Consider the following 57,671-nt stretch of genomic DNA (forward strand, 5'->3'; position numbering starts at 1 on the left):
GATCTCCAATGGCAGATCCTATAACTTTGTACTTTCCCGCCTCAGTGATAAGAAAAATCTCGTCTCTGTTTTTAACTTCTATAGTACCATCTGGATATTCTAAGCTGAATTCTAAATTTTGATTTGTACTTGGAATTAAATCATAAGACTGACAAATCGTTATTTCATTTGGAACAAAAAAGATAGTCTGGTTAACACTTGGCACATCAATTAATCCTGCTTTTGGCAAACTACAGCTATCAGTGCTATATAATTCGAAATAATATCTACCTTCCTTCGGGATGTCTATTTTCACGGAGAAGTGCTATCCCCATGAATCCGACATTTTGAACCTCAGTTCCTTTCTCATGGATTACTCGGTATGATCCGTCAATTGGGCCATTTGTGAAATCAACATTAAACGATCCGATTGTCTTTCCATCCGGAGTACAAGACTCTCCCGTAATATCAGTAACTTCAAATTTCAATGGCTCGGGTGGATCTGTTAGAGATACTACAGAGCCCAATGAATTGGTACAACTGCCTAATGTACCAATCATGCTATAGGCACCAGATTCCAGATTTGTAAACGTATAAGTGTCTCCTGGTGCTAAAGCGGTCGAAGAGACTCCAATGCCTTCAATAAAGACGAAATCTATAGGAGTAATAGCTTGAATAGTTAATGATCCATCGTAAACTTTACAGTCAGATGCTCCTACGGCATTCACCAGGAGAAATTCTGGTTGAGGATAGTAAAGAAGGTTTGCTGACTTTTCTACAAGACAACTTGCACCAGAGCTTGTGCCCGGTTTAAAAATAATTTTGTAATCCCCTTCACCAGCAAGATTTTGATTTGGGAAGATGTTTACGCTGTTGCCGTCTGTGAGGTAAACTTCGGTACCTGAACCTATTTTTTCATAATACCAAGTTCCAAAAATAGACGGAGAAGTTTGGAAATTAACCTGCCAGTAGGACAAGCTTGGGTGGCTGTTTGAACTATTGAATAATCTGTAACGCCAGATACAGTGGTGGTTAGCTGGGACTCACAGTCTCTATTGCCCAGCACATCTTCAAAATAAAAATCTACTGTGTAGGTATCCTTCGCAGAAACAGTAATGGTGTTGGTAGTTCCTATTTCTACCCCGGAACTATTCTTCCAGCTAAATTGATAATCAGAGAAATTTGGGCTTGCTGGATCAATTGCTGTCAAATCGAGGTTTTCTGATCCACATATTTGATAATTAGCCACAAGCGCAATGTTTGGTCCCTTGATTAATTCGACATTTTGAGACCCAGTATAGATTATACTTGCTCCCCTTTTTACTATTAATTCCACTCTATGAGTCCCTATGGCAGAAAAAGTATAACTAATAGTTTGAAAACCAGCCCCTCCAGTACGATCAAAAAGTAATGTGTTTGAAGGAGAATAAATTTTCCAGGAATACACATCTGTTAATGGATCTCCCGCGCCAAAAAAGTCGCCAATTATGCTTCCAAAAATGTTACATAATTTATCTGGTCCAATTAATTCAGGATCAGCTATATCAATTAATGCAGCAAGCTCTTTGTTTGATTTGTCCCTAAGGATGTAGGAAAAGGATAAACCAATGCCTACTACTGCCGAAAGCAGCATTAAAGTAATTAGTTTAAACGTTTTATTGCCTATGAACTTCAACTGAAGATATAAAAACGGTGAGAATCAGACCTCTAAGCTACTATTTAAATCAGGTCAAAAAAAATCCAACCATTAAAAATGAAATCCAAGTTTTTAATAATATCCTAGCCTGTTATCTCACAAATACCCAGTTGTTTTCCTTGCTCAGTTTTTCAGAATACTCATAGCCACTTTCATTAAAAGTTTTTAGTTGCTCTGTATCCGTGATTCTATTTTTAATCGCAAAATTACTCATCATGCCTCGAGCCTGTTTGGCAAAAAAGCCCACAATTTTATAACTATCGTCTTTATATTCCTTGAAGTCGATCGTAATCACAGGGCTTTTTAAGGATTCCAAATGAACGGCTTTGAAGTATTCCTGGGATGCAAGATTAACTATAGTATTGCCTTCTGCAGCGTTATTGATGGCTTTTGAGATTTTTTTGTCCCAAAACTCATAAAGATTCTTCCCTTTTTTATTCTCTAATTTAATCCCCATTTCCAACCGATATGGCTGAATTAAATCTAATGGTTTCAATAAACCATATAAACCAGAAAGAATTCTCAAATGCTTTTGAGCAAAATCAAAATCCGCCTTAGAATACTTGTCTACATCGATTTTGGTGTATACATCACCTTTGAAAGCCAGTAATGCCTGCTTCGAATTTTCCTCAGTAAAGTCTTTCTGAAACGTCTTAAATCGTTCATTATTTAGTTCTGCCAAATTTTCAGAGATCTGCATCAATTCTCCAATTTCTTTGGCCGACTTCTTTTTCATGATTCTCACTAAGGCGCGCGTATCAGTTAGGAAATCAGGTTGTGTGGATTCTGTGAAACTTGGGGTGCTGTAGTCCAGCGTCTTTGCTGGTGAAATAAGGATAAGCATACTATTGAATTACTGTAATAGACTTTATTACTTTTTGTGTGATATTTTGGTCTGTACTGGTAAACTTCACAACTACCGCATATGTTCCGTTTGGCACAAGCTCTCCTCTGACTTGGCCGTCCCATGGACAGAAAGGTTGTTTTGGCTCAATATTCTCATGCTCACAATAAAAGATCAATTCACCCCAACGATTGTAAATATAGACTTCTACATCATCTATATATTCATTTGCATATAAGATAAAGTTTCTATTCGGATCATTAAGCACTACGCCATTTGGGAAGACTATTTTCAGCGAGCAATCTTCCACAACTTCTATGGTGGCTACATAAGCACAACCCAAATTGTCGGATACGGTAAGTTCATAGATTCCGCCCTCAGTAGGTGTGAAAATAGGTGCCTGAGAGATTTCAACTCCATTTAATTTCCACGAGTAGTTATCGTATGTCCCTGGGTCAATAGTCTGAGTCACACCTTCAATAGCACAAATAGTGAATCCAGCAGGAACTATCGGCGGACTGATAGTCGATTTTGAAACTACCCCGTTGGCACGGCCAAGCTCACAGCCTACACTACTTCTAAGTAAGGCTTCGTAAGTTCCTTCTTGAGAAACTTCTATGATTGGCATTCCATCAAAAGCAGGTATTCTGGTACGTGTACCATTGAGCACAGAATACCATTCGATATCAGCTACATTCGTCATATCCGCATCTACTGTAATAGTAGTGCTAGTTTGATCGATACAAAATGGCACTATATCCAAGCTGACCTCTACTCGCTGGGAAATTACTTCTGCGGAGAAAGATTTTTTATCGACTGGACATAACCCGCCTGCTACCGGCTGAACTTCCAAGGTGTAATCTCCAGATCTGCTTGGAACAAAGATTTGTCTTCTTCCTACGATAACACCTAATGCATCTTTCCATAGGAAAATCACATCTGCAGGTAAAGCATTATTCAATACAGCTTCATATTGAATGCCTACCTGACAGTCCACGATTGGGGGTGAAATCTCAAAATCTATTGGCTGTGTAATGTTAGCCACGATTGTTTCTTCTCTTGGACAATTGACGCCAGTTGGATCTTCGCCTCTCACGGTATAGGTATCAGAAAGAGTGATTGTAAATTCTCCATTTGCATCCGGAGAAATCAAAGAGCCAGCAGAATTTGTGACCGTGTAAGTTAATACATCTGGAGAAGTGGGAGCAAAGGTGAAGCTTTCGCAGGCAGTCAAGTTAGAAGGGACTGAAAAAACTACCTCAAATTTCTGAGCTATATTATAAATCGTTGGATCCGGGATAGCGCAACCAGTCGGGTCCTGAATTTCTACTGCATAATCTCCATAAGGAACCAAAATATCAAACTGACTTGTATTAGTAAATGTCCCTTGGAAAGTCTGTCCGTCACCTTGTCGAGTTACTGTGTAAGAGCCAGATTGAGGAGAAATGGTGAAGTTGACAACCAACATGCCATTTTGAACTCCAGATGGACCGCAAATTTCTTCAGTAGGCGTGACGGTATATTCAAATCCTGCGGGAGGATTACTGTTCTCTACAGTGACGCTCCCGGCATAAGTACAACCAAAACTATTTTCTGCTTCGATGGTATAAACTCCCGGAAGAACTGACATAACTTGAACAGAACTTCCCGCGGTTAAATTGGTGAAGGTATCACCTGTCTCTAATACGGTCAAAGTGGTAGCATCTGATTGCATCGTGATCTCAAATGAACCATCAGGAGTATTACAATCTGTAGCCGGAGTAGTTTGAACTGCCGTGAAAATAGGTAATTCATTTACCAGTAAATCTAATTTTTTCTCAACGACGCAACCTTCTAAAATTGGGTCTTGGGTCACGAAAATGATTTCATATTGCCCAGGTCCAGGAAGTGTATTGATGAACAATTCTAACTCGAAAAACTCGCCTAAAGCAACTCTATTTGGATCACCATTAAGCTCGTAAAACCATTCTCCTGTGATCGGGGTATTCGGTGCGAATGTAACCGAAATCTCTTCATAACATACCTCTGATGCTGTCTGAGTGAGGTCAAATTCGAATGCTGGGCCTACAAAAATTTCAGCCGTAGCAGGACATGTTTCATAAAGCAAGGCTTCATCTTCCGACAGTCCTGCTGGCAGTCTATAGCTGACACTTACTGTGTAGATACTTTCTTCATCGACGGTAATAGTATTAGAATTTTCATCTCCAAAAACTTGCCCTGCAGCATTTGTCCACTCGAAATCATACAATCCTTCTGCAGGATCATATCCATCTATTGCAGTTAAAGTGACAGGGTTGCCTGCACAAAGCGTTGCGTCATCAGCTAGAGTCAATTCTGGTGGAGCTTCAACCAAAATTTCAGTAGTCGCCCGGAAATATTCAGCATCACCGCATCTATCTACTCTAAGCTCTACAGTATAGGTTCCAGGGTTATTAAATATCTGCTCTAGATTCTGGAATTCATCTCCCGGACCACCGTAATCGCTTCGGATAATTGTCCCATCATCTTGATTAGTAATTGTCCAGAAATAGCTGTCAATATCAGGCTCTCCTCCACCTTCAAGAAGTGCACCTGCTCCGAGTTCTGGATCCAAGCAAAGTCTGGCAGGTGCAGCTAGACTTGGTTCTGGAATCGAACTACCTGAGTTTTGGACAAATGAAGGTAGGCCAAGATTCGAGGTTCCTGGCATGGCTTCTACACCATCCTGGGTAAAGGTGCTTTGAGAATTACAACCTGAACCTACGTTGATTTGACCAATTCTATTATCGCCTACTACAGCGACATAGATTTGACCATTTGGTCCTATCTGCAGTGCTCCCAAATTAAGTCCACTCGTTTGACTTATTTGATTTTTTGTGCTGATGATACAGGCTTCTATTTGTGCTCTTGTGCTTGCTCCATCAAAACATGCTGGGCAAACTGCAGCAGACGAATCATCATTTTCGTTGGCCTTAATTATAAATTCTTCTATTCCAGGACCGCCATTTCTATATGATACTAAGATTCGCTCTCCATCCTCGGAGAACTCCATTCCATAAACATCTCCGTCACAACCGAGATCCACTCTTGCGTACTCTGTCATTTCTCCAGTGTCACTGTCGAAATCAAAAATCTCTAATTTATTACATCCACCTTCAGAAATGGTTACAGCAAGTTGATCTCCATCCGAATTAAATTTCATAGCGCCAACGCCCGAATTGAAGCCGTGATCAGAACCTACAGAACTTAGAACTGGTTGACCAATGCCTTGCGCAGATACTGGATACGCACGGAATGTATTATTCCCAAGTTCATGATAGACAACCCAAGTTGTGTCTCCCGCATCCAATGCAGCGGTGTGCTCAGAAGAAGGACTGAAAAGGAAATTGTCTTTGGTTACGACATTTCCAACCCCGGTAGGGTTTTCTGATTTGATGTCTACCAAAGAATATTTCGCCTCGTTGGTTCCATTTGCAGAAAGTTGCGTAGTGAAAAGGTAGAATAGTGTCTCCTCAGCAGGAACTGGAACTGCAATTACACCTTGACTGCTAGAATTGTCACCACCTATATCTTCCCCGTTTTCCATTAAATCCCCATTGAGATCCCAAACTGATTGGCCATCTGTGTAGAAGAGCACTTGGCCTGCCTGATCGGAGATGGTTGTAGTTCCTGCTGGTATGTTTTGAGGATGTCTAGCTGCTATTGGGCGTGGGGTCGGAGCATCAGGATCATCCGGGTCAGGGTTGAAATCAAGCCCTGCACCATCACCAAAGTACCAAATGTTGTTTGTCTGATCTTGGACATCCCACATTTTGACGCGAATCTCAGCATAAGCATAGCAGGAAGATCCCGGTTCACGTACCAAAACCCAATACAGACCTGGAGTACAAACTTCATTGGCTTCTTCACCAATCCATCCTTGATCACGTTTGTTTGACCAGAAGTATTCATAATTTTCACCGCCACCTTGTCCGCTTCCAACTCCACCTCCGCCTCCAGCTCCACCGTCTTCCTCACCAGCCTGAGCTGATAGCAGTGGGCTGAGATCTAAGCAAGTTTCGCATAAAGTGGTGTCTTGTGGAGAAAAATTAGCCTGAAGGTTATTTTCTGTTAGGGTAATGGTATGATTTACAGATAGTGTGGTGCTATCCGCGAAGGTGACATCCAGTGTCACATTTAGACTTTGTCCGGATGCTGCATCTGCCGGAATTAAAAAATGCTCTTGAGCATAATCAGCTGGCAATGCATTACCTGTAGAGTCTGTAAGTGGAGGATCGAAATTCCACGAAAAACTTACAGGTCTATAGTTCTCTGGAGTGATTAGAGAAGTTAATTGAATTGGATTGTTTGCACAGGGCATTTCTGGGTCCCAAGTGAAATCAACTGTGGGATCTACGTCTGCATTTGGAGCAAAAATTGGAAATATCGTCCCACAGAAGTCTACACCGGCAAATGGGTCTTCCTCAATCTCCACCAAGTTCAAATCAGCTTCGTTAGGATTCGTTACTTTTCCTATCATTTGCGGGCCTCCATCTACTTCCTCGTAGATATAATAGATACTTCCATCTGGCCCCGCTTTGATATCGTAAACGGCGAAAATTCCCTCCGGCGGAGTACACTGGCCCTTCGATAGGCAGGACTTCTGGTGTGCCTGAAAGATCTGAGACAGGAATTCTAAAAAGTGAATCCCCCGCAGAATAATAAATGTAATTACCATCAGGAGAAACTTCTGCTCCTCCATAGTTACCATTTCCGGATGATTGAGAAATAGGGGTTGGTGAACCAAAAGTGCCACTACTAGTATTAAAGTCCAATATCAAAATAGGGTCAGTACTGGATTCAGGTATGATGATTAACTGGCTTGTCTCTGCATTAAAAACGATCTGTTTTGGAGTGGAAGATATAGCCTGATTGTCTGTGACGGTGAAACTTCCCTCACCTGAATCAATGCTTCTAGAAATAAGGTTTCCATTATCAAAACTGATCAAATACGAAGGTGAAGCTGGCGTTTTTACAACCAAAACAGCTCCAGACCCATTGCCTATTACATTGTCGCTAGAGGTAATTTCACCCAATGGCCGCTCATTTCCAGTAGCTTGGCCTGGGGCATTCATATCCACTACTGCATACTGAAGCTCTCCGCCCAGCGAGAGATAGAAAATATAAAAAAGCTTGTTCCCTTCTGGATCATATTCTAAGAAACCAGTTGCTACTTGCTGTATTCCGTCAATATTTCCATTCAGCCCTGAGCCAACTCCTTGAATAGGATTTTGACTATAGTCGTAAACTAATTCACCATTGGTGAGAAACAGAGGTTGTCCGGTGATAGGATCAATAGCAAGTGCAGAATTGTTTTTGGTAAAAACAATTGAGCCAGGAATTGACTGGACGTTAGGCGAATTTCCTTTTCCGAAGGATAAATAATTATTTTCTGTTGATCCACCGCAATAGCCAAATATCCACTCATTGTCATTAAATCCCTGCGAATACACCGCAGTATTAAATACAAAAGTTGTAAATAGGAGGGTAATCGTAAAAATGTAGGGTAACCTTATGGAATTAGGGCTGCTTTTCATAATTTTCGAACTGCTTCTAAAACAACATACGTTCTGTAACGTTGAAGAAGCCTACTGAATATTCAAATTAACGAACAAATACTTGTTAAGGTCTCTGGTTTACGTTGTTTTTCTTTGTGTGGTTGGACTATTTGTAGGAACCAATGCCTACGCACAGGATCCGCAATATAGCCAATATTATGCGGCACCTCTTTACTTAAACCCAGCATTTGCTGGATCTGAGTTGACTGGCCGTGTTGGATTCAACTATAGAAACCAATGGCCAAGTATCGATGCTCAGTTCACAACATTTTCTGCTTATTACGACACCTACCTGAATGATTACAACTCAGGGATAGGGGTAATGGTTATGCAAGATACAGAGGGAGCTTCCAAACTTCGATCTACTACTATTTCAGCTATATATTCTTACGAATTGAAGCTTGGAGAAAAAACTTTTTTCCGTCCAGGTTTTCAGGCTAGCTATATCCGAAGAGAAATTGGATTTTATGAAAATCTCATTTTTGCGAATCAAATTAATCCAAACGATCCGTTTGGACCTATATTCCCAGGTTCAGATATCCCTGGTTTGGGTGATCCGGTTAATATGCTTTCCCTTTCGTTTGGGGGGTTATTCTTTACAGAGGATTTTTGGATTGGCGGCTCGGCCCATCATGTGAACAAACCCAATCAATCTTTTATCGATGGAGATAGCCCACTACCTGTAAAATTCTCAGCACATGCAGGCTATAGAATTAATTTGGGGGAAGGGTCCATGCGTGGAGATTTCACCCATATAAGAAAACAACGATATTTAACACCTACCATCAATTATAAGAAGCAAGGTCCATTCGAGCAATTGGATGTAGGCGCCTATTTTTACGTGGAGCCAATTGTTTTTGGAGTTTGGTATAGAGGACTGCCGTACAAAAAGGTGGAAGAGCAAAGCAATCGGGATGCTATCGTAATGATGGTGGGTTTGAATTTGCTTTCTGGCCTGAATGTCGGATACAGCTTTGATTACACGGTTTCTCAGTTAGGGATTCAATCAGGTGGAGCCCATGAGTTAAGTTTGTCATGGACTCTGCCAAATAACAGCCAAGGCCAGCCAAGAAGGAGAGACACGCTTCTCCCTTGCCCTAAGTTTTAAGATACCCTCTGCGGAGTCTCAAAAGGCAATTTAGGCGTGGCCCAATGGTGCAATTTTTAAGTCACAGAAATCAGAATAAATATTTCCATTTGACTGTGCCGCTTAGGAATATATATATCGTCAAGGCTCGAAAAGCAGGGGTGTTAAAAACATTAATTATCGCTTGAATAAAGGAAAGCTGTTTGTTCGAAACTTGGCGTGAGGACGTTCCGTTACGTCGCTGTTCCGCCGCGAGAACTATTCATAAAAAAAGCTGAAACGATTTCTCATTCCAGCTTTTGATGTTAAACTTTACTTTTAATTAAAGGGTGTAAAACTCCTCCCATCCTTTTCTTGGCGCTTCACCTCTTAGCAGCTGATTTGCTAGTGGATTGTTCGTAATGCGTTGAGTTTCTCTATCAAACTTCAATGTGGTATTTAATTGCTGAGCTAAAACTCCTAAGCAGAATACCTGACTAAGTGGACCTGCGATTTCAAACCTTGAACGAGTTTCTTCCTCACCTTTGCAAGCTTTCAGGAAGTTTGCAAAGTGGTTTGATGGACTTTCAGGTACTTCAGGAAGTTTGCTAGCCATGTCTTTAGCTTTTTCTTCGCCAATAATAGAAAGTGTACTGCCATGAGATCCACCTTTGAAAGTCAGGTCTTTTCCATAAATGATTTTACCTGGATTTAGCTTAGCAGGCTGAATCTGCCCGTTACTGGCTGCAGGAATATCAGCATTCAATTCGGAAGTACCGTAGTCTGCAGGTACAGGAGGTACATTGTCCACGCCATCATACCAAGTAAGTGTCAAAGCAGGCATATCACCACGCTCCGGAAATTTGAACGCCAGTGTAGATGACATTGGGAAGAAGAACGGATTGTGTCCTTTAAGCATCACTGGATCCACTTCATATGGCAAGCCTAGTTCAAGGAATTCATGGGCAGTGTCCATTGTATGTGCTCCCCAGTCTCCTAGAGCGCCCATTCCGAAGTCATACCAGCATCTCCACTGTCCGTTGATGAAGTCTTTGTTGTAGTCGTGTTCTGATCGAGCCATCAGCGCAGGGTATCCCAATCAAGTGTGGATGGCAGTGCTTCAGCTTTTGGAAAGCTTTGCATATTAACATCCCACCCATGCCATCTTCTTGGGCTGTTCATATGAGCCGTCACTGCAGTCACATCCTTGATGATACCAGCTTCCTTCCAAGCTTTGAATTGGAAGTAGTTGCCTTCAGAGTGACCCTGGTTTCCCATTTGGGTTACCACTTTATGTCTTTTGGCAGAGTCCATCATGAGGGTGATCTCATTGAAGGTACGAGCCATTGGTTTTTCAGTATAAACATGCTTGCCTTCAGACATCGCTAGCATGGTGATCGGGAAGTGGGAAAAATCGGGAGTTCCTACAGTAATAGCTTCGAATCCATTTCCAAACTCATCAAACATTCTTCTGAAATCTTTGAATCGCTTAGCATTTGGAAATTTCTCCATCATAGCTGTCGTATGAGGCGCTCCCATATCTACGTCACAAAGCGCTACGATATTACATAGCCCAGTGTCATAAAGTGCATTCATAATCTGAGCGCCACGATTGCCTATACCACAGCAAGCAAGATTAACTTTATCGCTGGGAGCTGTGTGACCCATAGATTTGCCTAGTACCGTAGATGGAACTATAGAAATCCCACTAAGTCCTAATGCGGCTAGTGAGCCTGTCTTGAGAAAATTTCTTCTGTCCGTTTTCATGAGTTTATTATTGTTTTTTTAAGACCACATTGAATCTCGCCTATCATCCAAAATTGTGTAAGATATGAAGTGCTCGAGATCATATTTGAAGGATGTATGGTTGTCATTAATTGATTTTAGAATGAGAAAGTAGGTAATTTTTGTCGCTAGTCTTTCCATAATTATGTTGAAAGGCTAAACAATTAACGGAATCGATACCGAAATAGAATTCTGAGAACAGGATGAAAACCCTTGAAAGTTTTACTATTTTCCCAATTCATTCTCTTAAAAACCATGAAAAACTCATCTTCCAAAAAGCCTGCTTTTTTATTGATTCTGATTGCTGTGTTCTCAATATCTTGTGTTTCAGCTCAAAACGGTCAATCTTTTTTACAATTCAATGGCAAAAGTGGCCCAGGTCAAGGAAAGAATGTCGTTCTAATAGCAGGAGATGATGAGTACCGATCTGAGGAATCCATGCCGATGATGGCAAAAATTCTTTCAGAGCATTATGGATTTAATACCACTGTATTATTTCCGATTGAGCCTGAATCGGGCAACGTAGTTCCGAGCTACCAAAATAATATACCAGGTTTGGAGCATCTCAAGAATGCTGATCTCGTGATCATGCTCATTCGTTTTAGAGACCTTCCATTGGATCAAATGAAGCACTTGGAAGATTATTTCAAATCAGGAAAACCATTTATTGCACTTCGGACCTCAACTCACCCTTTCGCAATCAAAGACAAGAATTCTCCTTACGCCAAATGGACTTGGAATAGTAAAGTTGCTGGTTGGGAAGGTGGCTTCGGTCAGCAGATTGTAGGTGAAACTTGGGTTGCTCATCATGGAGTCCATAAATCAGAAGGAACTAGAGTGTTGATTGATGGAGTTGACCGTGATGCTGATCACCCGATATTGAGAGGAGTTGATGATATCTGGGCTCCAACCGATGTTTACTCGATTAAGAATTTGCCCTCGTCTGCCAATGTGCTTCTATATGGACAATCAACAGCAGGTATGACTCCAGAGTCTCCTCTAATGTGGGATAAATCTATAATGCCAATAGCTTGGACAAAGGAGTATTCGCTAGATGGAGGAAAAACAGGTAAAGTATTAGGGAGTACCCTAGGTTCATCTATTGATTTTCAGGTAGAAGATATGCGCCGCCTGATCGTGAATGCTTCCTTTTGGTTGTTGGATATGCCGGAAGTGATCACCCCCGAACTTTCTGTGGAAATTGTAGGTAGCTACGAACCGACTATGTTTGGATTTGATAGCTTTAGGAAGGGAATGAGGGTCGAAGATTTCAAGTAGTAGAACTGTAAATTTCATTAATTAAAATTCATCATTCTGCATTCTTTATTTTCAATGTTGAATCATGAATAGCGAATGAGGAATAATGAAGGGCAATATGAATAGACTCAATAAGAAAGATTAGAATTCATGAACAAAATAGGATTTAATGTGCTGGCTTGGTCGGCAGAAATGTCAGAGGCGCTGTTGCCTGTTTTAGATCGTTTAAAAAAAATTGGCTATGACGGTGCAGAATTTTTCATAGGAGGTTCACCTGAGGAATCTTTCAAATTAGTTGGAAAGCACTGCGCAGATATCGGCCTGGAAGTGACTGCAGTGACGGTGATGGGAGCAGACCAAAATCCAATTTCACCAGATGCTAAAATTCGTGCGGCGGCAAGTGAGCAACTGAAATGGGTTATTGATAGAGCCCATGATCTAAATGCTCAAGTACTTTGTGGACCTTTTCATTCGGGATTCACTGTTTTTGCCTCGCGAGAACCAATCGAAGATGAGTATTCTTGGTCAGCCGAAGTGCTTCACGGAGTAGGGGACTATGCTAAAGATGCAGGGATTTTACTAACGCCTGAGGCATTGAACCGTTTTGAATGCTACCTCTGCAATACCATGGATCAGCTTTCGTATTTGCTGGAAAAAGTGGATCACCCGAATGTACAGGCTATGTTTGATACCCATCATGCAAATATCGAAGAGAAGAGCTTGTCCGATGCAATTAAGTTTATTGCTCCTCAATTGGGGCATTTCCATATCTCTGAAAATGACAGAGGAAACACCTGCGTTCAGGTCATGTGAACTTCGACGAGGCTTTTAAAGCTTTGGCTGATGTGAAGTATAAGGGCTGGTTGACTATTGAAGGTTTTACCAGAAATGATCCTGCTTTTGCAAATTCAATTGGAGTGTGGAGGAATTTCTCTGAACCTTGGGATATGGCTGAGAATGGTTACAAGCTAATCCGGTCTATGGGAGAAAAGAACGGATTGGGATAAACAGTCTTAACGTAATTTAAACCCAAGAATATTTTCTTGGGTTTTTTGTTGTTAGTGATTACACTTTCGATTCCCCATTATGATTTGTAGTAAGCACCTCACTCATGTAATCAAAAAATGGGCGCATTGCTAGAAATGTAAGAATGACTTCTTTCTGAAAATCATCCGATAAAACCTCTTTATCAGTAAATTTTCTTTTCACCACAAATTGCTTTTTCTTAATCAAATCAATGGCAGGGTGATCTTTATCGAAGCCTTTTGGGGCATTTTTTACAGCATCTTCCCCTTGGAGTTCTTCAAAATATCTCACAAAAGTTTTATCAGAAGTTATCTGTTGAATTTCTCTAGTGTCCGTTTCAAATTCCTTGCGGATATTAAGCAGGTCTTCTTTGTTTGGAGCCCAAAACCCACCGCCTACAAAGCTGTTATTTGGCTCTATTTGCATGTAATATCCACCTCTTAACAATGGCTTTGTCCGAGAATATCCAGCCCCGAAATTGGTTTTGAAAGGAGTTTTATCTTTTGAAAAGCGAATATCCCGGTAGATTCTGGAAATGTGAATTCCGGATAAACTATCGTGGTTTTGCAGTTCCGTATAAATCTCGTTGAAATACGCTTTGTTTTCCTTTGCAATCAAATCGTATTGTGATTTGTGCTCAGAGAACCATTCCCGATTGTTGTTTTCTTTTAGCAGTTTGAGAAAGTTAATAGCCTTTTTCATCTTAAAGTAAAAGGGTAATTATTCTGGGATTTTGAAAAAGGAGTTTGCCTAGTCTTTTGGACTTTCATGGTTCATTTCTAAACCTATGGTTGTTCTTGGCTTGAACCCTGGCCATTCTTTAGCTTCAGGATTCGCATTCACATCGAGATAGCCTTTATAAGTTTCATTACCTTTTAGGTAAAAGCCCAAAAACGCAGTGACAAAATGCTGGTTGATATTATTGATCCTGCGCATATCCCAAACTGAGTCTGCATATCTCAAATACTCATCAATAGGTCTTCCTGGCTCAAGCGCTTCAGCTGGAGGAGGATTTGGAGCGGTGTTATGCCTAGCGTCAATATATGTTAGGAGGTACCTCTCTGAGTTTATCGCGCCTTCATAGATTGCTTTTGTCCCATCCTCATAGCCTGAGATATCGTCTTTGCTTCCTGCTACGAATAGGGAAGGAATCTTAATGCCAGCCAAGCCTTCCGCGTTCCAAACCCCGCGTTGCATGCCCCAAGGAGCAAAAGCAACAATTACCTTAATTCGTGGATCGATCGAAGCTTCAAATTCAGGGTTGCCAACCGAACGTCTTAGCAAAGCCTTACTTCCGCCAGTCATACCTCCAAAGAGTTGGACGGCTTGTGGGCTATAACCTCCACCAGCAACATTTACAGCTCCATAGCCTCCCATCGAATAGCCAATCAGAGCGGTATTGTCAGCATTCACTAAACCTTTCAAAAAAGACTCCTGATCTTCACTTAGTCTTGCCATTTCATTTAGGACAAAAAGATCATCCAGAGAACGGTTTAGTAAGGTGCTTTGAAAGCCAGCTGCATCTCTGAATGTGGCTTCTGTGTGGTCTATTGCGACTACTACATAGCCTTTTGAAGCAAGATTCTCTGTGAGGTAAGTCATTAAATAGCGAGAACCTGTATATCCATGGGATACTATTACCAATGGGAAAGGCTCCTTTTCATAAACTGCTTTTGCATTTCTTGTTGCTCTGCCTAGAAAAGTAAAAGGAATAAGAGGTCTGGTTGGAGAGCCATTCTGCCCCATTACTTCATCATAAGAAATCAATTCATTGGATGCTGCTTCTGTAGGATACCAGATTTCTACTTTCAGTGGCCTATTGTAGAGTGAATCTCCGCCCTTGCCATAGTTAAGAATATCCAATTGATTTTCATGAATCAAATCAAGTGTTTGGACACCGACTGCATATTCGCCTCGGGCTGCTAATTCTGGAGCATCAGGTAAGAGGTCTCCGTAAACAAAGGGCTTGGAAATGGATTGCCCGAAGCTAATGCTGCTTAAAAAAAGAAGGAAAATTAGAATTGTAGCGAAAAGGCGCTTGTTGTTCATCTCTGGTGTTAAATTAGGTTTATTGCCTCAAGATAGGAAATGATTTTATAACAAAGATGCTTTCAATAGGATAACGATTTTATCTTCTTTTTCTGAGAAAAGTGGGTGCTAACGAGCTTTCGGTGTTGCGTTCTTCTTTAAAACTCTAGTGAAAAAAGACTATTGCTTGATCAATGATTGAATTTCTGAATAGTTATTTTTATCCAAATATTTAACCACCGTTTGATTTGGATCGATTAAGATAGTGGTAGGCATGGTGGTTATGTGATATTTTGAAAAGTAGCCTTGCCCGTTACCGACCAAATGAATTACATCAGAAAACATGGTTAGTTCATTTTCAATATTTTCCTCTGAATCCAAAGAACATAAAATAGTTGTTAATTTTCCTGATTTTGATGCCTTGTTGATGGCGTTTGAGAAGGAAGCGTAGTTTTCTTTGTCCATTTTATCCACAAAAAAATCAAACCTAACAATCACCCATTTTCCTATCATTTCTTCGGAGTAGATTTCTTTATCATCTATAGTTTTGAAGACAAAATCAGAGATTTTTTGTCCAACTTGAGGCTGGAAAGCAGGATCTCTTTGAGAATGATTTTTATTTGGGTCGTCTGGGTGATATAGGAATTTTTCAGGATTTCCATATTCGTCATAAATTTTCTCCAAGCTGATAGTTGGATTTTCCTTTATCATTTGCGAAAATTCCTCCATGGAGATGGGATCTCCAGTTTTTGCATTAAATAATTTATCATCCAAGGAATGACGGGTGGTTGTTGAGACTTTTGTGACTATGACATTTTGATCTTGGATGAGAGACGATTCTTTCGCGCAAGAAACTAAGGCAAGTAAAAGGAAGTAGAGGAATAGTGATTTTTTAATCATTAGGTTTAATTTTAGTCTCATTAATATAGGTATTTGGCTAAAACTACTCTATAAGTTTCTAAATTTATTATTTCAATTAGTTGATTGTTTTATTTAGTGAATTTACCTACCTCCCATGATCACACTCACGCGCACAGATTCTTCCAATCCTGATTTTATAGCTCTGGTAAAGTTGCTGGATGCATACCTGGCCGAGAAGGATGGAAGAGACCATGATTTTTACAATCAATTTAATAAGATCGTCAACCTGAAAAATGTGGTGGTTTGCTATGAAAATGAAACCCCAATAGCTTGTGGTGCAATGAAAGAATTTGATGAGAATTCTATGGAAGTGAAACGCATGTTTACTTCTCCTGAAGCTAGAGGGAAAGGCTTTGCATCTCTAGTATTGACAGAATTGGAAATTTGGGCTGCCGAATTAGATTATAATAAATGCGTACTCGAAACAGGGAAAAGGCAGGTGGAAGCTCTTACACTCTATAAAAAGCAGGGATACGTTCTCATTCCAAACTATGGACAATACATTGGGATGGACAATAGCGTATGCTTTCAAAAAAAAATATAACCCCACAGGTCATGCGAGGAAAAATAGAGCTAACGGCTTTTTTTCCATAACTCTGTCAAGTTTTACTTCTAGCCATTTACTCTAGGTCGCTTCATGCTTACTGTATGCGATGATGTAAAACCTACCTCGGTATCTCTTCTTCTATTTTTCAGCTTTACTTTTATTTCAGAATCTTAATCCCAACTGCCTCTACACCTGGTAGTAAATCCTGCCGCATGTATTGCAATAGCGTGACGCTTTTGGTCTGCTGATCAAATAAGAAAGGAAGTGTATCGTAGCGCGTGTAAGAATTCCCAAAACCTTCTCCTAGCGGCTCTCCAGACTTCGGGTCGAATAAAACCATGTTTACCAACTTATTGTCTAGAATAACTCCTGCCGAATCTTTACTGATGATTCTCAGGTAGCAGTTGGAGAAAGCATATTCCTCGTTAAATTTCATCGCCACCAAGTTTGGCGTGTTAATCAGCTCTACATCCTGAAAATCAAAAATAAGGCTATCAGTGACACCCCAGTTTTGATTGGGTAGGCTTTGAAAATCCTCGTAAATGCGGCCGTCAGTACAGGCTACACTTACGAGAATAAGTACTACTAATAGGCAATGTTTTACCTTATTCATTTCCAGGTTTATTTGGATTTGGCCCTTGGTTTTTTCTAGGAGGGAATCTCTTTTTTCCTTGTGGTTTTGGCTTAGCCGGACCAGCATTCGGGTTTGAAGCGTTCCCAGCATTTCCATCATTAGCTTTTGGCTTCTGCACGTTTTGCCTCTTTGGAGGGCCGTTTTGCGGCTTTGTCTGCTGAGGTTGAGCTGCTGGAGCCTGTCCAGCATTGGCCTCTGGATTCCTAGGCTTATTCCTGTTTTTATTCCTACGTTTTTTAGGATGATCTCCCGCCGGTCTTGGACCTTGATTGGCTTTTTGAGGAGCAGATTGCTGAGCCTGAGGTTGATTTTGCTTTTGAGGTGGTTTATTGGAATTATCTTGATTTCTGTTCCCACCTGCATTTCTGTTTTGTGGACGAGGTTTTTTCTTCCGTTTGGGGCTTGTAGAAGCAAACTTTTTATCCAGAAGCTCTAATTCTCTCGTAGACTTGGCAGCCATATCTTCAATTTCTGAAGCTTCATTGTACTGGAGAGTGAAGACTTTTTTTCCTTTTTCATTAATCGCAAGTATCTCTTTTACTCGCTCGCAGGTAATGCTATGCCAATCGTTGTCATTATTATAACTGAACCACATCAGCTTGCGGAAAATATCCGTTTTCTGAAGTTTTGCTGGGCCCGATTCGGTCTGAAGGGGACGATCGATGGATGGAATATCTTTGATCGCATCCATGTAGGTGTCCAACTCATAATTTAGACAGCATTTCAGTCTTCCGCATTGACCACTCAGTTTTCCGGGGTTTAGAGATAAGTTTTGATATCTCGCCGCTGAGGTGCTGACGTTTTTAAAATCAACCAACCAGGTGGAACAGCATAGTTCTCTTCCACAAACTCCGATACCTCCAAGCCTTCCCGCCTCTTGTCTTAGGCTGATTTGGCGCATTTCTACACGGATTCTGAATTCACCCGCCAGCGCTTTAATCAATTCACGGAAATCTACGCGGTCGTCTGCGGAATAATAAAAAGTAGCTTTGGAATTATCTGCCTGATATTCGACATCCGACATTTTCATCTTCAATCCAAATTCCTCCACAATCTGACGACATCTATAAAGCGTAGGGATTTCACGGTTTTGAGCTTCTCCCCACTTTTCCATGTCTTTTTGATTCGCGACGCGGTATATTCTCAGGATTTCGTCGTCATTCCTGATTTTTCTTTTTTGCATCTGAAGACGAACAAGTTCGCCTTGGAGTGATACATAGCCTATGTGATGTCCACTTGGGACGTCTACTACGACAGGATCACCAGTATTTAAAGCAAGAAAATCCACATTTCTGTAGTATTCTTTTCTTCCTCCTTTGAATTTTACTTCTACTATATCAAAGTTGTCTACCTCGGGAATTCCCATGTGAGATAGCCAATCGAAAACATTCATTTTATTACAATCACTCGTGCCACAGGTGCCGTTACTTTGGCATCCTCCGGTCCCTCCTGAGGAGGTTGAGCATGTGCTACATCCAGACATAATATATAGACAGGGGCTGAGCCATGGTTAGTTTTGGGTTTAATTACATTAAGTTCAGAATATCCATTCCGATATCCTTGCGGTAGTAGGCTTGGTCCCAATCAATGCTCTTCACAGTGGTGAACGCATTGCTCAAAGCTTCCTGCATTGAGGTGCCTCTTCCTGTCACAGCAATTACTCGACCACCTTGATTGACTAATTCTCCCTTATCATTTCTTGCTGTGCCTGCATGAAAAATCTCGGCACCCTCAACGGTTTCTGGAAGAGAAATTACTTTCCCTTTTTCATAAGATCCCGGATATCCACCACTTACCATTACTACGGTGGTTGCATAATCTGGAGAAATCTTAAGCTCATAAGAATCCAGAGTTCCGGTACCTATGCCATGAAGTAATCCCAAGAAATCACTTTCAATTCTAGGAAGCACTGCTTCCGTTTCTGGATCACCCATTCTTACATTATATTCAATGACCTGTGGCTCACCGTCTTTGTTCATTAGGCCTATGAATAAAAATCCTTTGTAAGGGATGTTTTCCTTTGCAAGGCCATCCACTGTAGGCTTCACGACCTTTTCTTCCACTTTTGCCATAAAGGCTTCGTCTGCGAAAATAACGGGGCTCACAGCTCCCATTCCTCCTGTATTCAGGCCAGTGTCTCCTTCGCCTATTCTTTTGTAGTCTTTTGCCTCTGGCAAAATCTTATAGTTTTTTCCGTCAGTAGCAACAAAAACGGAAAGCTCGATTCCTGTCAGGAATTCTTCAATTACAACTTTAGAGGATGCTTCGCCAAATTTCTGATCCAAGAGCATCTCCTTCAAGGAAGTTTTTGCGTCCTCCAAAGTCAAGCAGATCAGCACGCCTTTACCAGCGGCAAGTCCATCTGCTTTTAATACGATAGGAAGGTTTTGTTTGTCCAAGTAAGCCAAACCAGCATCTAGCTGATCTGCAGTGAAAGTTTCGTAAGCTGCAGTAGGGACATTATTTCGTTGCATAAAACGCTTCGAAAAGTCCTTGCTGCCTTCCAGTGTAGCTCCTAATTGGGAGGGGCCCACCACGGGAATTGATGAAGTTTCAGGTTGGTTTTGAAGGTAATCTACTATCCCTTTTACCAAAGGCTCTTCGGGGCCCACGACTACAAGGCCTATGTTTTTTGAGGTTATAAAATCTCGTATGGCGTCGAAATCAGTGATGCTGATGGAGACATTGGTAGCAATGGATTCTGTGCCAGCATTACCTGGAGCGACATATAATTGGGTGCAATCGGTACTTTGTACGATCTTCCAAGCGAACGCGTGTTCTCTGCCTCCGCTCCCTAATAAGAGTATATTCATTGACTCAATTCAAGTTAATTTGCATGCTCAGAGATGAATTTGATCCGGTAGACTCGCAATTCATCTTCTGCGAAATCCTCGTCTTCGAGTTCATCTAAGGCTGCTTTGATCTGATCACTAGTAGCATTCATAAAGTAATCGTGGAGCAAATCCTCCCGATCCTCATCCATGATCGCTTCTATGTAGTAATCTATATTTAGTTTAGTTCCGCTATAAATGATCTGCTCTATTTCGTGCAGTAAATCACTCATACTTATGTTGAGGTTTTCTGCTACCTCGTCCAAGCCTACCTTGCGGTCGATCTGCTGGATTATTGAAATTTTTACTTTTGACCTAGTTCCAGATGACTTTACTACGACATCTGAAGCGGTTTCTATCTCATTCTCTTCAACGTAATTCTCAATTAATTTCAGGAATGAAGACCCGAATTTAAGGACTTTTCCCATACCAACGCCAATGATTTGCGCTAGCTCTTCTCTCGTAGTTGGATAGACTGTTGCCATTTCTTCCAAAGAAGGGTCCTGAAAGATGACATAGGGAGGAAGGCCTTTGGAACGGGCTACTTTTTTTCGCTCAGCTTTTAAAAGTTCAAATAGCTTCTCGTCATAGGCGATTCCGGCACTGATGACAATTTCAGCTTGGCCTGATTCTACTTCTTTTGCGAAATCGTGGTCATGGTGTAGGTCAACCTCAAAAGGAGATTCAAGATATTCCTTGCCTTTGGAAGTTAATTTTAGGACCCCATAGCTTTCGATGTCCTTTTCAAGCATGTTTAGAATCATTACCTGACGGATTACTCCTATCCAGGTTTTTTCAGAAGAATCTTTCCCTTTTCCGAAAACAGGAAGCTTATCGTGTGAATAACTCAGTACATAATCTGTTGATTCTCCTACAATTACTTTCACGAGGTGATCTAAGCCAAAACGTTCATTGGTTTGTTTGGCAGCTTCGAGTACGGTAGTCACCATGTCCATCCCTTCGAATGTCTCCCGGTTTCGCTTACAATTGTCACAGAAGCCACAATCGTCATTCATCGTCTCACCAAAGTAATTCAGAATGAATTTCCTTCTACAAACTCCAGTTTCAGAATAAGCAGCCATTTCCTGCAATAGGGTTTTGGCATTTTCACGCTCGGTGACCGGCTTGTCCTTGTTGAATTTGTCGAGTTTTATAATGTCTTCATACCTATAAAACATGAGGCAATGTCCTTCCAAACCATCTCTTCCTGCTCGCCCTGTTTCCTGATAGTAGCCTTCCAAAGATTTTGGCACATCATAGTGGATCACATAACGAACATCAGGCTTGTCTATTCCCATTCCAAATGCAATAGTGGCCACAATCACATCCAGTTCTTCATTTAGAAAATCTTCCTGAGTTTTGATCCTAACGGATGAATCAAGTCCTGCATGGTAAGGAGCAGCATTTACCTGATTTACTTTGAGTAGTTGAGCGATTTCCTCTACTTTTTTGCGACTGAGGCAATAGATAATTCCGGATTTCCCTTTGTGTCCTTTGATGAACTTGATCAAATCTTTTTTTGAATCATTTTTGACCTTAGGACGAACCTCATAGAAAAGGTTGGTTCTGTTAAATGAAGATTTGAATAAATCAGCTTCTTCCATCTGCAGGTTGCGCTGTATGTCCTGCTGCACTTTAGGTGTGGCAGTAGCAGTCAGTGCGATGATCGGCAAGTTAGGCGCGATCTGTGCGATGATGGATTTGATTCTTCTGTATTCTGGCCTGAAGTCATGACCCCACTCAGAGATACAGTGAGCTTCATCGATGGCTACAAAACTTAGAGTAGCTGCTTTGAGAAATTCTACATTTTCTTCCTTTGTCAAGGATTCAGGCGCTACATAAAGAAGTTTGGTTTTCTTCTTCATTACTTCGCTTTTCACGCGTGTAGCTTCAGATTTATTGAGGGTTGAGTTCAGAAAATGAGCATTGATTCCCAATGCCTGCAACTGATCCACCTGATTTTTCATCAAAGCTATCAACGGAGAAATCACGATAGCCGTACCCTCATTCATCACTGCGGGCAATTGATAGCACAAAGATTTGCCAGCACCCGTAGGCATGATTACGAAGGTATTTCGCTTGTTTAGCAAATTATCGACGATCATTTCTTGGTTCCCGCGAAATTTGCTGAACCCAAAGATTTTTTTAAGATCTGCTTTTACTTTTTCTTCCACTTGTTAGGGGGCTAAAAGGGTAACTAAAGCCTGTAAACAGGAATGATTTATTACATTTATACCCAGGTTCAAAATTAGTTATAAACACAGGTAAAATTGAATTTAGCTAAAAATATTAGAAATACAGCCACGAGAGTATTGCAAAACGAGGCTCAGGCCGTGTTAAATCTCGTTGATTTTTTAGATGGCGATTTTGAAGCCTGTGTAGCCCATATTTTGGATTCAAAGGGAAGGGTAGTTATCACAGGAGTAGGTAAAAGTGCGCTTATAGCCAATAAGATAGTTGCCACACTTAATTCTACGGGAACGCCAGCCATTTTCATGCATGCCGCAGATGCAATTCATGGAGACCTGGGAATGATTTTGGAAGAGGATATCGTGATTTGTATCTCTAAAAGTGGCAATACCCCTGAGATCAAAGTATTGGTTCCTTTGCTTAAAAATCTTGGTTCCAAACTTGTCGCTTTAGTGAGCAATACAAAAAGTTTCCTTGCTGAGCAGGCAGATTATGTGCTAAATGCCACCATTGGTGAGGAAGCATGTCCCAATAATTTGGCTCCCACTACCAGCACGACAGCACATTTAGCGCTTGGAGATGCATTAGCAGTATGCCTACTTGAAGCGAGAGGGTTCACTCCAGAGGATTTTGCCAAATATCACCCAGGAGGATCTTTGGGTAAGCAGTTGTATCTCAGAGTTGGTGATGTGCTGGGGGGAAATGAAATCCCAGTAGTTACCGAAAATGCCAGTTTGGCTGAAGTGATCTTAGAGATTTCCGGCAAAAGATTAGGTGCGACTTCTGTAATTGATGAGCAAGGAAATCTAAAAGGAATTATTACGGATGGAGATTTGAGGAGAATGCTTCAAAAATCACTCGATATTCAATTTCTCAAAGCTTCAGATATTATGACGGTAAATCCCAAATCGATTTCGACACAGGAATATGCCGTTCGTGCCTTGAATATGATGAAAAATCATAATATCACGCAGCTTGTAGCCATGAATGGGGATAAAATCGCAGGTTTTGTTCATATTCATGAATTGATGAAAGAAGGAATTGTTTAACTTTTAGCATGCACAATAAACCCTATATTCTTATAATGGCCGGAGGAATCGGCACAAGATTTTGGCCATACAGCCGTAGGAAGAGGCCTAAGCAATTTTTGGATGTTTTGGGCACAGGTCGGTCACTATTGCAGATGACGTATGATCGATTTTTGGAAATCGCCGAACCTGAGCAGTTTGTTGTGATCACTTATCGTAAATACCTTGCTCTGGTAAAAGAACAACTTCCTGAACTGAAAGATCATCAGATTCTATCTGAACCTCTTCGTAAGAATACTGCAACTTGTATAGCGTATGCTACTTATAGAATACATTCTTTGGACCCAGAGGCTAAGATTATTGTGACACCTGCAGATCATCTCATCTTGCAGGAGAAAAAATTCACCCGTACCATCAATCAAGCATTAGAGGCAGCAGACTCTGACAGACTCATAACCCTAGGAATCAAGCCAAATAGACCAGATACTGGCTATGGCTATATCCAGTACATAGAAAGCCCAGATAACATCGCGTATCGAGTAAAGGCTTTCACTGAAAAGCCAAATTCTAAGCTTGCAAAGACATTCGTGGAAAGTGGGGATTTTGTGTGGAATTCAGGAATGTTCGTCTGGAAGGCACAAAGCCTAATTAAGGCATACGAAGAATGCATGCCCGATTTGGCAGAGGTTTTTGAAGAAGGCAGAGCAGCTTATGGCACTGCCAAGGAAGCTGAATTTGTATCTACGGCTTATACACAGGTCAAAAACATTTCCATCGACTTTGGGATAATGGAAAAATCAAGCCAGGTGTACGTCATCTTGGGAGATTTTGGTTGGTCAGACTTGGGCTCCTGGAATAGCTTATTTGAGCTAAGAGATAAGGATGAAAACAACAATGTGGTGGACGCAAATGCCGTTCTTTACGAAACCGAAAACAGCTATATCAAAGTAAAGGGGGATAAGCTAGTTGTAGTTCAAGGCCTGGAAAACTACTTGGTCAACGAGACAGATAATGTGCTTTTAATCTGCAAACTAGACGCTGAGAAAAAATTCCGTGAGTTTGTATCCAACGCAAAAAAGAAGGGGGAAGACTTTATCTAAAATCTTCCCCTTCCACAATGTTTTTATCATTATTTCCTTTGCCTGATTGCTTCGTAAATCGCCACCCCGGCAGAAACAGAAACGTTTAAACTTTCGATTCTCCCTGCCATTGGGATTTTCACTTTTTCGTCTACGATTCCCATTAGTTCGGTGGATATCCCATCTTCTTCAGATCCCATCACCATCGCAACTGGCACGGAGAAGTCAGCTTCGTACATGGTTTTCTCAGTTTTTTCTGTGATGGCTACCAATACTAAACCTGATTTTTGAAGGTCTCTGCACGTATAAAAAAGGTTTCTTGATCTAACGACAGGAAGGAAGTTCAATGCACCAACCGACGTTTTTATTGCGTCAGAGTTGATCTGGGCACTGCCTTTTTCGGGAATTACTATTGCATCTACTCCGGCACATTCTGCAGTTCTAGCGATTGCACCAAAATTTCTCACGTCAGTAATTCTATCTAATATCAAAATTAGTGGAGCTTTGCCCACGTTGAAGCAGCTTTCGATTACATGATCCAATGAAGCGTATTCTATGGAGGACATCTGGGCTACTACACCCTGATGGTTTTTGCGGGTGATTCTATTGAGCTTAGCATCAGGAACTCTGACTACGGGGATTTTTTCAGCTTTGCAAAGCTTAATCAATTCCTTAATTAGGTCATTGTTGATTTCTTTCTGAACCAACACCTTGTCAATGTCTTTGCCTGCATGGATAGATTCCATGACAGCTCGTGTTCCAAAAATAAAATCTTTTTCGTGTTCGCCTTTTTCAATCAAAAAGCCATCTTTCCGCTTCTCCATATGGATATGTTTTTGAACCAAACCGGCTGGTAAGCGCGGGAGCGATTCAAGGTGTAATAGTGAGGGCTAAGTATGTTTTTAACCCGCGCAAAGGTAAAGCGAATTCTTGAACTCTCATTAGTTCCTCCATAACTCCACACTTCTCTATCCAAATAAAAGTTGACTTCCTGCGGAGGGCCCATGACGATATAAATCATTCCCTTGTCCGTTTTCCAGCCTTCTTTGAAGTCGGTGAAAAGGATATTTGCAAATTCTACCTGTCTAAAATATTCCCGGATCAGCTCTTTGGCAGTTTCAGGATTTCTCGTCAATCCCAACCAGTAGGTGTCCAGAGCCTTCTTTTTGTCTTCAGCTGCTTTCAGGTCATCATGTTCTTTTCTGGTGGAAATGTAGGTGACCATATCCACCATTTCGTCCCAATCCTTAACTTTTGGAAATGCCTCATGAGTAGTTTTCAGAACAAGTCCTGTACTGGCAGAAGTATCGCTTTGGATGAAATAATAGCCGATTTGATCAAAAGATTTAGGGATGTTTTCCAAGAAATCTCCGGAGTCTACCACCTCTAATTCTCGAGGTACTGCTGCCGGCTTGGTTTCCATGGGTGGATAAGGCACCTCCAAACTAATTGGATAGTAAAAATTATGTAATGTTGGCCCCCCATCAGATTTGAATAGTAAAGACTCACCAACGTTTAGGTAGTTCTGGTCAAAACCTACATAATTAGCATAATATGCACCGAAATTTGGAACATCAAAGATGAAACTACTTTTGATGTCAGTAGAATAGTAATATTCATCTCCCTGTCTCGTGTCCAAAGCAGTAAATAAGGCGATTGCAGTTTTCTGAGTTGTCGGTATTTCTACCATCTTTTCAAATACCCAATGCCTATCTGTGTCATACTTCAGGTCATCTGAGGTTAAAATATAGGTGTTGTCAGAAATGATTTCCTCCTCATAGCTATCCAAAACAGAATAGGTAAAACTAAATGTATTCAAAACAGGATTTTCTTCGATTTTTTCGACCTGTAATTGAAGTTTGTACTTCGTCTCTGATACCTTGATAGGAATGATTTTTAGAGATAGTCTAGAGTATCTTGAATAGCGAAGGGTCTGATTTAGACTGCTTAATGTCTTTTGAGCTAGGGTGGGTAATGAGCATCCAGCGAAGAGGATCAAAAAAAATAGGAGTCGGCTTGTTTTACAGTTCATCGGGTGTTGATCTCGGGTTTTCAAAATTAACCTTACTTTTGCCAAAATAGTAAATTTTTGTATGGCTACCTATACAACGGAAATCGCCTCTGACAAGTTGGTCAGTGACAATCCTATTCATCAACGCTTACTGAAAGCATACATTGCTGCTCAGCCTTGGATTTCTGGCAAATTGCTGGAAGTTGGTTGTGGAGAAGGCCGTGGTGTGGAGACACTTTTGCCTTTTGCGGACAGTTATCTAGGTTTGGATAAAATCCAGGAAGTGATTGACGAGCTTAAAGTTCGCTTTCCGAAAGTCGAATTTCAGCAAGCGGTGATTCCGCCATTTGCTGGAATCCCTGATGATTCCTTTGATACCGTGGTGAGTTTTCAGGTGATCGAGCATATTCCAAATGACAGGTTATTTCTAGAGGAAATTTACCGTGTGTTGAAGCCAGGAGGCAAAGCCGTGATTTCTACTCCGAATATCAACCATACGCTTTCAAGAAATCCATGGCATGAGCGGGAATATACTCCTCAGCAATTGATTGATTTATGTGCGTCTATATTTGATAGTGTGGAGGCAAAAGGAGTCGGAGGCAATGAGAAAGTGTGGGCTTACCATGAGGCTAACCGCAAGTCTGTACAGAAAATCATGCGATTCGATATTTTTGATCTGCAACACAAATTGCCTGCATCCATTTTGAGAATGCCCTATGAAATTCTCAATCGCAGGAATAGAAACAAACTTCATCAACAGCAGGGAAAAAGCGTGGTAGATATCACCCACGAAGATTACCCGATGGTGGATGACCCTTCGAAAGGATTGGATTTGTTTTATGTGTTAGGGAAGAAGTAAGGGGGACTTTGTAGATCAATATGTACTCCGCTTTTCTAACTGTAAGGTGATACAAGCAATGTAGGATATGCTAAACTTAATAATTGAGCCCATTTCGATCTTCGATCACTTGTACTGAGCGTAGCCGAAGTATCGGTCTTCCAATCTGATTAGCAGAGAACCTAAGGTCTGTCATCATTGCGGATAATCATATTATTCGAAGAAAGCAGCTTTAATTCCTGTAATAATCATATTGGTGCCGATGATTGCGATGATCAAACCCATGATTTTTCCGATCACCACGATCAGATTTTTACCAAGACGTTTTACGATTTTTTCACCTAATTCAAATGCAATATGTGTTAAAAGACACATCACAGCGAATACGGCTATTACAATTAGAATATTGATGTAATTGCCTTTGGATGCAAAGTTCATCGCAGTAACGATGGTGCCTGGCCCTGCTAGAATAGGAATTGCCAAGGGTGAAATTGCTATGTTTTCGTGAGTTTCTGGCTCTTTGATATGTTTGACACTCGATTTTTTGGACTGTAGCATTTCGAAACCCACATAGAAAATCAGAATACCCCCAGTGATTTTAAAAGCTGGAATGGTGATTCCGAAGAGTTCGAAGATAAATTTCCCCAGTACTACAAAAACAACAACTATCACAAAGGCAGTAATGGTAGCTCTCTTGCTAACACTTCGCTTGGTGGCTTTATCCAAGTCATCTGTCAAAGAAGCGAAAATTGGCACATTCGCAATCGGGTTCATAATGGCGAAAAAACCAGTAAAAACAGAAAGGGTGAAGGCAAGGATGTTATCCATATAGGAAGATTTTGCGGCTGTATGTGGTGGATGCTGCGAAGGTATCAAAATCTTCTGCTTGAATGAAAAGAACAGCCTTTGCATCTTCCAACCTGTACCTAATCAATATACGCTATTTGTCGTATGGCGAGGGGAATCATGCAGTTATACATTTGAAAAGTATTTTAAATCTATAAAACTATGAAAACTTATAACTCTACACTTTGGACTTTACTTTTAGGAGTCGTTCTTACTTTTTCAGCTTGTAGCTCGGATGATGATAACGATCCTACTCAACCGACTCAGACCAGCCCAACGCCAACAGCACCAAGTGATGCTAACGCCGTGTTGGCAGCGGTACTGTCGTATTCAGATTTGCCTAGTTCGGTGCCAAGCGTACCTGGAGTAGGTGGAATTGCTATTGATGTAGCTTCAGGATCATTTTTCAATGGAGCTGTTGGTAGCACATTGGTCAATGTAGGTGAAGTGAAATTGAACTCAAAGGCGCTTACCATACCTGGAGGGAATGCTTACATTAATAATCCTACCGATTTTTCTTATTCACTAGTGGCAGGTCAATCTAATTCATGGCAAGTAGCAGGAGGTAGTGGTTTTGATGCATTTTCGCATACTACTACTAAGAAAATGCCTTCTCAGGTGAAATTTGCTTCTTCAGTTGCAGCTAGCTTTAGCAAAGGCTCAGACATTACACTGTCGATCGAGACAATGACTTCAAATACAGATAACATCCTTTGGGTGATTTCTGATGGTAAAACAACAGTTACTAAAGAATCCAAAGCAACTTCTGTTACGTTCTCCGCATCTGAATTAAGTGGATTGAAAGCTACTTCTTCTGGTTTGGTTCAGGCAGCAAGCTATAACGCGGAAGAGAAATCCTTTGGAGGTAAAAAAGTTTATTTTATCAATGAGTCTGTTCACACCAAAATCGTGGAGATTAAGTGATAAGCATTTTTCGGTAGAAAATAAGAAAAGTCAAAGCCTTCTCATTTTCTGCCGATTTTTTTTAGCTCGATTAAAGCCCAAGCGATTGGGTTTTATTTTTTGGAAACCATCACTACTCTTCTATTCTTGGCTTTACCCTCCTCGGTAGAATTTGAGGCCACTGGACTCAATACCCCAACACCTTCTGCAGTTATTTGAGTGGAAGGAATATTGTGTTTTTCTGTGAGCTCGGTTACCACAGCTGCGGCTCTTGCCTTGGATAGCTTCATGTTGTGTTCGGCAGTTCCTGTATTGTCGGTATGTCCTACTAGGTAAATCTCTACAGTGGGATTATTCCTGAGATATGTTGCGATTTCATGAATTAAGCCAGAAGATTCTGTTTTAATGGTAGCTTGATCGGAATCGAAATAAATTCCATAGAATGTTACTTGCCCATCTACGGCCATCAACTTTTCAATTTCAGCCGCATTGAAATCTACGTATTGCTGCATGGTAGCTTCCATGATGGTAGTCACACTGTACATGCCACTGCCGTCTGAAAGCACATGTATCCAATAGTTGTTTCCACCTTTCTCTAAGTAGAAATAAGCGGCTGATCCACTGTAGAGTAGTTTCCCTCCCATTTTTTCCACTGCATTTTGGTAATTCTTATAAATTAAAACTGTAGATGGGCGATTTTCCCATTCTCCATTCCAGTTGTAAGAAATTACGGATTTTGTACCTTCTTTTACGAAGTATTCCCGGCTGCCTCCATTCTCTTGTTTGTTGAATTCGTGCGAGTCAAACTCCCGGTATTCACAGTTAGAAACTGTGTGGTTGGGGAGGGGAGTGAAAAGTTCATAGCTCAAACAGGTTTCCTTGTTTTGAGCGAATAGCACTAAAACACTACTGAAATAAACAGCTAAGCTAAGTGTCAATTTTAACATGAGAATTAAGTAAAGTTGGTTCGAAAACTTAAGTAAAAATGTATGCTAGTTTTTTACCGAAGGATTGAAATGATGAGGCTGTCCTATCGATGATACTAAGATAGATTAAAGAATGATAAATAAGATCTCAAGAAGAGATCCACGAAAATGAAATTGAACTCATTCTAACTTTACAGTGCCTTTGATAGGCTATATGGTTAAAAGAAAGGCGTATAGCTAGGGTTTTGATCTAGTGAAAATCCGCTTGAACGGCTCCGTTGTCTGCCCTACAAAATCCTCTGGAAACTTGTCCTCGTCAGGCAATCCTACTGGCAGATGTTCATCATCAGACGGCCAATAATTAGTTCGGAAAAGGAAATCCCACAGACTAAGGGAAATTCCATAATTAAAGCCATGCGGATGACTTTCCGGTAACTCTCTGGCGTGATGCCAAAGGTGCATCTGAGGACCGTTAATGATGTACTTGAATGGTCCTAATGGGATATTGAGGTTAGCATGGCCAAGTTGCCCAAGGACCAACGTGAAAATATGCACAATAAAGAAGTCCGTAATCCCAAAACCAATCATCGCCAACGGGATATATTCCAGCGTACGATATAGGATGTTTTCCATCCAGTGATAGCGGAGCAACGCTGCAAACCCCATTTCTCGCGTGCTGTGATGGACTTTATGGAATTCCCACATCCAGCCTACATGGTGATACATGCGGTGAATCGCCCACTGCATGAAATCTCTGACTATAAATAGGATTACCAATTGCAGCCAGCCAGGTAGCTGATCCAATTTAATAGCGACAGTGTTAGTGATGCCAAATAATCCTAGAAAATCATTGAAGGCCTCCACAGCCACCATAGAAAGGGCATTGTATGCGACCAGGGCAAATAGGAAGTAATTCCAAAAAAGATAGAAAATGTCCAGCCAGAAATGTTCTCGGATCAGTGGTTGATTTTTCCTCCAAGGAAAAAGAATCTCAAGGCCATATATCACCAAAGAGGCTCCCACTAGCCAGTAAAAGTAATTGTGCCAGCTAGGATTCAGGATCTCTCCAATAAAGTAATTCCAATAGCCATAATAGCCGTCAGCAATTGCTTTGATGTATTTTTCCATGGTGCAAAGATGGGTAATTAATGCCAGTCAATTTGTGCGCTTTGTCACCAACCAAATTTAACCTTATTTAGTTTTGGATCTGTCGGCAATTGGATGTCTAAAAAGAAGCACCCCGAAGGTGATGCCGAAACCAATGTAAAGAATTCCAACAACCCAAATCATGGATGGTAATTCAGGAGTAGATAAAAGTCCTTTTAGCAAGGCAAGTCCCGCTATCATAAAATGGCTCAGATTAGCTATTGCTACAGGGCGGTTGTAAATCCCGCCGATAGGTCGGCCTTTGTTCATCCAATTCAGCATTCCAAAACCAAAATAAAGAGCACCTACTATTTGCATCAAAAACAAGGAGATTTGATCAGTACTAAGTTCTAAAACTTGCAAAATCAAATCAGGTGCGAAGGTGAGGATGATTCCTGCCGCATACATTAGTATCGCGCTGGAAGTCATGACTAGTTTGGTGTTCATGAAGAGTAAAACAATGTTGACTCTAAAAGTAAAAAAGATAGAACAACCTACCTGAACGAGCTAGGTAAATATAAAAATGAGTGCGGCGGCTGCCACACTCGTGAGCTCGAATTAAACGTTTTTCGATTGATCGACCCTGAAGGAAACCTTGCAGACACATCCGTAAGAAGTAACTTTTCCGTCTTTCACGTGCGCTTTGATATCCTTCACATAGACTGAGTCAATGTTGTGGACAGTTTTGGAAACTTCATCTACTGCATTTTGAATTGCATCTTCAATTCCTTTTTCTGAGGAGGCGATTACCTCCAATACTTTTACAATTCCCATATTGTTTTGGTTTTTAATGAATGATAGGGTTAATAGGCCTATTCATACAATCGCCATGCTAAGGGAAAAATTAAAGCTGGTTAGGAAATGAGGTTTAAGGGATTTTGAAGCTTTTGGTCCTTGGAATAAAAGGAGGAATTAGAATTATTTTTCTCTCTCAATCAAATTGGTACCTAAGATCAGGATATTTACTAAAGGCCGATCGCGATTGCTGGTTTCGGTCGCTGCGATCTTATCGACGATATCCATTCCAGAGATTACTTCACCAAATACAGTGTAGTTTTGGTCTAAATGTGCTGCTCCACCAACAGTCTTATACGCCTCACGATGTGACTCTGGATAGTGATATGGAGTCATGCTTTTCAAGTAGTTTTCAGTTAGGGAATCAAGCTGGCTTTTCAAGATGCCGATGGCCTCCTTATCGTCTGGGTTACGATTTTTCAATAATTCTTGATATGCTGCAAAAGTAGAACTGGTAGCAGGATCGTTTATGACATGGTTGTATGCAAGCCCTTTATTGATGCGTTTCTCAGCAATATCAAGCGTGCTATCCGTGTAGGTTCTTCCTTGCACAATATAGAATTGGATAAAGCTTCCTTTTTGCGTAGGATTTGAATCATCGCCTTCCCGGGCTGCCCCCAGAACTCCTCTTTTGTGAAAATGTGAACTGGTAATCTCCGCTGGAATAAGTTCATCGAAGCCGAGCAATTCTTTCTTTTTGGTAAATGAATCCTCATGAACTCTTTCCCCTGCCTGAATCATAAATTTCTCGATGACCCTGTGAAAGAGGATGCTGTCATACATCCCTTCTTTGACCAAACTGAGGAAATTATTGCGACTTAAGGGAGTGTCATCATAGAGACGAATGACAATTGATCCTTCAGTAGTGACTAGTTCTATATCCTTGTTTAAGTCTTTTTTAGTGATTTTAGATTTGGTCAATGAATGACAACCTGCAACAATTAGGATCAAGGTACAAGCAAGTAAATTTATTCTCATAGAGTTTTAGAGAAGAGTTGAGGTTCGATTATAATTGGAAAATAGTGAATTGTATGTCCTGTAAAAAGCATGGACATTTTTTCTCCAAGCTCTTTTCATTAATTTTCTTTCTCAATTACGTTTCCTATGACCTTAGAATATTACCGAGATTATTGTCTAGCAAAGCCTGGAGTGACTGAAGATACGCCTTTTGATGCCGATGCACTTTGCTTTCGGGTGGGCAATAAAATCTTTTCGATCTGCTCCATTTCAGAATTTCAGTATATCAATCTGAAATGCGATCCTGAGCGGGCTGTGGAGTTGCGCGAGCAATACGATGGAATTACTCCGGGTTATCACATGAATAAGCAGCAATGGAATTCGGTGAGCACAGTTGGAAATGTTCCCGATCGCTTGATTTTGGAATTGGCGGATCATTCTTACGCCCTTATCTTTGGCAGCTTGACCAAAAAGCTTCAAGCTGAAATTCGCCCATGAGTTATTTTTCCATTTCAAATGTTTCCAAATCCTACGATGAGCTACCAGCATTGCATCCGTTTTCACTTGAAATGGCCCAAGGGGATTTTCTGGCAATCGTAGGAGAAAGCGGATCAGGAAAGAGTACTCTTCTGAAAATCATGGCAGGCCTGGAAGTACAGGATTCTGGGGAAGTTTTCTTAGATGGCAAGCCGATTTTGAACCCAAATCAGAAAATCGTTTCCGGGTACGACGAGATCCGATTGATTCATCAGAATTTCCATTTATATCCCAATTCTACGGTGGAGGAAAATATCTCCAGGCAATTGCTTCACTACGAAAAGGAATATGCAAAAAGCAGAGTTGAATATTTGCTTAAACTTTTAGGGTTGAATGAATATAGAGATAGATTTCCTCGTCAGCTTTCTGGAGGGCAAAAGCAAAAAGTGGCGATTGGTAAGGCTATGGCTGTAGAACCAGATATTTTATTGCTCGACGAGCCTTTCTCATCGCTGGATACGATTCAGACACATCGGCTGATATCAGAGTTGAAGGAGATTTTCAAAGCACTGGGGACCACGGTAATATTTGTGACACACGATTTGGACGATGCCCTCCGATTGACAGACAATCTGATCATTTTGCAGAAGGGGAAAATCGCTCAAAAGGGCACCTCAAAACAGCTCTGTGAAAAGCCAAAGACTAAATATGTCGCCCAGCTTTTCAGCCCAATAAATAAACTTCCCAATTCTAAGAATAGCTATATCAGACCCGCTGATGTAAAGTTGAGAACCAAAGGCGGATTACTTGCACATGTGACAGATTTGAGATTTTTGGTGCATTATAATTCTCTTCAGGTGCAACTCAAAGAAAGTGGAATCACGTGGGAAGTGGATGATTCACTGAGAAAATACGAAATAGGTGATCGTGTGTATTTATCTTGGGATGATGCCAAGTTGATGACGCTTTAACACGGAAATTTTTTTTTACCAATGTCTTCCAATCAAAAAAGAAACTTACCTCTTACCGTTCTATACGAAACCAAGCTGGCTATCAATCAGGCTGTTTTATGGCTGTGGATCAAATTGGGCTGGGTGAAATCCCTCTTGATTGTACCGTTTGAAGGGTTTGGTAATGAAAAAGAGATTTTACTGGTAGGCCGGGTAATCCGCGATAATAGGGTAGGGGCTTCGACACCTGAAGATACTGTCTGGCAGAATATCGGAAAAATGCGCAGGAGGTTTATGACTGTGGTAATTCCAGGTGTGGAGGTAATGGCAGAATTTCAAGGAGAAAAATACTTCGTCAAAACGGATGAAGAGGGGTATTTTGAGTTTAAAATTCATCCCAATAAACGGATCCCATTTTCCGCACGCTGGCAGCAGATAAAATTGACTTTGGTGGAGCGGGTGATCAGAAATCAAGGTGAGGTGACCGCATTTGCAGATGTGTTTTTACCAATGGGGAATATTGATTATGGGATAATTTCTGACATAGACGATACGATCATTCCCACCGGAGCTATGCGGATGACCGAGATGCTGAAAACCACTTTTGCCAAGAATGCACATACCCGAACGCCCTTCCCAGGTGTCTCTGCTTTTTATAAGGCTTTGCAAAAAGGAACAGATGGGATCGAGAGTAATCCTTTTTTCTATGTGTCCAGCAGTCCTTGGAATCTTTTTGATTTTCTACAGGAGTTACTCCAAATACATCATATCCCCAAAGGTCCTTTGATGCTTCGGGATATTGGCTTATCCCGCACCCAGTTGATAGCAGGAAGTCATTCAGAACATAAATTGGAGCAAATCCGTCATATTTTGGCTACATATTCTCAGCTGCCTTTTATGCTGATTGGCGATAGTGGGCAGGAAGATCCTTCCATTTATCTCCAAATTGTTCAGGAATTTCCAGGGAGAATTTTGATGATTTTCATCCGTGATGTCCACGTTTCCAAGCATGCTCATGTTGCGAAAATAAGCGAGGAGCTGAAAACTCTGGGAGTAGAAATGCTTTTGGTGAAAAACACCGTAGAAGCCTCTCAATACGCACTATCAAAAGGATGGGTAATGGAGGAGGATATGGAGGAAATTGCTCAGGAAAAAGTAAATGATGAAGTACAGAATGAGCAGACTTAGTTTTGTTTCTTCCCAGATAAATCAGCCATTATTTGTTGGAGCTCCTCTGTCTGAAATAGTGATTAGCAGGTTGTCATTGTTGTCTTGGTTACTGCCTTTTTACAACAAAGAGGCAAGAAGTCAAACTTTTAACCTCTTACCTCTTACAATATTTACTAGTTACAAATGGCTATTCCTCGTCATGAGCGCCGTGTGCACCATGAACATGGCCATGAGCTAATTCATCTTTAGTGGCGTTTCTAACTTCCTCAATATTTCCTTCGAAATGCAAATCGAATCCCACCAAGGGATGATTGAAATCGAGTAAGATTTCTTCTCCCATGTCTTTAAGAATTTTAGCCTGCATAGGATAGCCGTCCTCATCCATCAGTGGCAAGAAATTGCCCTCTTCTAGCATTTCTGGATTAAAGCCATTTTCTCCTGAAAATTGTGATTTTGGCAAATTGACAATCAGGTCCTCGTCGATCTCACCATAAGCTTCTGCTACAGGAATCACGAAGGAAAAGTCTTCACCTTCTTCTTTGCCTATCAATAATTCTTCGAATTTTTCAGGCAAGTCACTTGCCCCGAAAAGGAAGTAAAAAGGATCTTCCGAGTCGCGGATTTCTACACTGAATGGTGCTGATTCTATCTCGTCAGCTTCCTTGCTTACTTTAAGTTCGTATGTAAGTCCGACGACTGTGTTTGCTGCTATTTTCATATTGCTAGTTTAAAATTCCATGTCTTAATCTGATCCCAATTTGCTCTTTGAAAACTGCCCATTTATTTCTCGGAGTAGCGTTTAATAAGGGTTTAGATGCTTTAAAAACAAAATATTGATAGTCCTTTTCATCGAAAAAGATTGGGTATGTTTGCATTTTTTCCAGGTAAAAGCCGTTGGAAGTGATGCTTTTGATCAGGTCGCCTGAGTCCAGCGGTTGGTCGATTATCTGTAGTTTCTGAGGATCATTTTCTATCATCATCTGTAAAAAACGCTGCGCAGGAATGTGAATAAATATCACTGAATCCTCGTGTGCATGCTTGTGGACATTACGAAAAAGCCTATGGTGCTGATCTATCGGGATATGCTCAAGAATGTCCGGAAAAACGAAGAAGTCAAAAGTTTGGCCCTGCTTGTTGAAGTTTGCAAAATCCGAAACTTCGAATTTCAGGTTAGTTTGATCTTTCCAAAGAATTTTCGCTTTTCTGATATTTTCAAGAGAAATATCCAGAGCCAATACTTCACCTTGTTTTACTTGATTTGCCAGCAGATGACTCACTATTCCTATTCCACAGCCAACCTCAAGAACACTATGATTCGCATTTAATCCAGTAGCTTTGATCTTATCCAGGATGTTTAGGTGGTGGGAATTTATCCTAAGTTTTTCCTGGTTTTCGGCAAACTGATCATAAAAACTGAAGATGTTATCCTTATCCTCTTCCATCTTTTTTCTTGATCGTGACAAACACCCCAGCGATCAGGGACAATACGATCAAGTATTGGAAAATGATCATAGGTGTTTTGGTAGCAGTGTAGCTTTTAGGTTCAAACTTGAAAACAATCTCATGAGTTCCTGCTGGTACTATCAATCCACGAAGAAGGTAATCAGTTCGCAGAATGTCAGTTTCTTTCCCATCGATTGTCGCGGTCCAGCCCACTGGATAATAGATTTCTGAGAAAACAACCAAGCCTTCCGCACTCATTTCCGCTTGATATTTCAACTCATTCGGAGCATAGTAAGTATGCGTAATTTGACCTGAACCAGCTTTGACTTCTCCGAACTCAGAAGTATTTACAGTCGCTTGAGTTTTGGTGTCTATCCTGCCCAACTCATCCATTTCTTCTTGATTTGTCTGTACAGTAATTATCTGCGATGGAACCCATGCTGGACCATTTGCTTCAGGATTTTCAAAAACTGAGTTAGCCGCAGTCCCAGCGATGACATACTTGGTATTCATCATGTTGATGGTCTGAATACCTTCAAAATCAAAGTTGCCTTCCTGTGCTTTTTTTACAAAATCATTCAACTCGAAGTTCAATCTATTGTCTAGTAGATCTTGGTATCTCCGCATTTTGGCTCCATGATATCCACCAAGGCTGTGGAAACGATATGGCGATTTGCCAGTTGCGGTTAGTCCTTCCGTGAGATCTAGAACCCTGAAATAGGAATCATCCTTGGCGATTTTCTGATCCGCAGGAGTTTCGGTGAAATAGGTTCTCGCAGGATTTTCCTGATAAGAATCATCGTTTAAATAGTGCTTATTCACAGACCAGAGATCTATAGTCACCAACCCAAATATTCCCAGGCCAAGAACTAAATCAGAGATTTTATTTTTCAGTGCAAAATAAATCAAAGCAAAGGAGGTTCCGACGAGAGCGAAGCTTCTCCAGGCACTAGCCGAAAGCATAGCTTTTCGATCCTGACGTAGTGCGTTTATCAACCAATCAGGTAAGCCAGAATCAGCAGCTCCTTCAAATCTGAAAATCCCTGCGCCTACCGCCAGGATAAGCAATAATCCTCCAACAGCAGCCCCTGCAATATAAAGGGCCTTAAAATCCTTACTTCTATAAATTCTTTCCAATGAAATGGCTCCCAAAGCTGGAATAGCAAAAAGTGTCATTCCCAAAGCCATGGAGACAGCCCTGAATTTATTGTATCCTGGTAGAATGTCGAAAAGTAGGTAGTTAAACCAACTCAAATTTTTACCCCAAGAAAGCATCAGAGATAAAATGATGATCGTACCGAAAGTGTAAAGGCTCTCTTTTGGCGCAGCCCAGATTCCTATGATAGCAAGAAATACGAGAATCACTCCTCCATAAATAGGTCCACCTGTGAAAGGCTGGTCTCCCCAGTAAGTAGGTGCACCTTTCAGGAATCCATTGATTTGAGCTGGATCTAGTCCATTGTTTCGCAAAGCTTTTTCCGATGCCGTGTTTTCTCCAAGTGGCGTGCTACTTCCTCCTCCATAGAAATTTGGTACTAATAAAGTGAGGGTTTCGAGCTTGCCATTTGACCAGGAAAAATGCGTAATCCTTGTCCAAGCCTGCAGAGGCAGATTCCAAAGTTGCTTTGCCACGCGTTGAATAAGGAGCGTATTCCATTGCGGTTGCCAGGCGTCCGATATTTCCGCCTACGGCTAAAATGGCACCTAATAGTAAGAAAGCAATTGTTTTTCCGATTTCTGCGTAACCTTCCTTTTTCCATTCAAAAATAAGTCTCACCAAGACATAGATCACGGCGATTATCAAGGTGTAATAGGTGATTTGGACGTGGTTAAACTTCAATTGAAGTAATAACCCAAGCGCCAATACACCGGCTCCAAGTATCCGTTTCTTTTTGAAAGCCAAGTGAATCCCGAGTAGAATGAGTGGCATTAAGCATATTCCCCAGATTTTAGCATTGTGCCCAGCCGCCAAACTCAGAAGATTGTAGGAGCTAAGCGAAAATGCAACGCTAGCAATGATCGCAAAAACTGGCCTTACACCGAATGTGAGCATCAGTACGTACATTGCCACCATGCCTAGAAAAAGACTATTTACGGGATGGGGAAGACCTAGCGTGATGATGGAAAGAAGAGATGTAGTTATATCACCTGCGAACTCCAGGCTGACAAAGTAGGCCGGCATACCGCCAAAGACGCTGTTTGTCCATAGTGCCTCTTCTCCTGTGGCTTCTCGATAATTCAATGCTTCCGTAGCTGATCCTTCCCATTTGAGAATGTCACCTTGCATGATCACCTGGTCCTGCAATACTACAGGAGCGAAATAAACGACTACAATAGCATAGAAAATGGCGATTCCCAATAAATGGGGAAGTACGTCTTTTTTGAAATTCAGCTGCATGAAAAGAGTTTTTCTTTGGATAATGGATGCGGACGCAAATTAGGGATTTATGGGCAAACGCCTGCTACAAAAATAGGTAGTATCAAGCGGGAAGAGATGATAGACTCCTTTCTATAGCTCATGAAATTCATTACTTTTGCACCAAATAGCCACATAAGGAATGTTTGATAATTTAAGTTTAAAATTAGACCGGGCTTTCAAAACGCTGAAAGGAACCGGGACAATCACCGAAATAAACGTCGCAACAACCGTCAAAGAGATCAGAAGAGCTTTGATCGACGCCGATGTTAACTATAAAGTAGCCAAAGAAGTCACTGATACGATCAAGACAGAAGCGCTTGGTCGGGATGTTTTGATCGCCGTTTCTCCAGGGCAGTTATTGATCAAAATCACCCAGGAGGAGTTGACCAAGCTTATGGGAGGGAAAAAGGAGGACATCAAAATCTCCGGTGATCCTTCGATTATTTTGATTTCAGGTCTACAAGGTTCTGGTAAAACCACCTTTACTGGAAAGCTAGGCGCACACTTGAAGAAGCAAGGCCGTCAGGTTTTACTTGTAGCTTGTGATATTTACAGGCCAGCTGCGATTGATCAGTTGAAAGTATTAGGTGAGCAGATCGGAGTAGAAGTTTACGCTGAGCCCGAGAATAAAAGTGCGCTAGAAATCGCTAACAATGCGATCGCTTATGCAAAAAAGACAGGAAAGAAAACGGTTGTAGTCGATACGGCGGGTCGTTTGGCAGTGGATGAAGCGATGATGAATGAGATCGAGGCTTTGAAAAAAGCTTTGAATCCATCTGAAACACTTTTTGTAGTCGATTCCATGACCGGTCAGGATGCAGTGAATACTGCCAAGACCTTTGATGAGCGTTTGAATTTCGACGGAGTTGTGCTCACCAAACTCGATGGCGATACTCGAGGTGGTGCGGCGATATCCATCCGCCACGTCGTGAATAAACCGATCAAGTTTATTTCTACGGGTGAGAAAATGGAAGATCTGGATGTATTCCACCCAGATCGTATGGCTCAGCGAATCTTGGGAATGGGAGATGTGATTTCCTTGGTGGAAAGAGCGCAGCAGTCCTTTGATGAAGACGAAGCGAAGCGAATTAATTCGAAGATCCGTTCAAATAATTTCAACTTTGATGATTTCCTTTCCCAGCTGGAGCAGGTGAAGAAAATGGGTAACATCAAAGATTTGCTAGGGATGATCCCAGGAATGGGTAAAGCCATAAAGGGCTTAGATATCGATGATGATTCATTCAAACCGATCGAAGCAATTATCAGATCGATGACTCCGGCGGAACGGGAACAACCTGATATTATCGATGGCAATAGAAGAAAGAGACTTGCTGCAGGATCTGGTAGAACGATCGTGGAGGTGAATAACCTGATGAAGCAGTTTGCAGATATGCGTAAGATGATGAAGCAAATGAACAAAATGGGCGGTGCCAAAGCTGCCATGAGCAAGATGCTTCCTCCAGGAAAAGGCAGAAGATAATAATTCAAAACCCGGTCGAGAGATCGGGTTTTTTGCTTTTTGACGTTTTTACCGAGGCGGGCACGGAAGGGGTGCAGAGGGGGCGGAGTTTTGGAGTAGTGAAACCTGAGTTGTCCTGCTTCTCCTGAAGCTGGGCACTAAACTGTAGCGTTTGGGAACTACTCTCCGTAAAGTTTAAGATTTCGTTGTTCTTTATCCTAACCAAATTTTATCTTTACTTAAATCGCAAGCCATTATGAAAACACAACTCTTCCCCTTGATCGCTTTAGTTCTAGTCATTTTTAGTTGCAAAGATGTAGAGGGACCATCTCCAAATTCAAGAATAGAAGGTAAATATGTGTCTACTGTTGAAATTGAAACGACAGGAGGAAAACTCGATCTAGTTAATACGCTGAATTTAAAATCTGACGGTACATTTTATGCTGAAAATTATACCACTGAAGCAGGTAAGGATGAAATACTAGGCTATAGATCCTATTTCAATGGTACTTATACAATAGTCGATGAAAAAGTCACTTTAGAATGGAAGGAATCATACACGATGAATTTCTTTGATATCTATTACATGCCAAAAGCAGATTTAACGCTTTCAGGTGGGAATGAGTTTATTGCGGATTATGCTATTGAACTTGATTTTACTCAACTTTCATTCATTTGCCCGCCGAATGCTTATTGTACAATATCAACCCCCTATGTCAAGATTAATTGATAAAGGTGTAAAAAATGAGATGCTGTTTTCGGGTTCGGAAACAGCATTTTTTTGATCAAAACCACCTCAATTCATCCACCTACTCATAAACTCCAGAAAAGCCTCTTTATAGTTATCACTCACGCTGATGTGGTTTTTACCGATTTGGATTACATTTTTTGACACGGAGTCTATGTGGTCCAACGCCACAATATAAGATCTGTGAACTCTCATGAATTTGTCAGTAGGCAGCAGTTCTTCCATGCTTTTCAAGCTGGTCAATGAAAGCAAAGGATTGGGCTTGGAAAGTAAATGCACTTTCACATAATCCTTGTATGCTTCTACATACCCAATATCTTTAAGCATCACTTTGACTAACTGATATTCTACTTTAAGGAAAATATATTCTGGAGCAGCAGGTTCAGCGATTGGGCCTTCAGTTTTGGTTTTAGTTTGTTTTTCGAAGTAGGAAAAGGCCTTAGTAGCTGCATTCAAAAAGTCCTCGTAGCTGTACGGTTTTAGCAAGTAATCCAGCGCTTCTACTTTGTAGCCTTCTATGGCAAACTGATGATAGGCTGTTGCAAAAATGATTCTGGTTTTATCAGAATTCTTTTTTCCGTCCAATACCCGTGCTAACTCCATGCCTGATAAATCAGGCATCTGGATATCCATAAAGGCAAGCTGAACCTCATTTTGATTGATAAAGCCTAAGGCTTCAATTGCATTAGAAAACTTACCAATGAGATTTAGAAAGGAGGTTTGTTCGATGAATTTACTCAATAACTCAAGAGCAAGAGGCTCGTCATCTATAGCAACGCAGTTGAGTTTCATGAGCTTATAATTTGATTTTTAGCCATCATCCCGAAAAATCGGGACACGCTATGGAATCTCCCAAAATTTATATTCATCACATTCTTTGACGCTTGAGTCATGGTCGATTTCATTCGAGATTAATAGTAAGGTTTACCCAATACTCTTGTTTAGCTTCGTCTTTTCCAAATTTCAGTCTATGCTTATCTGGGTAAAGCAAACTTAATCTCCTCTGGGTATTTACCAGTCCAATGCCATTTTCTTTGGCTTCCGGGCTATCTGTATGGACGGGGAAAATATGATTTCTCGTTTCAAAGAAGACGGTAGTTCCCATGATTTCCAGCTTAATCATGATCTCACTTTGTTGCTGGCTACTTACTCCATGCTTGAAAGTGTTTTCCATAAATGGAAGGAGAAGCATAGGTGCGATCACTAAGTCATCCTTTGGTTCGTCGATGGAAATATTTAGCGTGACTTTTTCAGTCAACCTCATTTTCATCAATTCAATGTAATCGTTGATGAAGCTTACCTCTCTACTTAAAAGGGTTTCATTTTTCTGGTTTTCGTACAATACGTAGCGCATCATTCTAGATAATTTCAAAAGAGCTTCCTGAGCCTTTTTCACATCCAGATTAGTTAGTGCATAGATATTATTAAGTGTATTGAAAAAGAAATGCGGATTGATCTGCGCCTTAAGGTAAGACAGCTCTGTGTTGATTCTCTGTTGGTCCAGTTCTCTTCTCAGTGCCTCATCTTTTTGCCATTTCTGTACCGAAGCCACCGAAGTACTGATACCTATAGTTAATAAGTAAAGCATTACGTTAAAGATGTCTCCTGAAACTCTTCTTGGCTTTTGAATATAGGGCTCATCTGGGTTGAAAGCTTTATGCAGCAATTCCGGTAGATGTAGAAAGTTGTCCGCATAAATAAGAATTCCTACAAAAAAAACTCCTCCAAGAATAATGGATATGAGATAGATCGCGTGTTTCCCTTTGAGTAGAACCTTTGGCACAAACCAGAGCATATTCACATAGAAAAGACACACTAAAAGAAGAGCCATAAACACCTGCCTTACCCAAAACTCAACCGGAATATCGATTCTCCATGAGAGAGGAGATAGAAGGAGGAGTACCGTACTGAGCATGGACCAGCCAAGAATATGTACAAGAATAGAGACGCTCCTTTTGGGACTTAGATTGATCATAAATCTGATTTTCAGTACTCAAACTAACGCAAAGCACTTCTTTATATAAAATATAATCTACGAATTAGCTGAATTAGACTGCCAAAAGTCCCATTGACTAGATAAAGCGATTCGCAGATAAATATTGGCCTTTAGTCAGACGAAACGGGGTGTTTGTCGATGAATACACCCTAGCCGTCTATTTGGTTGAAAACTGCGAAACAAACCTTGTTGTTTTGTGGTAACAATAAGCACGAGGCCCAAGAATTTGAAAAATCTGGTGTAAACGAAAGGGGCTTCTGATAAATAATAAGTACAGTCACTTTCCTTCACCAGCCTAACTGAGCAATTATCTACAATACATGAAAAAGTTATTAAACATTATCGCAGCTCTACTACTAATCAGCACAAGTGGCTTAATGGCCCAGCAGACTACTGTAAATGCAACTACTCCTGCTAAAATCGTTGGTATAGCCAAGGATGTTAGTTCGGGTGAACCTGTAGCCTATGCTACAGTCGCTCTATATGCAACGGGGAGCGAAACCAGTATCGCTGGAGCTGTTGCTGATGGTGACGGTAAGTTTTTTATCACGGGTATGGCTCCAGGTACCTATGACTTGAAGCTTAGCTTTTTAGGTTTTGAAACCAAAACCGTAAGTGGAATCAAAGTTGAATCCAAAACAGGAGACGTGAATGTAGGCGAAATCGGAATGTCTGATGAAGGCTTAGCTTTGGAAGAAGTAACTGTGCAAGGACAGCGTGATTTGATCGAAGAGCGTGTGGATCGTACAATCTATAAAGCTGAAAATGATAGAACTACTGCTGGTGGTGATGGCACGGATGTGATGAGAAGAGTTCCCATGTTATCTGTGGATTTGGATGGAAACGTGTCCATGAGAGGTAGTAGCAATATCACTGTTTTGATTGATGGGAGACCTTCGGCTATTGCAGCAAGCAGCATCACTGATGCATTGAAGCAAATTCCTGCAGAGGAGATTAAAGAGGTAGAAGTGATCACTTCTCCTTCTGCCAAATACGATGCAGAAGGTACTTCTGGTGTTATCAACATCATTACCAAAAAGAATAACCTTCAGGGGATGTCTGCAAATATCCGTACAGGAGTTGGTCTAAGAGGTTCTGATCTGGGGCTTAATGCAAGTGCTAGAAAAGGTAAGTTTGGATTCACATTAGGAGGTCATGGTAGGTCAGGGTATAATATCAACGGTAGTTTTGCCAATAAACAATTAGTGACTAACCCAGATAATTCTATTTCCACTATCCAACAATCTGCTGATACTAAAAGCAATCAGCTTTTTGGAAGATATAACTTCGGTGTAGATTATGAGGTGAATAAATACAACTTCTTGACCGCAGCTGTCAATTTTGGGATTAGAAACAGAAGCAGCAATCAGGAGAATTTCCTGACTCAAAATTATTTGGATGGCGTTTTAGTAAGAAACCAACTGAGAGAAACAGACACAAAGGATAACTCGAATTCGGTAGATGTCAGCTTAAATTATACTAAGACATTTGAGAAGAAAGGTAAGGAAATCTCCTTGTTGACTTTGTATAGCAGAAACAACGGCGAAAATTCCTTTGTAAACACCCTTTTTGAAGAGGATATGTCTACAATCGATTCAAGATTGAAGAATAATAACCCAAGCAAAAATGAAGAGTTTACCGTTCAACTTGACCTAGTAGAGCCACTTGGAAAAGAAGGTAAGTCGATTTTAGAATATGGCGCTAAAAATATCTTGAGAAAAGCTTACTCTGACTTTGCTTACTTCCAAGCTGATGGAGCAGATGGAGCATATGTCGAGAATCCAAATCCAAATTTGAGTAATGCATTTAGCTATGATCAGAATGTGACTGCAGGTTATGTTTCGTACACAGCTACCTTGTTTAAAAACTATACAATCAAGCCAGGTATAAGATACGAGTACACTACGATCAATGCTGACTTTAAGACTGAGACTACTGCGGCTGACATTCCTTCCTACGGTACATTTGTACCTAGCTTGAACTTGAGTAGAAAATTGGCAAATGGTAACATGATCAAAGCTTCTTATAACAGAAGAATTTCACGTCCATCGCTTAGATATTTGAATCCAAACATTGATTCATCTAACCCGCTTCAGGTTTCTCAAGGTAATCCAGAATTGGATCCTGAATACACGGATAACTATGAGTTAGGCTATAGTACCTTCTTCAAAAACACAATGGTAAGCTTTAGTGGTTTTTTCAGAAATACTTCCGGTTCTATTCAATCAATCAGAACTGTAGCTGAAGACGGAGTGATCTACACAGGGTACGACAATATCGGCCAGGAGAATGCAGTAGGTACTAATATCTTCACAAATATTAGTGTCAATAACAAAATCTCTTTAAACGCAAGTGTGGATGCATATTACGCCATGCTTGACAATGGCCTGACTGATCCTAAGTATGCAGCATCGAATGAAGGTTTTGTAGTTAGCGGAAGATTGTTTGGTAACTACTCTTTACCAAATGACTGGCAGATTCAGGCTTTTACTTTTGCTAGAGGTCGCCAGGTTCAGTTGCAAGGTTCATCAGGAGGATTCTACATGTATGGAATGGGAATCAACAAGCAGTTTGATGAGAAGAGAGGCACTATAGGTTTTGGCGCTGATAACTTCCTTACAAAGGAGTTTAAGATGAAGAATGAAATCAATACAGCTACCATCGTTCAAAATAGCACGAACATCATGCGTAACATGAACTTCAAAATCAATTTCAGCTACAGAATCGGTAAGTTAAGTGTAGATCAGAATAAGAGAAAGAAGAGATCTGTAACTAACGATGATTTGAAAAGCGGAGGCGATGGAGGAGCAGCTGAGATGCAGCAAAACAAATAAGCGTAAGTATTAAATAGTAGATTGGGTTATATTTAGAAAACCCACCCTGAATTATGGGTGGGTTTTTTTATGCTTCTTAATTGCCGTGATTGCAGAGCCTAAGACAAGGAACACTACTTGATGAAAGTAAGAACACTGCGAAGCAAATAGCTTGAGGACTTACCCATTCCAATCTCTTAACTATTTCCGAGTTTCTTTTATTGTAACCAATGACTTCATTAAGAATGAATATCCGCTAACCTGCCAGTAAGGTGGCAAAAGCAAGGTAGGATAAGTAAAACTTAATTGAGACCACTTCGGTTTACGGACACTTCTTCTGAGCGTAGCCGGAGTATCTGTCTTACAGCCTGATAAGCAAAGGATTTATGGTGACTGGCATCTTTGCGGATAATGATAAAAATGAAAAAGCCAGACTTCAAATCAATGAAATCTGGCTTTGATATGTTAAAATAGATTGACTAGTTTTTGTAGCAGACCTTTTTAATCGCATCTACAGTTCTCTTTACATTTGGCAAAGTAGCTTCGATGTAAGTAGGTGAGTAGCTCAACGGAATATCCATAGAGTTCACACGAATAACTGGAGAGTCTAGGTAATCAAAGGCATACCGCTGGAAATGATAGGTCAATTCAGATGAAATACCTGCGATAGGATTAGCTTCCTCTACGATCACTACTCTGTTGGTTTTCTTTACTGATTCTATGCAAGTAGCATAATCAATAGGCCTAACTGTACGCAAATCGATCACTTCCGCTTCAATGCCTTCTTTAGCCATTTCTTCTGCAGCCTCTAGAGCTACTTTCATCATTTTACCGAATGAAATCACTGTGACATCTTTTCCTTTTCTCTTGATATCAGCCACGCCGATTGGAAGCAAGTATTCTCCCTCAGGCACTTCACCTTTGTCAGAATACATCACCTCAGACTCCATGAAGATCACTGGATCTGGGTCACGAATGGCGGCTTTCATAAGGCCTTTTGCATCGTAAGGATTAGAAGGTACAATCACTTTCAAGCCTGAGTATTGGCAAACCAATTTTCGAAGTTGGAAGAGTGTGTAGCTCCCAGCTGACCAGCATTACCAGTTGGACCTCTGAAAACGACCGGTACGCTATAAGCTCCACCTGACATAGCTAGCATTTTAGCTGCGGAGTTGATAATCTGATCTATGGCTACTAGAGAGAAGTTGAAAGTCATGAACTCCACAATGGGCTTCAATCCATTCATCGCAGCTCCTACAGCAAGCCCTGAAAAGCCAAGTTCGGCAATCGGTGTGTCATAGACACGATCCGGACCGAATTCATCTAGCATTCCTTGGGATACTTTATAAGCTCCGTTATATTCAGCAACTTCTTCGCCCATCAGAAAAACGTCTTTATCACGTCTCATTTCTTCGGACATTGCCTCTCTTAAGGCTTCTCGAAACTGTATTTCTCTCATTAGTTTATGACAAAATTTTGGCTCGTAAAAATAGAAAGGAATTGGCCAAAACCAAAAATAAAGACCGCTTAATCCCTAATAGATTAGCCCAAATAGACAGTTTTCGAATTAACGAACTCTAAAATCCCATATCTGCTCAATTCTCGCCCATATCCAGATTTTTTTATCCCACCAAATGGTAGGTGCGGATTGGAAGCTACCATGGCATTAATAAAGACCGCACCGCTTTCGATTTTTGAGGCTAATTGTTCTGCTTTTTCCTTGTTCTCAGACCAAATGGACCCACCTAATCCAAATTCTGAATCATTGGCTATGGCGATTGCGTCTTCTTCATTTTTGACTTGGAAAATAGTAGCTACAGGTCCAAAAAGCTCCTCTGAATAGGCGGGAGCTGAAGTAGGTATGTCCGTTAAAATTGCCGGTTGAAATTCAGCTGAATTTTCTTCCGGTGCTTCTCCTCCGTAAATGAGTTTAGCGCCCGCTTTTACAGATTTGTCTAGTTGAGTATATAGTTCTTTTGCTAAATCTGGTCTAGCCATACATGCGAAATCTGACTCTTCATTCATAGGATCCCCTTGTTTCAGTTGGCTGAAGTGCTCAACGAAATGAGCTAAAAACTCCTCGTAGACATCTTCCTCCACGATAAATCGCTTGGCCGCAATGCAGCTTTGCCCGAAATTTATCATTCTTGCTTTTACAGCTGTTTCTGCTGCTTTCTTAATATTAGCGTCTTTCAAAACTATGAATGGATCGCTTCCACCTAATTCAAGCAAAGATTTTTTGATATGTTTTCCAGCTGTAGATGCGACAGATGCGCCAGCTTTTTCACTTCCCGTAAGTGTGACTGCTTTTATGCGTGCGTCCTCAATAAGGTCGGTGGTCGCCTTGGAGTCTATCAAGAGGCTTTGGAAGGCACCTTCAGGAAAACCTGCCTCCGTAAAAACTTCCTCAATTGCCAAAGCGCATTGTGGGACATTGGAAGCATGTTTCAAAACGCCGACATTACCAGCCATCAATGTTGGGGCTGCAAAACGGAATACCTGCCAGAAAGGAAAATTCCATGGCATTACTGCCAAGACTATCCCAAGCGGCTGATGTATGACTTTAGCTCTCGCGCCGTCAGGCAATTCGATTGGTTCTTCTTTCAAGAACTCAGCCGCATTTTCGGCATAATAATTACATGCCAAAGCGCATTTATCAACTTCTGCTAAAGACTCTTTGAGAACTTTTCCCATTTCCAAGGAAATGATTTTAGCATATTTCTCACGGTTATCTTTCAATACCTTTGCCGCATTGCCCATCAATTCGGCCCTTTTTGAGAAACTAGTATCCTTCCAACTTGAGAATGCCATGGATCCTGCACTTAGTTTGGCCTCAAGTTCCTCTTCAGTGTGGGGTTGGAATTCTGCTAATACTTCGTTTGTGTAGGGGTTAATTGATTTGATCAGTGTCATTTTTCTATAGTTTTTCCTGCTTCACGCCAAGCATCTATTCCCCCATCCAATGAATATAAATGAGTGAATCCTGCAACCTTCATGATACTCGCTGCATTTTCTGACCGGACTCCTGCTTTGCAGTAGACCAAATAGGTGCGTTTCTTATCTAGCTTAGCAATCTCGCTTTTGAAATTTTCGTTTTTAATGTCAATAGTAATAGCACCTGGAATTTTTCCTTTAGCTATTTCTTCGGGTGTTCGTACGTCAATCACTCTTACTGCTCCCTTGTTTTTCATTAGCTCTTCAAATTGAGTTGGCTTAAGGGTTTTTACTTCAGATGTTTGAGCTTGCGCAAAGTCTATTTTTACTAGGACGATGGCAATTGCCAGGAAAAAGAATTTTTTGAAGTTTCATGGTCGAGAGTTTGATGTGAGAGTTTGCTATTCCATATTGAAATGAAAATTTAGCAAGATTAAAATCAAATGCCTACCAAGATCGCTCTCATATCCGATTCCCACAGTTTTATAGACCACAAAACGCTCACCTATTTGGATGAAGTTGATGAAATTTGGCATGCTGGAGATATTGGAAGTGAGGATGTGATGAAAGCATTGCCTACAGGAAAGCCTGTGAGGGCTGTTTTTGGAAATATAGATGACAGTTCTATTCAGCAGACTTATCCAGAATGGCAGGAATTTATACTAGAAGGAGTGAAGGTGCTGATGACCCATATCGGGGGTAAACCTCCCCGCTACGCAACTGGCATCAAGGCAAGAATCAAAGAATCTTCACCTCAACTATTCATTTGTGGGCATTCGCATATTTGTAAGGTTGAATTTGATAAGACAGTGAATTGTCTCTACATGAATCCAGGAGCTATAGGTCAGCATGGCTTTCATGTGATGCGGACAATGTTGTTATTTGACTTGGAGGCCGGGCAAGTCAAAAATCTCCGAGTGGTGGAATTGGGGAAGAGGGGGAAGGTTTTGTGAGTTGTGACTAGTGTTAGAGGCAAGAAGTGAAATATATTAGGTCGATAGTTCTAAGGAATCAGTCACGGTAAGCAGTTGGAGAGATCTTCTATTTTGAAGATACTTCTATTGCCTTAGAGTCTTGCATCTAAAGTCTCAAAAAAGAACATAAAAAAAGGCGATCAAATGACCGCCTTAAATGTTTTTTCAGAAATAATACTTATTTCGTGAAAGACTTCTTAAGCTCTTCAACGTCCACGTTTCTGATTACAGGCTGAGCAGACAATTGCTTGATCTTAATCACACGTGTGGTCTGAGATTGTCTTTTTCTTTTAAGTTTTCTCTTCAGTGTAGTAACTGCCATGGTCGTATATTTTTAATAGTATTGTTTCGAAACGAGTCGCAAAAGTAAACAAACATTTCTTTTCTGCCTAAAATAATTTAGGATTTAATTCTTTGACTTTCACGATATCAAGGAGCGTTTCCTTTTTTTTGAATAAATTTGGCAGCTAATCACCAAAAACAAGCTATGCAAAAGCCGAGTCTGCCAAAAGGAACCAGAGATTTTGGAACCATCCAGATGGCCAGAAGAAATTATATTCTAGATTCCATTAAGAGTACGTTTCAACTTTTTGGCTACAATCAGATCGAAACTCCTGCTATGGAGAACCTCAGTACGCTGACTGGAAAATATGGAGATGAGGGAGATCAGTTATTGTTTAAAATCCTTAACAGCGGAGATTACCTCAAGAATGTGCAGGAGGCTGATCTTCATGCTGGATTTAAGAATACTTTACCGAAGGTTTCTGAGAAAGGACTTCGTTATGACTTGACGGTGCCTTTTGCCCGCTTTGTGGTGATGAATAGGAATGAGCTGACTTTTCCTTTCAAGCGTTTTCAGATTCAGCCAGTTTGGCGAGCAGATCGTCCTCAGAAAGGAAGATACCGAGAATTCTATCAATGTGACGCAGATGTGGTAGGGACGGATAGTTTGCTGTGCGAAGCAGAAATAATTCTGATGATCCGTTCGGTTTTTGAGAAAACTGAAACTGAGCGATTACAGCATCAAGCTGAACAACAGAAAAATACTAACAGGCATCTCTGAAGCAATCGGGGAAGCAGGCAAGGAAGCACCGCTTTGCGTGGCGATAGATAAGCTGGATAAAATTGGCTGGGAAAAAGTCAAAGAGGAATTAACTGAGCGAGGTTTTGCTGCTGATTCTATAGAGAAATTGACTCCGCTTGTGCAATTGAATGCTGATCAGGCCGGTAAATTAGCGTTTCTTAAAGAGTTCTTGGCTGACAGTGAGATAGGTATTCAGGGAGTTAGCGAATTGGAAGAAGTGTTCCAAGTCTTGGGAGAGATGGGTGAAAGTCTAGATTTTGTGGATTTAGATATCATGCTTGCTCGAGGACTTTCTTATTATACAGGTGCAATTTTCGAGGTGAAAGTAAACCATGTGTCCATCGGATCCGTCAGTGGAGGTGGTCGTTATGATAATCTGACTGAGAACTTCGGATTGAAGGAGAAAATGTCTGGAGTTGGTTTTTCTTTTGGTGTAGATCGTCTGTACGATGTGCTGGAGGAATTGAACTTGTTTCCAGAGGACAGTCTTCAGAGCACCAAAGTTTTGTTGACGCACTTTGACCAAAAAGCATTTGTTTATGCGTTAGGCTTGTTGAAGAAATTCAGAGCTGCGGGAATCAAAGCAGAGCTATATCCAGATGTCACAAAAATGAAAAAGCAACTTGATTTTGCTTCGAAAAAGTCAATTCCATTTGTTGGAATCTGTGGGGATTCGGAGATTGAAAGCAGTCAAATTGCTTTGAAAAACCTAGAAACAGGAATTCAAGAATCTGTAAGTTTAGAAGAAGCTATAGAGCGATTAAAGTAAAATTTAACTCACAATTGGTGGGTATAACTTAATTAAGAACATATGTTTGATATAATGGGCATGATGGGCAAAGTGAAAGAAGCCCAAGCAAAAATCAAAGAAACTCAAGCTAAGCTTGTTCACCTTACATCAACTGGTGAATCTGGTGCTGGTATGGTGAAAGTCACTGTGAATGGTGATAGAAAAGTAGTAAGTATTGACTTTGATGATTCATTGATCTCATCTAAGGACAAGGAAATGCTAAGCGATCTGATTGTCGCGGCTACGAATATAGCGATGACCTCTATTGATGTGAAAATCAAAGCTGAGATGAAAGCAGCCACCGAAGGAATGATGCCTAATATTCCTGGAATGGATCTAGGCAGCATGTTTGGATGAAAACCTGTGCCATCGTCATACTGAATTACAATGGGGAAGAAATGCTAAAGACATTTCTTCCTTCAGTTTGTATGCATAGTATTTATGACGTTTGGGTGATAGACAATGCAAGTACTGACGACTCCATAGATTTTTTAGACGTTAACTTCCCTCAGATCAAGCAAATCAAACTTGAGGAAAATTTTGGTTACGCGGGAGGATATAATGCCGGTTTGGCTACGATTAGGGGACAGTATGAATATTACATTCTGTTGAATTCCGATGTGGAAGTAAGCCCTGATTGGGATTATACTATGGTCACTTGGATGAAGGCTCATCAGGACTACGCAGCACTCCAACCAAAAATTCTCTCATGGAAGGAGAGAGGTGTGTTTGACTATGCCGGTGCCGGTGGAGGGTTTTTGGATCGCTATGGTTACCCTTACTGTCGAGGTAGAATATGGGAAACTATAGAAAAAGATTCTGGTAAATACGATGACATAATTGATGTGGATTGGGCCTCGGGAGCCTGTATGGTAGTCAATGCCTCATTATTCCACGATTTGTCTGGATTTGATTCAGATTTTTTTGCGCATATGGAGGAAATAGATCTTTGTTGGAGAATGCGAAGATCAGGCTGGAAGATTGGCTATTACGGACCAGTGGCAGTCTATCATTTAGGAGGAGCCACGCTTGACAGAGCAAGTCCGAAGAAATTATACCTGAATATTAGAAATAGTCTGAGTATGATTTATAAGAATGAGAGCTCATCAAGATTCCTCAAAATTTTTATGGTCAAGTCTTTGTTAGAGCATCTTGCTGCAATTAGCTACATGAGCCAAGGCAGAAAAGAATTTGCGAAAGCAGTTTTGAATGCTTACAAACACTTTGGAGATAAAAAGAAAGCAATAAATAAATTCCATCCTACCATGGAAGGAAGAAAGGAAATACCAAGAAGGGGGAAGGTAGGTCTGATCTTTTGGAACTGGAAAGTTCTAGGGAAAAAGACCTTTGATCAACTTTAATCGAAAAGAACTGGATTGTTCTTTTTCCTGAAAAACTTTCTGATTTTCATAGTCATGGCCATACTTACGTAAAGAATAACCGGTGAGCCCATTGTGACAAATGAGGCATAAATGAAGAATAAACGAATACTGTCAATTGGAAAATTGAGTTTTTCACCCAAGCGTGAGCATACCCCAAAGGCTCTTTCTTCGAAAAATATTTTCAGCTTTTCCATGGTTATAGATGATTTCGTTGCGGTAAATTTAGAAAAAAGTCTGGTGAATTAATAAATAAGAATGTTAGACCTATTGTTTAAGAAAAAGCCTGTTTTGTTATTATTTGTTTTATTCCCAATACTTTGCGGTTCAATAATTATGCCCGAAACTGACTTTTTGGAAGATTCGAAAGTGGTCCCGGGTAAGTTGGAGTTTATCAGAGATTCTGTGAGATTCGAAGTGACAGGTACAATTCCAATTGAATCTGCCCTTAGTCCCAAAAATCCTAAAATTAATGTTCTTCTCAAATCTTCGGAAAACTCCCTGCTTTTTGAAGCACTTGAGTTGACCAAAAATGTAGGGGACTACTCTTATAATCAATCCTTTACTTTAGCCTATGAGCCTTGGATGGAAGGAGCTTTTCTGGAAATTCAGTTTTTTCAAGGGAAAAAAGCGCTTGATGAACCGTATCAGAAGAAGGTTTTGGCGCGGGGAGTAATAACAACGCCATTACTGGCGAAAGTAGGGAAGGTGAATTACGATGAACCTATTCCTCAGGTAGGGCTTTTTATATCGACAGGAATCATGGATACAGATCTGTCACGGTCCAAAGAGTTTTTAATCAAATTCGATGCTGGGTCTTCCACTATCAAAAGGAATAGTGCAAACACGCAAGCAATCGCCGATTTGAAGACTTTCCTCACTGAGAACTCGTCAGTTTTATCATTTAAAATCACTGGCGTGCAATCTCCTGAAACTGCAGAAGGTAGTAGCAGTAAGCTAGGGATGGATAGAGCAGAGGCAGTAAATAGATTGCTAAAAGAATCTAATATTTCGATAAGAGATAGCCTTTTAGAAGTGTCTTCGAGATGGAATGACTGGTTCGATTTTCGTTTGCTGCTCCGTGAGTATGAAAAAATTTCTACACAGCGTAAGGATCAGTACTATGCAGTATTGTTAAATGAATTGGATTATCAGACTCAATCTCAGGCATTAAGAAAAATATCAGGTTTTAATCAAGTGGCAAGTGATTTATTCCCAAATCTGAGAGTTGCAAAAATTGAAGTAGTAGCTAAACCTCTTCCGGGGCTTAATCAGGCTCAGTCTATGATTCTCCAAAAAGCACTAGAGCAAAGTAATGGGAATTCTGAGCTTGATATGGCTGATTGGGCTATTGCCGGAGAAACTACCCCTAGGTTGGAAGACAAGGCTAAGATCTACAGTAAGATGACGGAATTGTTTCGGTCTGTGATTCCGTATAATAATTTGGCAGTAGTAAAGATGCGCTTGGCACAGCGAACCCTGGATCAGGAGGCGAAAGATGCGCTGTGGAAAGAAGCAAATGAGCTTTTGTACCAAGCTGCCAAAATTGACACCAATCCCTATGTGCTACATAATCAAGGGCAGATCATGGTCCTGCAGGGCAAAACTTGGGAGGCGTATAAGAAACTTTCGGATGCTTCAGTACTCACTCGGAATGATGATTTCCTCAGGTACAATGAAAGCTTGAGAGGTGCATTGGATATTTTGAGAGGTGATTATAAGTTGGCCACACTTCGTTTTAATTACAACTATACCGAGCCTAAGGATTTTTTCAACAAGGGATTGGCCTATTATCTTGCAAAGGATTTTGCGAATGCTAGTCTGTCTTTTGAGGAGTCTGTTATGGCTGGGAGAAACTATGGCTATGGTTTTTATGGGCTGGCTATGATAGCAGCCGAAAGTGGCCAAGCAGAAGTAGCACTTCTGCAGTTGGACAGAGCGATCCATTCCAGTGAATTGCTTTATCAAAAAGCTCTGGTAGATCCGATTTTTGAAGAAATCCGATCTACTGACGAGTTCTTTCAGATTTTTAGACCTGCTGCAAGCAAAAAAGAAAATTAAAGGTTAATCTAGATTAGGAAGAAATATTCTTTTGCCCTGACAAAGAAAATGTTAAGTAATTAAGGAGGCTGCTATGGACTAATTATTCGTAAAGGTTTCCAGCTTTTGCTTGGCAGATATCTACCATAAGTTGAGCCACTTTATCAGTCACGTCCTCAAGGTATTTCTTGCCATTTTCTGGTGAGGATTTTTTCGGATTACCAATTCCAGTATCTTCGGTGACTTCTGACCATTTCCGCTCTGCCCAAGCCCATTTCTCTTTTATTCCTTGAATTTTAGATTTTTTTTCCGCCCCATCTCCAGCTTGATCTAGCGGTAAAACCAACTCTGGATGTAGATGCATGATGATGGAAGTTTCCATTTCATCAGCATGGTCTCCCGCTTCTTCAAAGTATTTCGTTTTGTCCAGAGCCTGAAACCAATTACAGGTGAAAAGCATCATGTCAGGAAACTGCAGTCCCAGCTCACGAAGCATGGTCTTGAAATCATTTCCTCCATGGCTGTTTAGGATTAATAGCTTCTTGGTTCCCTGACGATCCAGCACAGTGATAATGTCTTTAAGAATTAATAGCTGCGTACTAGGATTCAGATTGATGTCCAGGTAGATGTCTGATTGCCCAGTGTTTACTCCAAATGGGATAGTAGGCATAATTGTGACATTGGATCCTTTTTCCCATGCTTTTCTTCCAGCTTCACTGGCTACAGCATCTGCTTCATAGACATCCGTACCATAGGGCATATGATAATTATGCGCTTCAGTTGCTCCCCAAGGCAACACAGCCAATTCAAAACGATGATCTTTTAGTGTTTTCCAGTTTGATTCAGCTAGTAGGTAGGGTTTCATATGTATTAGATTACTTGAGGTTGGTATAATGGAGATAATTTGATCAGTGATATTCTCGTTTTCAGTTGCCTTGGACGGCTTATTTCATCAACGGATTTTAAATGAAGTGAAGGATGGTTAGCCTAATTAGCTCCAATTTTAATAATTTGAGGCCTGATTCTAAATTAACTCGAATGTCACAAAGAAGAAAATTTATCAAGCAATCCCTAATGGGCTCTGCCTTATTTATACCTGAAGTATCATCTATAGCGGAAGCAAAAGCTCCTTCGCTTTTCAAAGGAGAAAAGCCCCTAATCCTCTCTACCTGGAATCATGGATTGCCAGCAAATGCTGCCGCGGTTGAAAAACTGAAGTCAGGAGGAAGTATTATTGATGCGGTTGAAACTGGGGTAAAGGATACGGAATTAGATTTAAGTAACCTTTCAGTAGGCTTGCAAGGCTTACCAGACAGGGAGGGGATTACCACTCTTGATGCTTCAATTATGTCTGGTGATGGCTCCTGTGGAGCTGTGGCTTTCGTGAGACAAGTGAAGCATCCGATTTCACTGGCGCGAGTGGTGATGGAAAAAACTCCTCATGTAATGATAGTAGGAGAGGGTGCCAAGCAGTTGGCTATTGCTGAAGGCTTTCCTATAGAGAAAGAGGAATTGAGCCCCGGCGCAAAAAAAGCCTACCTTAAATGGAAGGAAACTAGCCAATACAAGCCTGTGATCAATATTGAAAACCACGATACTATCGGAATGATTGGTATGGATGCGAAAGGCAATCTTGCGGGAAGTTGTACTACGAGTGGGCTTTCCTACAAAATGCATGGAAGAGTGGGAGACAGCCCGATTATTGGGGCTGGATTATTTGTAGATAATGAAGTAGGAGCAGCTACTGCAACAGGACTTGGCGAATCGATTATTAGGATTTGCGGAAGCTTTTTGATCGTTGAGTTAATGCGTCAGGGACGCACTCCTCAGGAAGCGTGTGAAGAAGCAGTTAGACGTTTGATTGCAAAAAACAGCAAGGATATTAAAGATATACAAGCTGGATTCCTAGCTATGAATAAAGATGGAGAAGTAGGGGCTTATGCCGTTCATCCAGGTTTCAACTTTGCACAAGCGACGCTGCAAAACAATGTAATGATTGAATCGGGTTCTCATTTCAAAAAAGGATGAGTAAAATAATCTTAGAATCTCCAGTGTTCAATGTTGAGGCAGCTTTAGATGCAGCTCA

Annotated in this window: 50 protein-coding genes and 4 pseudogenes (1 of these 54 running past the window's edge); 21 read left to right on the plus strand and 33 right to left on the minus strand. The window is 40.9% G+C overall.

All coding sequences use genetic code 11. From position 1 onward, the window contains the following. The 6 genes from AC0L6R_RS16090 to AC0L6R_RS16115 form a co-directional block, all read right to left on the minus strand. Nucleotides 1–295, minus strand: a 295-nt coding sequence (locus AC0L6R_RS16090; RefSeq protein WP_473272132.1) for a hypothetical protein, incomplete at its 3' end; no start/stop codon positions are given. Further along, nucleotides 267–956, minus strand: coding sequence for a hypothetical protein (locus AC0L6R_RS16095; RefSeq protein ID WP_473272133.1), 690 nt, complete (start codon nucleotides 954–956; stop codon nucleotides 267–269). The genes AC0L6R_RS16090 and AC0L6R_RS16095, both read right to left, overlap by 29 nt. Next, nucleotides 887–1,612 carry a hypothetical protein gene (locus AC0L6R_RS16100; protein WP_473272134.1) on the minus strand — a complete coding sequence of 242 codons (726 nt, stop codon included), beginning with the start codon at nucleotides 1,610–1,612 and terminating at the stop codon, nucleotides 887–889. The genes AC0L6R_RS16095 and AC0L6R_RS16100 overlap by 70 nt, the downstream gene beginning before the upstream one ends. Before the next feature lie 154 nt (nucleotides 1,613–1,766). Further along, a complete protein-coding gene (gene yaaA / locus AC0L6R_RS16105) occupies nucleotides 1,767–2,519 on the minus strand; it encodes a peroxide stress protein YaaA (RefSeq protein ID WP_473272135.1) in 753 nt (250 codons plus the stop codon). 1 nt (nucleotide 2,520) lies between these two features. Beyond that, complete coding sequence (locus AC0L6R_RS16110; RefSeq protein ID WP_473272136.1) at nucleotides 2,521–7,017, minus strand: T9SS type B sorting domain-containing protein; 4,497 nt, start codon at nucleotides 7,015–7,017, stop codon at nucleotides 2,521–2,523. Continuing rightward, entirely contained in the window at nucleotides 6,992–8,074 is a 1,083-nt protein-coding gene (locus AC0L6R_RS16115; protein WP_473272137.1) for a hypothetical protein, read from the minus strand. The genes AC0L6R_RS16110 and AC0L6R_RS16115 overlap by 26 nt, the downstream gene beginning before the upstream one ends. An 82-nt stretch (nucleotides 8,075–8,156) precedes the next feature. On the opposite strand from AC0L6R_RS16115, the gene AC0L6R_RS16120 reads away from it, so the two are divergent. Beyond that, nucleotides 8,157–9,203, plus strand: coding sequence for a PorP/SprF family type IX secretion system membrane protein (locus AC0L6R_RS16120; protein ID WP_473272138.1), 1,047 nt, complete (start codon nucleotides 8,157–8,159; stop codon nucleotides 9,201–9,203). A gap of 301 nt (nucleotides 9,204–9,504) precedes the next feature. On the opposite strand, the pseudogene AC0L6R_RS16125 reads toward AC0L6R_RS16120, so the two are convergent. Then, a pseudogene (locus AC0L6R_RS16125) lies at nucleotides 9,505–10,928 on the minus strand (Gfo/Idh/MocA family oxidoreductase). Nucleotides 10,929–11,201: 273 nt separating this feature from the next. Between AC0L6R_RS16125 and AC0L6R_RS16130 the strand changes: the two are divergent. Beyond that, entirely contained in the window at nucleotides 11,202–12,224 is a 1,023-nt protein-coding gene (locus AC0L6R_RS16130; protein WP_473272139.1) for a ThuA domain-containing protein, read from the plus strand. Nucleotides 12,225–12,353: 129 nt separating this feature from the next. Beyond that, a pseudogene (locus tag AC0L6R_RS16135) lies at nucleotides 12,354–13,210 on the plus strand (sugar phosphate isomerase/epimerase family protein). A 58-nt stretch (nucleotides 13,211–13,268) separates the two neighbouring features. On the opposite strand, the gene AC0L6R_RS16140 reads toward AC0L6R_RS16135, so the two are convergent. The 3 genes from AC0L6R_RS16140 to AC0L6R_RS16150 form a co-directional block, all read right to left on the minus strand. After that, complete coding sequence (locus AC0L6R_RS16140; protein WP_473272140.1) at nucleotides 13,269–13,931, minus strand: DUF2461 domain-containing protein; 663 nt, start codon at nucleotides 13,929–13,931, stop codon at nucleotides 13,269–13,271. 48 nt (nucleotides 13,932–13,979) lie between these two features. After that, nucleotides 13,980–15,278 (minus strand): alpha/beta hydrolase family protein, encoded by a 1,299-nt coding sequence (locus tag AC0L6R_RS16145; RefSeq protein WP_473272141.1) that lies wholly within the window; start codon nucleotides 15,276–15,278, stop codon nucleotides 13,980–13,982. 159 nt (nucleotides 15,279–15,437) lie between these two features. Continuing rightward, entirely contained in the window at nucleotides 15,438–16,157 is a 720-nt protein-coding gene (locus AC0L6R_RS16150) for a TlpA family protein disulfide reductase (RefSeq protein ID WP_283413782.1), read from the minus strand. Between the two features lie 115 nt (nucleotides 16,158–16,272). On the opposite strand from AC0L6R_RS16150, the gene AC0L6R_RS16155 reads away from it, so the two are divergent. Continuing rightward, nucleotides 16,273–16,722: a GNAT family N-acetyltransferase gene (locus AC0L6R_RS16155; protein WP_473272142.1), complete on the plus strand. Its 450-nt coding sequence runs from the start codon at nucleotides 16,273–16,275 to the stop codon at nucleotides 16,720–16,722. 160 nt (nucleotides 16,723–16,882) lie between these two features. On the opposite strand, the gene AC0L6R_RS16160 is transcribed toward AC0L6R_RS16155, so the two are convergent. The 4 genes from AC0L6R_RS16160 to recQ form a co-directional block, all read right to left on the minus strand. After that, on the minus strand, nucleotides 16,883–17,338 hold the full coding sequence (locus tag AC0L6R_RS16160) for a gliding motility lipoprotein GldH (RefSeq protein WP_283413784.1): 456 nt from the start codon (nucleotides 17,336–17,338) through the stop codon (nucleotides 16,883–16,885). Continuing rightward, nucleotides 17,331–18,752 (minus strand): regulatory iron-sulfur-containing complex subunit RicT, encoded by a 1,422-nt coding sequence (gene ricT, locus AC0L6R_RS16165; RefSeq protein ID WP_473272143.1) that lies wholly within the window; start codon nucleotides 18,750–18,752, stop codon nucleotides 17,331–17,333. Before ricT ends, AC0L6R_RS16160 begins: the two co-directional genes overlap by 8 nt. Nucleotides 18,753–18,885: 133 nt before the next feature. Further along, complete coding sequence (gene purD, locus AC0L6R_RS16170) at nucleotides 18,886–20,172, minus strand: phosphoribosylamine--glycine ligase (RefSeq protein ID WP_283413786.1); 1,287 nt, start codon at nucleotides 20,170–20,172, stop codon at nucleotides 18,886–18,888. Between the two features lie 14 nt (nucleotides 20,173–20,186). Further along, nucleotides 20,187–22,364 (minus strand): DNA helicase RecQ, encoded by a 2,178-nt coding sequence (gene recQ / locus AC0L6R_RS16175; protein WP_473272144.1) that lies wholly within the window; start codon nucleotides 22,362–22,364, stop codon nucleotides 20,187–20,189. A 96-nt stretch (nucleotides 22,365–22,460) separates the two neighbouring features. Between recQ and AC0L6R_RS16180 the strand changes: the two genes are divergently transcribed. Then, nucleotides 22,461–23,429 (plus strand): KpsF/GutQ family sugar-phosphate isomerase, encoded by a 969-nt coding sequence (locus AC0L6R_RS16180; protein WP_473272145.1) that lies wholly within the window; start codon nucleotides 22,461–22,463, stop codon nucleotides 23,427–23,429. Between the two features lie 8 nt (nucleotides 23,430–23,437). After that, a complete protein-coding gene (locus AC0L6R_RS16185; protein WP_473272146.1) occupies nucleotides 23,438–24,508 on the plus strand; it encodes a mannose-1-phosphate guanylyltransferase in 1,071 nt (356 codons plus the stop codon). A gap of 29 nt (nucleotides 24,509–24,537) precedes the next feature. Here the strand turns inward: AC0L6R_RS16185 and rlmB are convergent, their stop codons facing one another. Beyond that, on the minus strand, nucleotides 24,538–25,311 hold the full coding sequence (gene rlmB, locus AC0L6R_RS16190; RefSeq protein ID WP_283413790.1) for a 23S rRNA (guanosine(2251)-2'-O)-methyltransferase RlmB: 774 nt from the start codon (nucleotides 25,309–25,311) through the stop codon (nucleotides 24,538–24,540). Then, complete coding sequence (locus AC0L6R_RS16195) at nucleotides 25,284–26,486, minus strand: GWxTD domain-containing protein (protein WP_473272147.1); 1,203 nt, start codon at nucleotides 26,484–26,486, stop codon at nucleotides 25,284–25,286. The genes rlmB and AC0L6R_RS16195 overlap by 28 nt, the downstream gene beginning before the upstream one ends. 94 nt (nucleotides 26,487–26,580) lie before the next feature. Between AC0L6R_RS16195 and AC0L6R_RS16200 the strand changes: the two genes are divergently transcribed. Then, nucleotides 26,581–27,357, plus strand: a complete 777-nt coding sequence (locus AC0L6R_RS16200; protein ID WP_473272148.1) for a class I SAM-dependent methyltransferase — start codon at nucleotides 26,581–26,583, stop codon at nucleotides 27,355–27,357. A 192-nt stretch (nucleotides 27,358–27,549) separates the two neighbouring features. Here AC0L6R_RS16200 and AC0L6R_RS16205 read toward each other — a convergent pair whose 3' ends face one another. Further along, on the minus strand, nucleotides 27,550–28,164 hold the full coding sequence (locus tag AC0L6R_RS16205; protein WP_283413793.1) for a MarC family protein: 615 nt from the start codon (nucleotides 28,162–28,164) through the stop codon (nucleotides 27,550–27,552). Nucleotides 28,165–28,344: 180 nt separating this feature from the next. Between AC0L6R_RS16205 and AC0L6R_RS16210 the strand changes: the two genes are divergently transcribed. Then, nucleotides 28,345–29,106: a hypothetical protein gene (locus tag AC0L6R_RS16210; protein ID WP_473272149.1), complete on the plus strand. Its 762-nt coding sequence runs from the start codon at nucleotides 28,345–28,347 to the stop codon at nucleotides 29,104–29,106. A gap of 92 nt (nucleotides 29,107–29,198) precedes the next feature. Here AC0L6R_RS16210 and AC0L6R_RS16215 read toward each other — a convergent pair whose 3' ends face one another. From AC0L6R_RS16215 to AC0L6R_RS16235, 5 genes are all read right to left on the minus strand, one after another. Continuing rightward, nucleotides 29,199–30,032: an OmpA family protein gene (locus tag AC0L6R_RS16215; RefSeq protein WP_473272150.1), complete on the minus strand. Its 834-nt coding sequence runs from the start codon at nucleotides 30,030–30,032 to the stop codon at nucleotides 29,199–29,201. Between the two features lie 216 nt (nucleotides 30,033–30,248). Beyond that, nucleotides 30,249–31,139: a sterol desaturase family protein gene (locus AC0L6R_RS16220; protein ID WP_473272151.1), complete on the minus strand. Its 891-nt coding sequence runs from the start codon at nucleotides 31,137–31,139 to the stop codon at nucleotides 30,249–30,251. Nucleotides 31,140–31,202: 63 nt separating this feature from the next. Continuing rightward, nucleotides 31,203–31,604, minus strand: coding sequence for a hypothetical protein (locus tag AC0L6R_RS16225; RefSeq protein ID WP_283413797.1), 402 nt, complete (start codon nucleotides 31,602–31,604; stop codon nucleotides 31,203–31,205). 111 nt (nucleotides 31,605–31,715) lie between these two features. Then, nucleotides 31,716–31,931, minus strand: a complete 216-nt coding sequence (locus AC0L6R_RS16230; protein WP_283413798.1) for a dodecin family protein — start codon at nucleotides 31,929–31,931, stop codon at nucleotides 31,716–31,718. A 144-nt stretch (nucleotides 31,932–32,075) separates the two neighbouring features. Then, complete coding sequence (locus tag AC0L6R_RS16235) at nucleotides 32,076–32,930, minus strand: peptidylprolyl isomerase (protein WP_283413799.1); 855 nt, start codon at nucleotides 32,928–32,930, stop codon at nucleotides 32,076–32,078. A gap of 126 nt (nucleotides 32,931–33,056) precedes the next feature. Here AC0L6R_RS16235 and AC0L6R_RS16240 point away from each other — a divergent pair, with 126 nt between their 5' ends. From AC0L6R_RS16240 to AC0L6R_RS16250, 3 genes are read left to right on the plus strand one after another with little or no spacing between them, the layout of a single operon-like run. Next, a complete protein-coding gene (locus tag AC0L6R_RS16240; protein ID WP_473272152.1) occupies nucleotides 33,057–33,407 on the plus strand; it encodes an MmcQ/YjbR family DNA-binding protein in 351 nt (116 codons plus the stop codon). Next, a complete protein-coding gene (locus AC0L6R_RS16245; protein WP_473272153.1) occupies nucleotides 33,404–34,357 on the plus strand; it encodes an ABC transporter ATP-binding protein in 954 nt (317 codons plus the stop codon). Before AC0L6R_RS16240 ends, AC0L6R_RS16245 begins: the two co-directional genes overlap by 4 nt. A gap of 21 nt (nucleotides 34,358–34,378) precedes the next feature. Further along, nucleotides 34,379–35,524, plus strand: a complete 1,146-nt coding sequence (locus AC0L6R_RS16250) for an App1 family protein (RefSeq protein ID WP_473272154.1) — start codon at nucleotides 34,379–34,381, stop codon at nucleotides 35,522–35,524. 169 nt (nucleotides 35,525–35,693) lie between these two features. Here the strand turns inward: AC0L6R_RS16250 and AC0L6R_RS16255 are convergent, their stop codons facing one another. The 3 genes from AC0L6R_RS16255 to AC0L6R_RS16265 are packed head-to-tail and all read right to left on the minus strand — an operon-like array spanning nucleotide 35,694 to nucleotide 38,581. After that, nucleotides 35,694–36,224 carry an FKBP-type peptidyl-prolyl cis-trans isomerase gene (locus AC0L6R_RS16255; protein WP_283413804.1) on the minus strand — a complete coding sequence of 177 codons (531 nt, stop codon included), beginning with the start codon at nucleotides 36,222–36,224 and terminating at the stop codon, nucleotides 35,694–35,696. 4 nt (nucleotides 36,225–36,228) lie between these two features. After that, nucleotides 36,229–36,948, minus strand: a complete 720-nt coding sequence (locus tag AC0L6R_RS16260; RefSeq protein WP_473272155.1) for a class I SAM-dependent methyltransferase — start codon at nucleotides 36,946–36,948, stop codon at nucleotides 36,229–36,231. Beyond that, nucleotides 36,935–38,581: a hypothetical protein gene (locus AC0L6R_RS16265; protein ID WP_473272156.1), complete on the minus strand. Its 1,647-nt coding sequence runs from the start codon at nucleotides 38,579–38,581 to the stop codon at nucleotides 36,935–36,937. Before AC0L6R_RS16265 ends, AC0L6R_RS16260 begins: the two co-directional genes overlap by 14 nt. A 926-nt stretch (nucleotides 38,582–39,507) precedes the next feature. Between AC0L6R_RS16265 and ffh the strand changes: the two genes are divergently transcribed. Continuing rightward, nucleotides 39,508–40,848 (plus strand): signal recognition particle protein, encoded by a 1,341-nt coding sequence (gene ffh, locus AC0L6R_RS16270; protein ID WP_473272157.1) that lies wholly within the window; start codon nucleotides 39,508–39,510, stop codon nucleotides 40,846–40,848. 235 nt (nucleotides 40,849–41,083) lie between these two features. Next, nucleotides 41,084–41,557, plus strand: a complete 474-nt coding sequence (locus AC0L6R_RS16275) for a hypothetical protein (protein WP_473272158.1) — start codon at nucleotides 41,084–41,086, stop codon at nucleotides 41,555–41,557. Between the two features lie 66 nt (nucleotides 41,558–41,623). On the opposite strand, the gene AC0L6R_RS16280 is transcribed toward AC0L6R_RS16275, so the two are convergent. Both AC0L6R_RS16280 and AC0L6R_RS16285 read right to left on the minus strand, forming a co-directional pair. After that, nucleotides 41,624–42,367: a LytR/AlgR family response regulator transcription factor gene (locus tag AC0L6R_RS16280; protein WP_283413809.1), complete on the minus strand. Its 744-nt coding sequence runs from the start codon at nucleotides 42,365–42,367 to the stop codon at nucleotides 41,624–41,626. A gap of 109 nt (nucleotides 42,368–42,476) precedes the next feature. Beyond that, entirely contained in the window at nucleotides 42,477–43,550 is a 1,074-nt protein-coding gene (locus AC0L6R_RS16285; RefSeq protein WP_339865924.1) for a sensor histidine kinase, read from the minus strand. A 341-nt stretch (nucleotides 43,551–43,891) separates the two neighbouring features. Here AC0L6R_RS16285 and AC0L6R_RS16290 point away from each other — a divergent pair, with 341 nt between their 5' ends. After that, entirely contained in the window at nucleotides 43,892–46,405 is a 2,514-nt protein-coding gene (locus AC0L6R_RS16290; protein ID WP_473272159.1) for a TonB-dependent receptor, read from the plus strand. 458 nt (nucleotides 46,406–46,863) lie between these two features. On the opposite strand, the pseudogene AC0L6R_RS16295 reads toward AC0L6R_RS16290, so the two are convergent. The 3 genes and pseudogenes from AC0L6R_RS16295 to AC0L6R_RS16305 form a co-directional block, all read right to left on the minus strand. Then, a pseudogene (locus AC0L6R_RS16295) lies at nucleotides 46,864–47,843 on the minus strand (pyruvate dehydrogenase complex E1 component subunit beta). Nucleotides 47,844–47,926: 83 nt separating this feature from the next. Then, the gene (locus tag AC0L6R_RS16300) at nucleotides 47,927–49,297 is read right to left on the minus strand and encodes an NAD-dependent succinate-semialdehyde dehydrogenase (protein WP_473272160.1); all 1,371 of its coding nucleotides are present in this window, start codon (nucleotides 49,295–49,297) and stop codon (nucleotides 47,927–47,929) included. After that, a complete protein-coding gene (locus AC0L6R_RS16305) occupies nucleotides 49,294–49,668 on the minus strand; it encodes a rhodanese-like domain-containing protein (protein ID WP_473272172.1) in 375 nt (124 codons plus the stop codon). Before AC0L6R_RS16305 ends, AC0L6R_RS16300 begins: the two co-directional genes overlap by 4 nt. A 93-nt stretch (nucleotides 49,669–49,761) precedes the next feature. On the opposite strand from AC0L6R_RS16305, the gene AC0L6R_RS16310 reads away from it, so the two are divergent. After that, entirely contained in the window at nucleotides 49,762–50,271 is a 510-nt protein-coding gene (locus AC0L6R_RS16310; protein ID WP_283413815.1) for a metallophosphoesterase family protein, read from the plus strand. A gap of 199 nt (nucleotides 50,272–50,470) precedes the next feature. On the opposite strand, the gene AC0L6R_RS16315 is transcribed toward AC0L6R_RS16310, so the two are convergent. Then, nucleotides 50,471–50,614 carry a hypothetical protein gene (locus AC0L6R_RS16315; RefSeq protein ID WP_283413816.1) on the minus strand — a complete coding sequence of 48 codons (144 nt, stop codon included), beginning with the start codon at nucleotides 50,612–50,614 and terminating at the stop codon, nucleotides 50,471–50,473. Between the two features lie 165 nt (nucleotides 50,615–50,779). Here AC0L6R_RS16315 and hisS point away from each other — a divergent pair. From hisS to AC0L6R_RS16330, 3 genes and pseudogenes are all read left to right on the plus strand, one after another. Then, nucleotides 50,780–52,145, plus strand: a pseudogene (gene hisS / locus AC0L6R_RS16320) (histidine--tRNA ligase). Between the two features lie 42 nt (nucleotides 52,146–52,187). Continuing rightward, nucleotides 52,188–52,523, plus strand: a complete 336-nt coding sequence (locus AC0L6R_RS16325; protein WP_283413818.1) for a YbaB/EbfC family nucleoid-associated protein — start codon at nucleotides 52,188–52,190, stop codon at nucleotides 52,521–52,523. Then, nucleotides 52,520–53,527 (plus strand): glycosyltransferase family 2 protein, encoded by a 1,008-nt coding sequence (locus AC0L6R_RS16330; protein ID WP_283413819.1) that lies wholly within the window; start codon nucleotides 52,520–52,522, stop codon nucleotides 53,525–53,527. The genes AC0L6R_RS16325 and AC0L6R_RS16330 overlap by 4 nt, the downstream gene beginning before the upstream one ends. Here the strand turns inward: AC0L6R_RS16330 and AC0L6R_RS16335 are convergent. Then, entirely contained in the window at nucleotides 53,524–53,742 is a 219-nt protein-coding gene (locus AC0L6R_RS16335; protein WP_091695064.1) for a PspC domain-containing protein, read from the minus strand. The two genes, AC0L6R_RS16330 and AC0L6R_RS16335, sit on opposite strands and share 4 nt — an antisense overlap. A 139-nt stretch (nucleotides 53,743–53,881) precedes the next feature. Between AC0L6R_RS16335 and AC0L6R_RS16340 the strand changes: the two genes are divergently transcribed. Further along, entirely contained in the window at nucleotides 53,882–55,606 is a 1,725-nt protein-coding gene (locus AC0L6R_RS16340) for a hypothetical protein (RefSeq protein ID WP_473272161.1), read from the plus strand. A gap of 82 nt (nucleotides 55,607–55,688) precedes the next feature. On the opposite strand, the gene AC0L6R_RS16345 is transcribed toward AC0L6R_RS16340, so the two are convergent. After that, a complete protein-coding gene (locus AC0L6R_RS16345; protein WP_473272162.1) occupies nucleotides 55,689–56,450 on the minus strand; it encodes a creatininase family protein in 762 nt (253 codons plus the stop codon). Between the two features lie 173 nt (nucleotides 56,451–56,623). Between AC0L6R_RS16345 and AC0L6R_RS16350 the strand changes: the two genes are divergently transcribed. Next, nucleotides 56,624–57,613 (plus strand): isoaspartyl peptidase/L-asparaginase family protein, encoded by a 990-nt coding sequence (locus tag AC0L6R_RS16350; RefSeq protein ID WP_473272163.1) that lies wholly within the window; start codon nucleotides 56,624–56,626, stop codon nucleotides 57,611–57,613. Continuing rightward, nucleotides 57,610–57,671, plus strand: partial view of a copper homeostasis protein CutC gene (locus AC0L6R_RS16355; protein WP_473272164.1) — the beginning only. Its footprint extends 682 nt past the window's final position; the window shows 62 of its 744 coding nt (coding positions 1–62); its start codon is at nucleotides 57,610–57,612; the stop codon falls past the right edge of the window. The genes AC0L6R_RS16350 and AC0L6R_RS16355 overlap by 4 nt, the downstream gene beginning before the upstream one ends.

Source organism: Algoriphagus sp. 10J20-15, assembly GCF_055809615.1.

Coding starts and splice junctions, on each gene's coding strand:
- AC0L6R_RS16100 (WP_473272134.1), bottom strand. CDS start 1,612: ATGCTGCTTTCGGCAGTAGTAGGCATTGGTTTATCCTTTTCCTACATC.
- yaaA (WP_473272135.1), bottom strand. CDS start 2,519: ATGCTTATCCTTATTTCACCAGCAAAGACGCTGGACTACAGCACCCCA.
- AC0L6R_RS16110 (WP_473272136.1), bottom strand. CDS start 7,017: ATGATAGGAAAAGTAACGAATCCTAACGAAGCTGATTTGAACTTGGTG.
- AC0L6R_RS16115 (WP_473272137.1), bottom strand. CDS start 8,074: ATGAAAAGCAGCCCTAATTCCATAAGGTTACCCTACATTTTTACGATT.
- AC0L6R_RS16130 (WP_473272139.1), top strand. CDS start 11,202: ATGAAAAACTCATCTTCCAAAAAGCCTGCTTTTTTATTGATTCTGATT.
- AC0L6R_RS16140 (WP_473272140.1), bottom strand. CDS start 13,931: ATGAAAAAGGCTATTAACTTTCTCAAACTGCTAAAAGAAAACAACAAT.
- AC0L6R_RS16145 (WP_473272141.1), bottom strand. CDS start 15,278: ATGAACAACAAGCGCCTTTTCGCTACAATTCTAATTTTCCTTCTTTTT.
- AC0L6R_RS16150 (WP_283413782.1), bottom strand. CDS start 16,157: ATGATTAAAAAATCACTATTCCTCTACTTCCTTTTACTTGCCTTAGTT.
- AC0L6R_RS16155 (WP_473272142.1), top strand. CDS start 16,273: ATGATCACACTCACGCGCACAGATTCTTCCAATCCTGATTTTATAGCT.
- AC0L6R_RS16160 (WP_283413784.1), bottom strand. CDS start 17,338: ATGAATAAGGTAAAACATTGCCTATTAGTAGTACTTATTCTCGTAAGT.
- ricT (WP_473272143.1), bottom strand. CDS start 18,752: ATGAATGTTTTCGATTGGCTATCTCACATGGGAATTCCCGAGGTAGAC.
- purD (WP_283413786.1), bottom strand. CDS start 20,172: ATGAATATACTCTTATTAGGGAGCGGAGGCAGAGAACACGCGTTCGCT.
- AC0L6R_RS16185 (WP_473272146.1), top strand. CDS start 23,438: ATGCACAATAAACCCTATATTCTTATAATGGCCGGAGGAATCGGCACA.
- rlmB (WP_283413790.1), bottom strand. CDS start 25,311: ATGGAGAAGCGGAAAGATGGCTTTTTGATTGAAAAAGGCGAACACGAA.
- AC0L6R_RS16200 (WP_473272148.1), top strand. CDS start 26,581: ATGGCTACCTATACAACGGAAATCGCCTCTGACAAGTTGGTCAGTGAC.
- AC0L6R_RS16205 (WP_283413793.1), bottom strand. CDS start 28,164: ATGGATAACATCCTTGCCTTCACCCTTTCTGTTTTTACTGGTTTTTTC.
- AC0L6R_RS16210 (WP_473272149.1), top strand. CDS start 28,345: ATGAAAACTTATAACTCTACACTTTGGACTTTACTTTTAGGAGTCGTT.
- AC0L6R_RS16215 (WP_473272150.1), bottom strand. CDS start 30,032: ATGTTAAAATTGACACTTAGCTTAGCTGTTTATTTCAGTAGTGTTTTA.
- AC0L6R_RS16220 (WP_473272151.1), bottom strand. CDS start 31,139: ATGGAAAAATACATCAAAGCAATTGCTGACGGCTATTATGGCTATTGG.
- AC0L6R_RS16225 (WP_283413797.1), bottom strand. CDS start 31,604: ATGAACACCAAACTAGTCATGACTTCCAGCGCGATACTAATGTATGCG.
- AC0L6R_RS16230 (WP_283413798.1), bottom strand. CDS start 31,931: ATGGGAATTGTAAAAGTATTGGAGGTAATCGCCTCCTCAGAAAAAGGA.
- AC0L6R_RS16235 (WP_283413799.1), bottom strand. CDS start 32,930: ATGAGAATAAATTTACTTGCTTGTACCTTGATCCTAATTGTTGCAGGT.
- AC0L6R_RS16240 (WP_473272152.1), top strand. CDS start 33,057: ATGACCTTAGAATATTACCGAGATTATTGTCTAGCAAAGCCTGGAGTG.
- AC0L6R_RS16245 (WP_473272153.1), top strand. CDS start 33,404: ATGAGTTATTTTTCCATTTCAAATGTTTCCAAATCCTACGATGAGCTA.
- AC0L6R_RS16250 (WP_473272154.1), top strand. CDS start 34,379: ATGTCTTCCAATCAAAAAAGAAACTTACCTCTTACCGTTCTATACGAA.
- AC0L6R_RS16255 (WP_283413804.1), bottom strand. CDS start 36,224: ATGAAAATAGCAGCAAACACAGTCGTCGGACTTACATACGAACTTAAA.
- AC0L6R_RS16260 (WP_473272155.1), bottom strand. CDS start 36,948: ATGGAAGAGGATAAGGATAACATCTTCAGTTTTTATGATCAGTTTGCC.
- ffh (WP_473272157.1), top strand. CDS start 39,508: ATGTTTGATAATTTAAGTTTAAAATTAGACCGGGCTTTCAAAACGCTG.
- AC0L6R_RS16275 (WP_473272158.1), top strand. CDS start 41,084: ATGAAAACACAACTCTTCCCCTTGATCGCTTTAGTTCTAGTCATTTTT.
- AC0L6R_RS16280 (WP_283413809.1), bottom strand. CDS start 42,367: ATGAAACTCAACTGCGTTGCTATAGATGACGAGCCTCTTGCTCTTGAG.
- AC0L6R_RS16285 (WP_339865924.1), bottom strand. CDS start 43,550: ATGATCAATCTAAGTCCCAAAAGGAGCGTCTCTATTCTTGTACATATT.
- AC0L6R_RS16290 (WP_473272159.1), top strand. CDS start 43,892: ATGAAAAAGTTATTAAACATTATCGCAGCTCTACTACTAATCAGCACA.
- AC0L6R_RS16300 (WP_473272160.1), bottom strand. CDS start 49,297: ATGACACTGATCAAATCAATTAACCCCTACACAAACGAAGTATTAGCA.
- AC0L6R_RS16310 (WP_283413815.1), top strand. CDS start 49,762: ATGCCTACCAAGATCGCTCTCATATCCGATTCCCACAGTTTTATAGAC.
- AC0L6R_RS16315 (WP_283413816.1), bottom strand. CDS start 50,614: ATGGCAGTTACTACACTGAAGAGAAAACTTAAAAGAAAAAGACAATCT.
- AC0L6R_RS16325 (WP_283413818.1), top strand. CDS start 52,188: ATGTTTGATATAATGGGCATGATGGGCAAAGTGAAAGAAGCCCAAGCA.
- AC0L6R_RS16330 (WP_283413819.1), top strand. CDS start 52,520: ATGAAAACCTGTGCCATCGTCATACTGAATTACAATGGGGAAGAAATG.
- AC0L6R_RS16335 (WP_091695064.1), bottom strand. CDS start 53,742: ATGGAAAAGCTGAAAATATTTTTCGAAGAAAGAGCCTTTGGGGTATGC.
- AC0L6R_RS16340 (WP_473272161.1), top strand. CDS start 53,882: ATGCCCGAAACTGACTTTTTGGAAGATTCGAAAGTGGTCCCGGGTAAG.
- AC0L6R_RS16345 (WP_473272162.1), bottom strand. CDS start 56,450: ATGAAACCCTACCTACTAGCTGAATCAAACTGGAAAACACTAAAAGAT.
- AC0L6R_RS16350 (WP_473272163.1), top strand. CDS start 56,624: ATGTCACAAAGAAGAAAATTTATCAAGCAATCCCTAATGGGCTCTGCC.